This window comes from Anaeromyxobacter oryzae (assembly GCF_023169945.1).
GTDB classification, from domain to species: domain Bacteria; phylum Myxococcota; class Myxococcia; order Myxococcales; family Anaeromyxobacteraceae; genus Anaeromyxobacter; species Anaeromyxobacter oryzae.
This window is the reverse complement of the sequence record NZ_AP025591.1, coordinates 3,454,758-3,511,569: the sequence shown is the minus strand read 5'-3', so window position 1 is coordinate 3,511,569 and position 56,812 is coordinate 3,454,758. Positions and strand designations below refer to the sequence as shown.

General features: G+C 74.6%; 50 protein-coding genes (2 of these 50 only partly in view). 26 read left to right on the top strand and 24 right to left on the bottom strand.

From position 1 onward, the window contains the following. Positions 1-815, bottom strand: partial view of a DUF429 domain-containing protein gene (locus AMOR_RS15275; RefSeq protein WP_248352417.1) — the 5' portion only. 118 nt of this gene lie to the left of the window's left edge; 815 of the gene's 933 nt are visible here — the first part of the coding sequence; it begins with the start codon at positions 813-815; the stop codon falls past the left edge of the window. A 221-nt stretch (positions 816-1,036) separates the two neighbouring features. Here AMOR_RS15275 and AMOR_RS15270 point away from each other — a divergent pair, with 221 nt between their 5' ends. Then, positions 1,037-1,405 (top strand): response regulator, encoded by a 369-nt coding sequence (locus AMOR_RS15270; protein ID WP_248352416.1) that lies wholly within the window; start codon positions 1,037-1,039, stop codon positions 1,403-1,405. 5 nt (positions 1,406-1,410) lie between these two features. On the opposite strand, the gene AMOR_RS15265 is transcribed toward AMOR_RS15270, so the two are convergent. Both AMOR_RS15265 and msrP read right to left on the bottom strand, forming a co-directional pair. Beyond that, positions 1,411-2,076, bottom strand: coding sequence for a protein-methionine-sulfoxide reductase heme-binding subunit MsrQ (locus AMOR_RS15265; RefSeq protein ID WP_248352415.1), 666 nt, complete (start codon positions 2,074-2,076; stop codon positions 1,411-1,413). A 2-nt stretch (positions 2,077-2,078) separates the two neighbouring features. After that, positions 2,079-3,020, bottom strand: a complete 942-nt coding sequence (msrP, locus tag AMOR_RS15260; RefSeq protein WP_248352414.1) for a protein-methionine-sulfoxide reductase catalytic subunit MsrP — start codon at positions 3,018-3,020, stop codon at positions 2,079-2,081. A 111-nt stretch (positions 3,021-3,131) separates the two neighbouring features. Here msrP and AMOR_RS15255 point away from each other — a divergent pair, with 111 nt between their 5' ends. Next, a complete protein-coding gene (locus tag AMOR_RS15255) occupies positions 3,132-4,082 on the top strand; it encodes a hypothetical protein (RefSeq protein WP_248352413.1) in 951 nt (316 codons plus the stop codon). A 6-nt stretch (positions 4,083-4,088) separates the two neighbouring features. On the opposite strand, the gene AMOR_RS15250 is transcribed toward AMOR_RS15255, so the two are convergent. Further along, the gene (locus AMOR_RS15250) at positions 4,089-5,066 is read right to left on the bottom strand and encodes a TRAP transporter substrate-binding protein (RefSeq protein ID WP_248352412.1); all 978 of its coding nucleotides are present in this window, start codon (positions 5,064-5,066) and stop codon (positions 4,089-4,091) included. A 13-nt stretch (positions 5,067-5,079) separates the two neighbouring features. After that, entirely contained in the window at positions 5,080-5,994 is a 915-nt protein-coding gene (locus AMOR_RS15245; RefSeq protein ID WP_248352411.1) for a TRAP transporter TatT component family protein, read from the bottom strand. Between the two features lie 72 nt (positions 5,995-6,066). Between AMOR_RS15245 and AMOR_RS15240 the strand changes: the two genes are divergently transcribed. After that, positions 6,067-7,950, top strand: coding sequence for a TRAP transporter large permease (locus AMOR_RS15240; RefSeq protein WP_248352410.1), 1,884 nt, complete (start codon positions 6,067-6,069; stop codon positions 7,948-7,950). 9 nt (positions 7,951-7,959) lie between these two features. On the opposite strand, the gene AMOR_RS15235 is transcribed toward AMOR_RS15240, so the two are convergent. Beyond that, on the bottom strand, positions 7,960-8,712 hold the full coding sequence (locus AMOR_RS15235; protein ID WP_248352409.1) for a sphingomyelin synthase family protein: 753 nt from the start codon (positions 8,710-8,712) through the stop codon (positions 7,960-7,962). Between the two features lie 425 nt (positions 8,713-9,137). Here AMOR_RS15235 and AMOR_RS15230 point away from each other — a divergent pair, with 425 nt between their 5' ends. The 6 genes from AMOR_RS15230 (at position 9,138) to AMOR_RS15205 (ending at position 20,672) form a co-directional block, all read left to right on the top strand. After that, positions 9,138-14,933 carry a cupredoxin domain-containing protein gene (locus tag AMOR_RS15230; protein ID WP_248352408.1) on the top strand — a complete coding sequence of 1,932 codons (5,796 nt, stop codon included), beginning with the start codon at positions 9,138-9,140 and terminating at the stop codon, positions 14,931-14,933. Further along, positions 14,930-16,894 carry a cytochrome D1 domain-containing protein gene (locus tag AMOR_RS15225; protein WP_248352407.1) on the top strand — a complete coding sequence of 655 codons (1,965 nt, stop codon included), beginning with the start codon at positions 14,930-14,932 and terminating at the stop codon, positions 16,892-16,894. Before AMOR_RS15230 ends, AMOR_RS15225 begins: the two co-directional genes overlap by 4 nt. 19 nt (positions 16,895-16,913) lie before the next feature. Further along, the gene (locus tag AMOR_RS15220; RefSeq protein ID WP_248352406.1) at positions 16,914-17,567 is read left to right on the top strand and encodes an SCO family protein; all 654 of its coding nucleotides are present in this window, start codon (positions 16,914-16,916) and stop codon (positions 17,565-17,567) included. 4 nt (positions 17,568-17,571) lie between these two features. Then, positions 17,572-18,219 (top strand): SCO family protein, encoded by a 648-nt coding sequence (locus AMOR_RS15215; protein WP_248352405.1) that lies wholly within the window; start codon positions 17,572-17,574, stop codon positions 18,217-18,219. Between the two features lie 24 nt (positions 18,220-18,243). Next, on the top strand, positions 18,244-19,035 hold the full coding sequence (locus tag AMOR_RS15210) for a hypothetical protein (protein ID WP_248352404.1): 792 nt from the start codon (positions 18,244-18,246) through the stop codon (positions 19,033-19,035). Between the two features lie 74 nt (positions 19,036-19,109). Beyond that, a complete protein-coding gene (locus tag AMOR_RS15205; RefSeq protein ID WP_248352403.1) occupies positions 19,110-20,672 on the top strand; it encodes an ABC transporter substrate-binding protein in 1,563 nt (520 codons plus the stop codon). A 19-nt stretch (positions 20,673-20,691) separates the two neighbouring features. Here the strand turns inward: AMOR_RS15205 and AMOR_RS15200 are convergent, their stop codons facing one another. Continuing rightward, positions 20,692-21,294, bottom strand: a complete 603-nt coding sequence (locus AMOR_RS15200; RefSeq protein WP_248352402.1) for a glycosyltransferase — start codon at positions 21,292-21,294, stop codon at positions 20,692-20,694. A gap of 50 nt (positions 21,295-21,344) precedes the next feature. Next, a complete protein-coding gene (locus AMOR_RS15195) occupies positions 21,345-22,184 on the bottom strand; it encodes a class I SAM-dependent methyltransferase (protein WP_248352401.1) in 840 nt (279 codons plus the stop codon). 92 nt (positions 22,185-22,276) lie between these two features. Here AMOR_RS15195 and AMOR_RS15190 point away from each other — a divergent pair, with 92 nt between their 5' ends. Further along, positions 22,277-23,083, top strand: coding sequence for a glycerophosphodiester phosphodiesterase (locus AMOR_RS15190; protein WP_248352400.1), 807 nt, complete (start codon positions 22,277-22,279; stop codon positions 23,081-23,083). Between the two features lie 24 nt (positions 23,084-23,107). On the opposite strand, the gene AMOR_RS15185 is transcribed toward AMOR_RS15190, so the two are convergent. Together AMOR_RS15185 and AMOR_RS15180 are read right to left on the bottom strand one after the other, a co-directional pair. Beyond that, the gene (locus AMOR_RS15185) at positions 23,108-24,298 is read right to left on the bottom strand and encodes a sensor histidine kinase (RefSeq protein ID WP_248352399.1); all 1,191 of its coding nucleotides are present in this window, start codon (positions 24,296-24,298) and stop codon (positions 23,108-23,110) included. A 430-nt stretch (positions 24,299-24,728) separates the two neighbouring features. Beyond that, positions 24,729-26,327 carry an ABC-F family ATP-binding cassette domain-containing protein gene (locus AMOR_RS15180; RefSeq protein ID WP_248352398.1) on the bottom strand — a complete coding sequence of 533 codons (1,599 nt, stop codon included), beginning with the start codon at positions 26,325-26,327 and terminating at the stop codon, positions 24,729-24,731. A 138-nt stretch (positions 26,328-26,465) separates the two neighbouring features. Between AMOR_RS15180 and AMOR_RS15175 the strand changes: the two genes are divergently transcribed. Both AMOR_RS15175 and AMOR_RS15170 read left to right on the top strand, forming a co-directional pair. Further along, the gene (locus tag AMOR_RS15175) at positions 26,466-26,939 is read left to right on the top strand and encodes a hypothetical protein (RefSeq protein ID WP_248352397.1); all 474 of its coding nucleotides are present in this window, start codon (positions 26,466-26,468) and stop codon (positions 26,937-26,939) included. Between the two features lie 104 nt (positions 26,940-27,043). Further along, positions 27,044-28,315, top strand: a complete 1,272-nt coding sequence (locus AMOR_RS15170) for an MFS transporter (RefSeq protein ID WP_248352396.1) — start codon at positions 27,044-27,046, stop codon at positions 28,313-28,315. Here the strand turns inward: AMOR_RS15170 and AMOR_RS15165 are convergent. Continuing rightward, positions 28,291-29,406: a glycosyltransferase family 4 protein gene (locus AMOR_RS15165; RefSeq protein WP_248352395.1), complete on the bottom strand. Its 1,116-nt coding sequence runs from the start codon at positions 29,404-29,406 to the stop codon at positions 28,291-28,293. The genes AMOR_RS15170 and AMOR_RS15165 overlap by 25 nt on opposite strands. Positions 29,407-29,490: 84 nt before the next feature. On the opposite strand from AMOR_RS15165, the gene AMOR_RS15160 reads away from it, so the two are divergent. The 8 genes from AMOR_RS15160 to AMOR_RS15125 all read left to right on the top strand — a co-directional run bounded on the left by AMOR_RS15160 (position 29,491) and on the right by AMOR_RS15125 (position 35,817). Next, positions 29,491-30,054, top strand: a complete 564-nt coding sequence (locus AMOR_RS15160; RefSeq protein ID WP_248352394.1) for a PEGA domain-containing protein — start codon at positions 29,491-29,493, stop codon at positions 30,052-30,054. 2 nt (positions 30,055-30,056) lie between these two features. Next, positions 30,057-31,001 (top strand): THUMP domain-containing class I SAM-dependent RNA methyltransferase, encoded by a 945-nt coding sequence (locus AMOR_RS15155; protein WP_248352393.1) that lies wholly within the window; start codon positions 30,057-30,059, stop codon positions 30,999-31,001. Positions 31,002-31,102: 101 nt separating this feature from the next. Beyond that, complete coding sequence (locus AMOR_RS15150; RefSeq protein ID WP_248352392.1) at positions 31,103-32,035, top strand: ABC transporter ATP-binding protein; 933 nt, start codon at positions 31,103-31,105, stop codon at positions 32,033-32,035. Next, entirely contained in the window at positions 31,968-32,729 is a 762-nt protein-coding gene (locus AMOR_RS15145) for an ABC transporter permease (RefSeq protein ID WP_248352391.1), read from the top strand. The genes AMOR_RS15150 and AMOR_RS15145 overlap by 68 nt, the downstream gene beginning before the upstream one ends. A 25-nt stretch (positions 32,730-32,754) precedes the next feature. Next, positions 32,755-33,735 (top strand): ABC transporter substrate-binding protein, encoded by a 981-nt coding sequence (locus AMOR_RS15140; RefSeq protein WP_248352390.1) that lies wholly within the window; start codon positions 32,755-32,757, stop codon positions 33,733-33,735. After that, complete coding sequence (locus AMOR_RS15135; RefSeq protein ID WP_248352389.1) at positions 33,732-34,388, top strand: DUF2238 domain-containing protein; 657 nt, start codon at positions 33,732-33,734, stop codon at positions 34,386-34,388. Before AMOR_RS15140 ends, AMOR_RS15135 begins: the two co-directional genes overlap by 4 nt. After that, positions 34,385-35,215 (top strand): NlpC/P60 family protein, encoded by an 831-nt coding sequence (locus tag AMOR_RS15130; RefSeq protein ID WP_248352388.1) that lies wholly within the window; start codon positions 34,385-34,387, stop codon positions 35,213-35,215. The genes AMOR_RS15135 and AMOR_RS15130 overlap by 4 nt, the downstream gene beginning before the upstream one ends. Then, positions 35,212-35,817 (top strand): phosphatase PAP2 family protein, encoded by a 606-nt coding sequence (locus AMOR_RS15125; RefSeq protein WP_248352387.1) that lies wholly within the window; start codon positions 35,212-35,214, stop codon positions 35,815-35,817. Before AMOR_RS15130 ends, AMOR_RS15125 begins: the two co-directional genes overlap by 4 nt. 108 nt (positions 35,818-35,925) lie before the next feature. On the opposite strand, the gene AMOR_RS15120 is transcribed toward AMOR_RS15125, so the two are convergent. The 7 genes from AMOR_RS15120 to pstS all read right to left on the bottom strand — a co-directional run bounded on the left by AMOR_RS15120 (position 35,926) and on the right by pstS (position 41,553). Continuing rightward, positions 35,926-36,321, bottom strand: a complete 396-nt coding sequence (locus AMOR_RS15120; protein WP_248352386.1) for a hypothetical protein — start codon at positions 36,319-36,321, stop codon at positions 35,926-35,928. Positions 36,322-36,556: 235 nt separating this feature from the next. After that, a complete protein-coding gene (locus tag AMOR_RS15115; RefSeq protein ID WP_248352385.1) occupies positions 36,557-36,778 on the bottom strand; it encodes a hypothetical protein in 222 nt (73 codons plus the stop codon). A 211-nt stretch (positions 36,779-36,989) separates the two neighbouring features. Beyond that, entirely contained in the window at positions 36,990-37,688 is a 699-nt protein-coding gene (gene phoU / locus AMOR_RS15110; protein ID WP_248352384.1) for a phosphate signaling complex protein PhoU, read from the bottom strand. Between the two features lie 34 nt (positions 37,689-37,722). After that, complete coding sequence (gene pstB, locus AMOR_RS15105) at positions 37,723-38,484, bottom strand: phosphate ABC transporter ATP-binding protein PstB (protein ID WP_248352383.1); 762 nt, start codon at positions 38,482-38,484, stop codon at positions 37,723-37,725. Further along, entirely contained in the window at positions 38,481-39,329 is an 849-nt protein-coding gene (gene pstA / locus AMOR_RS15100; RefSeq protein ID WP_248352382.1) for a phosphate ABC transporter permease PstA, read from the bottom strand. The genes pstB and pstA overlap by 4 nt, the downstream gene beginning before the upstream one ends. Next, entirely contained in the window at positions 39,326-40,315 is a 990-nt protein-coding gene (pstC, locus tag AMOR_RS15095) for a phosphate ABC transporter permease subunit PstC (protein ID WP_248352381.1), read from the bottom strand. Before pstC ends, pstA begins: the two co-directional genes overlap by 4 nt. A gap of 206 nt (positions 40,316-40,521) precedes the next feature. Then, positions 40,522-41,553 (bottom strand): phosphate ABC transporter substrate-binding protein PstS, encoded by a 1,032-nt coding sequence (pstS, locus tag AMOR_RS15090; protein WP_248352380.1) that lies wholly within the window; start codon positions 41,551-41,553, stop codon positions 40,522-40,524. 319 nt (positions 41,554-41,872) lie between these two features. Here pstS and AMOR_RS15085 point away from each other — a divergent pair, with 319 nt between their 5' ends. Next, positions 41,873-43,042, top strand: a complete 1,170-nt coding sequence (locus AMOR_RS15085; RefSeq protein WP_248352379.1) for a hypothetical protein — start codon at positions 41,873-41,875, stop codon at positions 43,040-43,042. Positions 43,043-43,164: 122 nt separating this feature from the next. Here AMOR_RS15085 and AMOR_RS15080 read toward each other — a convergent pair whose 3' ends face one another. After that, the gene (locus AMOR_RS15080) at positions 43,165-44,295 is read right to left on the bottom strand and encodes a sensor histidine kinase (protein ID WP_248352378.1); all 1,131 of its coding nucleotides are present in this window, start codon (positions 44,293-44,295) and stop codon (positions 43,165-43,167) included. Between the two features lie 7 nt (positions 44,296-44,302). After that, a complete protein-coding gene (locus tag AMOR_RS15075) occupies positions 44,303-44,995 on the bottom strand; it encodes a response regulator (RefSeq protein WP_248352377.1) in 693 nt (230 codons plus the stop codon). A gap of 126 nt (positions 44,996-45,121) precedes the next feature. On the opposite strand from AMOR_RS15075, the gene AMOR_RS15070 reads away from it, so the two are divergent. The 4 genes from AMOR_RS15070 (at position 45,122) to AMOR_RS15055 (ending at position 49,010) form a co-directional block, all read left to right on the top strand. Then, entirely contained in the window at positions 45,122-46,189 is a 1,068-nt protein-coding gene (locus AMOR_RS15070; RefSeq protein ID WP_248352376.1) for an OmpA family protein, read from the top strand. A gap of 61 nt (positions 46,190-46,250) precedes the next feature. Continuing rightward, positions 46,251-47,228, top strand: a complete 978-nt coding sequence (locus tag AMOR_RS15065; RefSeq protein WP_248352375.1) for a GGDEF domain-containing protein — start codon at positions 46,251-46,253, stop codon at positions 47,226-47,228. Between the two features lie 2 nt (positions 47,229-47,230). Beyond that, the gene (locus AMOR_RS15060) at positions 47,231-48,400 is read left to right on the top strand and encodes a THUMP domain-containing class I SAM-dependent RNA methyltransferase (protein ID WP_248352374.1); all 1,170 of its coding nucleotides are present in this window, start codon (positions 47,231-47,233) and stop codon (positions 48,398-48,400) included. A 37-nt stretch (positions 48,401-48,437) separates the two neighbouring features. Beyond that, a complete protein-coding gene (locus AMOR_RS15055; protein WP_248352373.1) occupies positions 48,438-49,010 on the top strand; it encodes a hypothetical protein in 573 nt (190 codons plus the stop codon). Positions 49,011-49,019: 9 nt separating this feature from the next. On the opposite strand, the gene AMOR_RS15050 is transcribed toward AMOR_RS15055, so the two are convergent. Both AMOR_RS15050 and AMOR_RS15045 read right to left on the bottom strand, forming a co-directional pair. Continuing rightward, positions 49,020-50,162: an SPFH domain-containing protein gene (locus AMOR_RS15050; protein WP_248352372.1), complete on the bottom strand. Its 1,143-nt coding sequence runs from the start codon at positions 50,160-50,162 to the stop codon at positions 49,020-49,022. Positions 50,163-50,177: 15 nt separating this feature from the next. Next, positions 50,178-50,333, bottom strand: a complete 156-nt coding sequence (locus AMOR_RS15045; protein WP_248352371.1) for a thioredoxin family protein — start codon at positions 50,331-50,333, stop codon at positions 50,178-50,180. Between the two features lie 426 nt (positions 50,334-50,759). Between AMOR_RS15045 and AMOR_RS15040 the strand changes: the two genes are divergently transcribed. Further along, entirely contained in the window at positions 50,760-55,271 is a 4,512-nt protein-coding gene (locus AMOR_RS15040; RefSeq protein WP_248352370.1) for an ATP-binding protein, read from the top strand. Positions 55,272-55,339: 68 nt separating this feature from the next. Here AMOR_RS15040 and AMOR_RS15035 read toward each other — a convergent pair whose 3' ends face one another. Together AMOR_RS15035 and AMOR_RS15030 are read right to left on the bottom strand one after the other, a co-directional pair. Next, positions 55,340-56,491 (bottom strand): MFS transporter, encoded by a 1,152-nt coding sequence (locus tag AMOR_RS15035; RefSeq protein ID WP_248352369.1) that lies wholly within the window; start codon positions 56,489-56,491, stop codon positions 55,340-55,342. A 101-nt stretch (positions 56,492-56,592) separates the two neighbouring features. Next, positions 56,593-56,812: the 3' end of a DUF4442 domain-containing protein gene (locus AMOR_RS15030; RefSeq protein WP_248352368.1), read on the bottom strand. Its footprint extends 296 nt past the window's final position; 220 of the gene's 516 nt are visible here — the last part of the coding sequence; its start codon lies beyond the right edge, outside the window; it ends in the stop codon at positions 56,593-56,595.

Here is a 56,812-nt window from a genome sequence, read left to right as displayed (position 1 = left end):
GCCTCCAGGTGATCGCCGCGCCCGTCCTCGACGATCTGCGCGGCCTGCTCCATCTCGAACTCGACCTTCGCGGCGGAGCGGAGCGTCCGCAGGATCCCGGCGCGCGTCGACGAGCGGGAGACGCCGTCCCGGTCGTCGTCCCGGTAGGCGCACACGCCGCAGACGACGCGCGCGACGTGGGCGGGCCGGACCTCGACGACGATCGGCTTCCCGGTCACCGGCGGATCCCACGGCGGGAACGCGGCGGCGGCGTGCGCCATCGTGCAGAGCCCGAAGAACGTCTGCCGGAACGTGCGGGCGGCGGTGGGCAGGTGCAGCTCCGCGCGGTAGCAGTCGGTCGCGCGCGGCCGGTCCTTGCCGACCTCGGACCGGAACCGGACGGCACCTTCGGTGAAGTCCCGCGCCTGCCCGAGGAACCGCTCCTCGAGGTGCTTGCCGAGCACCGCGGGGCCGCGGAGCGCCTGGCGAAGGAGCCCGAGCAGGCGGAGGTGCGTCTCGGCGAGCGAGAGCGCGAAGTCGACGCCGACGACGAGGCGCCCCTCGGCCCACCTCGCCTCCTCGGCGAGCCAGGGCCCGAACCGCGTCTGGACGTCGCGACGGCCGGGCGCGTCGGTGAAGGGGCGCCAGATCCGCGTGAGCCGGGCGCGCTCCTTCTCGCACTCGAGCTTGGCCGCGAGGATCTGGTTTCCCGCGCCCTCGACCCCGCTCCAGCGGAGCCCGATGACGACGCCGCGGTCGGGGAGCACCACCCGCGGTGGCGCCGCCCGCCCGTACACGGCGCTCGCAGACGCGCCCGCTTCGTTCTCGGTGGCCATGGATCCTCGGGCGCCCGTCGATCGCGCCCCGTGGGCGTTTATCGCCCCATTCCGCCGAGTGTCAACGACGGCGGCGGGCTCGCCCGGGGGCGACGGACGACGCGTCCGAGCGCCGCACCGCGTGACTCCGTGCGCGCACATCGCCGCCGGGCCCGGAAGGGTCGAAAGGGGACAGACGGGGGTTCCCTGCCCGGGATCCGGTGCCTACGGTACGGGCAGCCGTGAGAGCCCCCGCCCGGATCCTCCTCGTCGAAGACGACCTCTCGATCCGGGAGACCATCGCGGAGCTGCTCGCCGAGGAAGGCTACGCGGTCACCTGCGCCGCCAACGGCGCCGAGGCGCTCGACCTGCTCTCCTCCGACGCGGCGCCGAGCCTCATCCTGCTCGACCTGATGATGCCGGTGATGGACGGGTGGGCGTTCCGGAGCGCGCAGCGGCGCGACCCGCGGCTCGCGAGCATCCCGGTGCTGGTGCTCTCCGCGGGGCACGGCGGGGACTCGGTCGCCGTCGCGGGGCTCGGCGTCGACGCGTTCCTCGCGAAGCCGTTCGACCTCGACACCCTCGTCTCGACCGTCCACCGCCTCTGCTAGCCGCGCTAGGCGCCGCCGGCCCCCGCGCCGGTGTCTCCCGCGCCCCGCGCCAGCCCCGGAGCCGCGGTCGCTGCCCGCGCCCGCGCGAGCCGCACCGCGACCCGCGCGCCGAGGAGCCCCGCGAGGATCGTCGCGAACACGTAGGGCCGGAGCGCGTCCGCCTTCACCCGCCAGACGAAGTGGACGATCCCGAGCACCGCGGCGGCGTAGGCGAGCCGGTGCAGCCGCTTCCAGCGCGGGAACCCGAGCCGCCGGACCCAGCGGTCGGTGGAGGTGACCGCGAGCGGCGCGAGCGAGAGCCACGCGACGAACCCGACGGCCATGAACTTCCGCTTCAGGACGTCCTTGGCGAGCACGTGCAGGTCGAAGAACTGATCGACCCCCACGTACCAGCAGAGGTGGAGCGTCGCGTACGCGAAGGCGAACAGGCCGAGCAAGCGCCGGAGGCGGACCGGCCACGCCACCCCGAGCAGCTCCTTCACGGGCGTCGGGACGAGCGAGAGCGTGAGCAGGGTGAGGGTCCAGAACCCGAGCCGGTTCAGCACCTGCTCGATGGGATTCGCGCCGAGCCCGTCCGTGAACGCGTCGAACGCGATCTTCGCGAGCGGCACGAGGCAGAGCACGAAGGCGCTCGCCTTCAGGGCGCGGGTGCGTGCCGGGGTCCACTTCACGGTCAGTAGTTCTTCCGGAGATCGAGGCCGGCGTAGAGCGACGCGACCTCGTCCGCGTAGCCGTTGAACGGGAGCGTCTTCCGCCGGAAGAACTCCCCGATGCGACGCTCGCGCGCCTGGCTCCAGCGCGGGTGATCCACGTCGGGGTTCACGTTCGCGTAGAAGCCGTACTCGTCGGGCGCCATGCGGTTCCACGTCGTCGGCGGCTGCTCCTCCTGGAAGCGGATCTTCACGATCGACTTCGCGCCCTTGAACCCGTACTTCCACGGCACGACGAGCCGGAGCGGCGCGCCGTCCTGGTTCGGGAGCACGCGCCCGTAGAGCCCGACCGCGAGCAGCGCGAGCGGGTGCGTCGCCTCGTCGATGCGGAGCCCCTCGACGTAGGGCCACTCCAGGACCCGCCGCCTCTGGCCGGGGAGCTGCTCCGGATCGAGGAGCGTCTGGAAGGCCACGTACCTCGCCTTCGACGTGGGCTCGACGCGCTTCACCAGGTCGGCGAGCGGGAACCCGACCCACGGGATCACCATGGACCAGGCCTCCACGCAGCGCATCCGGTAGATCCGCTCCTCGAGGGGAAACGACTTCATCAGCGCGTCGACGTCGAGGTTCCCGGGCTTCCTCACCTCGCCCTCGATGGCGACGGTCCACGGGCGCGGGCGGAGGGACCCGGCGTTCCGGGCCGGGTCGGCCTTGTCGGCGCCGAGCTCGTAGAAGTTGTTGTACGTCGTGATGGCGTCCCACTTCGTCGGCTCCTCGCCGCCCGCCTTCTCGATCTTCTTCGCGACGGGGAGCGCCTGGCCGGTGGGATCGCCGGCGCGCGCGGACCGTGGCAGCGCGAGCGCCGCGGCGCCCGCTGCGCCGAGGGCGAGGAACTCCCGCCGCCGCAGCCACAGCGGCTCGGGGGTCACGTCACGTTCCCTGAGATCCGGCCTGAAGCGCGCCATCTTCCACACACCGCCTTCCGAGCTCTCCATCCGCGTTGAACGCGCCGCGGCGCCGCGCGCCCCGGCCGGAGCAGCGCCCCGCCGGGCGAGGGGCTACATAATTCGCGCGAGATGCCGCTGCCGCGCCTCCACCGCGCCGTGGACGTCCTCGCGATGTGGAGCGAGGATTTGAAGCGGCTCGCGCCGGCGCCGTTCGTGGGCGCCGACGGCGCGCCGCTCGACTGCTTCGGGCCGCTGCCGGCGTTGCCGCCGCCGCCCGGACCGAGCGGCGCGTGGCGGGCACCCTCGCCCCGGCCCACGCCGGGCGACGCCGAGATGCACGTCGAGGCCACCCCGCCGCGCGGGCGTCCCCGCGGCACGCTCGTCCTCGTCCCCCCGTGGAAGCTGCCACGGCTGTCGCTCCTCTCCGGGTGGCGCGCGCTCCTCGCGGGCGCGGGGTGGGAGGTCTGGACGCTCATCCCGCCCCGCCACCTCCACCGCGCCGCCCCGGGATCGCGGAGCGGCGAGGGCTTCGTCTCGCCGGACGTCCCGGCGTTACGCGCCGCCTTCGAGCAGCTCGTGCTGGAGCTCCGCGTCCTCGCGGCGCTCGCGCGGGAGCGGCCCGGGGAGGCGGGGGTGATCGGGCTCTCCCTCGGCGGGCTCGCGGCGCTCCTCGCGGCCACCGCGCCGGAGCGGCTCGACCTCGCGGCGGCGATCGGCCCGCCGGCGGAGCTCGCCGCCGTCTTCGCCCGGACCCGGATCGGCCGGCGCTACCTGCGGCTCGCGACGCGGGCCGGCGCGCCGCCGCCGCCGCCCGCGGCGCTCGAGGCCATGCTCGCACCTTTCCGCCCGGAGGCGCGGCGCCCCACGGCGCGCCGCGTGCTCGTCGCGGTGGGGGCGGAGGACCGGATCGCCCTCCCGGAGGGCGCCCTCGCCGTGGCGCGGGCGTGGGGCGCGGAGGCGCGGACCTACCCGCGCGGCCACCTCACGCTGCTGTTCGCGTGCGGGGCCGTGCGGCGGGATCTGGTCCGGTTCGCGAGCCCGGAGCGGGACGCGCCGGCCGTCGCGCCCGCCGCCCGGTGACGTGCCCTACTTCCGGCACTGGTCCCGCGCCGCCTTCACCTGGTCGAAGAACTCCGCCGGGACGACGCCGCCGCGGATCACCGGCCAGGTCTTCTCCATCGCCGTCCGCCACGCCGCGGCGTCGCCGGGGACGGTCTTGAGACCCTGCTTCTCCATGGCCGCGACCGCGTCCGTGTTGAGCCGGCGCACCTCGGCGTCCACCTTCTGCCCGAGCTCCTGCGCGATCTGGACGAGCTTCGCGCGCGTGTCCGCCGGGATCTTCTCCCAGGTGTCCTTGCGGACGAGCGTCGCGCCGATGAGCCAGCTCCAGGGGAGGTCCATCATGTACGGCGCCTTCTCGAAGAGGCGCGCGGTGAGGACGTAGAGCGGCACGTTCGGGATGCAGTCGATCATGCCGGTCTGGAGCGACGGGACGATGTCGGTCGCGGAGAGCTCGACGGGCGTGAGGCCCGCGACGCGGTACGCCTCGACGCTCTTCGGGTCGCCCGACCACACCCAGATCTTCGCGGTCTTCGTGTCCGCCGGCGTCTTGTGGGGCGCGTCGCAGTACAGGTTGATGGCGCCGATCCGGCTCCACTGGAGGGCGACGAGGCCGCGCTTCTCGAGGGAGGCCTCGATCTGCGGCCGGACCTTCGCGAACGCGCACTCCATCTGCGCCTCGCTCTGGAACAGGAACGGCACCGAGAGCGCCTGCGGCTCGGGGATGACGTCGTGCATGCCGACGTTGGAGATGGAGGCGGCCTGGAGCTGGCCGATCCCCATCTTGCGGACCATGTCGCCCTCGCTGCCCTGGGCGCCGCCCGCGTAGATGCGGAGCTTCACCTGCCCGTTCGATGCCTGCTCCCAGCGCTGGCCCATCTCCTTCAGGAGCTCGTGCCACGTGGAGCCCTGGGGCGCGAGCGTCCCGAGCTTGATGGTGACCGGCTGCGCGTGAACGGCCGGGGCGAGCGCCGCGAGCATCGCGGCGAGGAGGAGCTTCTTCACGGTGATCTCCGTTTCAGAGGAACAGGTCGTCGGCGTGATCGAGCAGCGCCCTGGCGCGGCGCTGGGCGAGGATGTTCGCGAGTCGGTTCTTCGGCTCCGCTCCGGGGTCGGCGCGCAGGACCTCCTCGAGGACGCGCGTGAACTCGGTCCGGTCCTGGCGCTGGACCAGCACGCCCTCCGCCCAGGCGACGAGCGGGCCGAGCTTCTTGTTCATCGAGAGGGCGAGCGCCCGGTCGAGGTGGGCCTTCGCCCGCTCGGGGCCGCCGCCCTCCGCGGCGCTCCGCGTCGCGTCGTAACTTATGAAGAACTCGTGGATGGCGCCCTCCGACCAGGACTCGTCGAGCGCGAGCGCGCGGTTCATGAGCGCGATCGCGACCGGCAGCTCGGCCACGAGCGCGATGTCGGCCTTGCCGTTCACGATCGCGAGGGTCCAGGCGGACGCGGTCCAGTACAGCAGCGGCACGTCGCCCTTGCGCGCCTCGGACAGCACCTTGTCGAGGTCGCGCCCCGCGCGGATCCGGTCGGCGAGACCGTGGTGCCGCACGTCGAGACCGCGCAGGCCGTACTCCCGCGCGCGGAGGAAGAGCTTCTTCGCGCGCGCGCGCCCGGCCTTCGCGAAGTCGAGCTTGCCGTCCAGGTCCGCGAGCTCGGCCGGTTGCTGCACGAACGCATACCCGTACTGCGTGAACCCGCTCGCCGTCGCCGTGAGCAGCCCCTCGTGCCGCGGGCTCTCCGAGAGGAGCCCTTCCATCGTCTTCAGCCCGAACGGCACCGCGTCGCGGACGAGCTCCGGATCGTCGTCCGACGCGTACGTCGAGCCGCTCTGCGCGACGGCATCGGACGCGGCGGACAGCGCCACGCTCCGGCAGCCGGAGAGGGCCGGGACGGTGACGATGAGTGAGAAGAGGAAGAGGTGGGGACGGTTCACGCGGGAGGCCCGGCCGCGGGAGGTTCGTGCTACTCATAGATGCCCCTCCGGAAGGGGTCAATCGGCTTTCGCGTGAGCACCCCCACTTCGATCGAGACCCCCGGAGCGAGGCACGAGAAGCTCGGCACGCGCGTGGAGCGCGGCCTCGTGACGCTGCTCCTCGTCGCGCTGATCCTGCTCCCGGCCGCGTCGACGGTCGCCCGCCGGTTCCTCGGCCGCGACCTCCCCGGCTCGTCCACCCTCGCGCAGCACATCACGCTCTGGGTGGGCTTCCTCGGCGCGATGCTCGCGACCGCGACCGGACGACACCTGGCCCTCTCCACGCTCGACTTCGTCCCGCCCGGCCGGCCGCGGCGGAGCGCGGCCTTCTTCACGACGGCGGTGTCGGCCGCGGTGTGCGCGCTCCTCGCCTGGGCGTCGGCGCGGCTCGTGTACGTCGAGTGGAGCGGCTTCGCCCGGGTCGCCTTCGGGATCCGGACCGCCTGGAGCGAGCTCGTGATGCCGGTCGGGTTCGCCGTGATGGCGATCCGGTTCGCGCTGAACGCCGGGAACGGCGACGAGCCGGCCGCGCGCCGCTGGGCGTTCCGCGGGGCGGCGGCGCTCGTCGCCGTGGGCGGCTTCCTCCTCGCGTGGGCCGTCCCGTCGCAGGCGCTCGTCACGGCGCTCCTCCTCGTGATGCTGGCGGCGTTCCTCCTCGGCGCGCCGGTCTTCATCGTGATGAGCGGCGTCGCGATGGCGCTGTTTTTCCGCGGCATCGTCGAGTCGGGGCAGGAGCCGGCCCTCGCCATCGCGTCCGTCCCCACCGCGATCTTCAACCTCGCGCTCACGCCGAGCCTCCCGGCGCTGCCGCTCCTCACCGCCGCCGGGTACATCCTCGCCGAGGGCGGCGCGGCGCGCCGGCTCGTCCGCGCGTACAAGGGGATCTTCGGGTGGATGCCGGGCGGCGTCGCGATCATGGCGACCTTCGTGTGCGCCCTGTTCACGACCTTCACCGGCGCGTCCGGCGTCACGATCCTCGCCCTCGGCGGGCTGCTCCTGCCCTCGCTCCTCGAGGAGAAGTACCCGGAGGACTTCTCCGTCGGCCTCGTCACGGCGGCCGGATCCCTCGGGCTCCTCTTCCCGCCGTCGCTCCCGGTGATCCTCTACGCCGTCGTCGCCGGCGCGGCGGTCGACGTGCTCTTCATCGCGGGCCTCGTCCCGGGCCTGCTCATGATCCTCATCGTGGCGGCGTACGGGATCGTGGTCGGCGTCCGCTCCGGCGCGCCCCGGCAGCGGTTCGACGGCAGGGAGGCGGCCGCGGCGCTTTGGGACGCGAAGTGGGACCTGGGCCTGCCGACGCTGGTGGTCCTCGCCGTCGGGTCCGGCTTCGCGACCGTCGTCGAGGCCGCCGCGCTCGCCGCGGCGTACTCGCTCGTGGTCGAGCTCCTCGTCTTCCGCTCGATCCACCCGACGCGGGACCTGCCCCGCGTCCTCGTCCACGCGGCGGCGCTCGTCGGCAGCGTCCTCATCCTGCTCGGGAGCGCGCTCGGGCTCACGTCCTGGTTCGTGGACGCCGAGGTCCCGACCCGGCTCGTCGAGTGGATGACGGGCCACGTGCACTCGAAGGCGCTCTTCCTGCTCATGCTGAACGCGGTGCTCCTGGTGCTCGGGAGCGTCCTCGAGATCTACTCGGCGATCGTCGTGCTCGCGCCGCTCGTCGCGCCGCTCGGCGAGGCCTACGGGATCACGCCCATCCACCTCGGCGTGGTGTTCCTCGCGAACCTCGAGCTCGGGTTCCTGTTCCCGCCGATGGGCCTGAACCTCTTCCTCTCCGCGACGCGCTTCGGGAAGCCGCTCCCGTGGGTCTACCGGAAGGCGTTCCCGTTCCTGCTCATCATGGCGGCGGGCGTCCTCGCGATCACGTACCTGCCGCAGATCACGGACGGCGTGGTGCGCGCGTTCGGGAAGACGCCGTAGCGGGGGACCTCACCCGCCGGCCCTCTCCCGCGGGGGCCACCCCTCGCGCAGGGCGAAGAGCGCGAACGTGACCGCGTAGGCGCCCGCCACGTCGATCGCGTAGTGCAGGTGCGCGAGGAACACCGACGCGACCACGAGGACGTGGCCGGCGAGGGCGAGCGCACGCAGGCGGCGGTGCGGCCAGACGTAGAGCAGGAGCAGGAACGTCGTCGCGGTGTGGCCGGAGAAGAAGAGGTCCTTCGTGAGGTACGCGCGCATCGCGTCGTGGGCGAAGACCTGCCACGGCGAGACGAGCTCGGCGAGCGCCTGGAGCGGATCGTGGCCGGCGATCCCGGGGCCGGCGTGCGCCGGGTCCGGCGCGCCGAGGCCGGTCAGGGCGATGGTGGCGCCGCGGACGAGCGAGACGAGCCCCCCGGTCACCGTGTAGCGGACGAACCGGCGGGGCGACTCCCAGAGCAGGAGCCCCGCGACCGGCAGGTAGAGGACGAGCCACAGCACGTAGTTCGTGCGCGCGACCGCCTCGACGAAGGGCACGTGCGCGAGCACGAGATCGGGCAGGGTCGGAGCGGGCCGCAGCTCGTTCCAGAGCGCGGCGGCGGTCATCGCGACGTAGCAGCCGGCGCGGAAGAGCAGCGCCCCCGCGACGGCGGGGAGCGCGGCCCGGAGCGACGCGAGCCGGCCGGGCGCGGACCGGCCGGGCGCGGGCGGCGGGACCGGCGGCGGCGCGGGCACGGCGGCGAGCGGGGCGGACGGACCGGGCACGGGGGCCTTAAACCACGCCCGCCGCGCCGGTGCCAGCGACGGCCCTCCCGGCGCCTCGCACCCGGGGTCTCATCCCCGTCGGGCCTCCCGGCCCCGTGACCGCATGACAAGCGCTCGTTGACCGGCGCCCGGCCGGGCGAGCGCACGCTCCGGCGCCCGCGGCGATGGAAGCGCTGGGCCGCAGCGCAGCGCGCGTGGGAGCCCCGCCTCGCGTGCCGGGCGCGCCGGGGCCGGGGACGCCCGGCGCGGGGGCTGTCCCGAGGTCGTACGACGACCGGTTTCGCCACGACGCACCAACCCTGTGCCTCGACGGCGACCTCGGTCACCGTCCGCGCGGCGAGGGAACCGCGCGGATCCGTCGGGAGCGGATCGCAAGGGGAAGGGAGCGGCGGCACGGGCGACCGGGCGCGCCGGGAGGCTTCTCCATGCGAGTCCTGCCGATCACGATCGCCGTCGCCGTGCTCCTCCCCGCCTCCGCAGGGGCCGCCCCCGGCATCCAGTGCGCGCGGACGATCACCGCCGACGTCGTGGTCCTCGATCAGCCGTTCCTGTTCAACCGGCTCGGCGCGCAGAACGTGAACGGCATCATGTACGCGCTCCGGCGCGACGTGGTGGCGATCCCGGCCGCCGGCGCCCTCCCCTCCCCCGATGCGCCGCTCGCCGCCGGGCAGGTGATGCTCCGCCCGGACAAGCGCCCGCGGCCGCTCGTCCTCCGCATCGCCGCGGGCGACTGCCTCGTGGTGAGCTTCCAGAACCTGCTCGACCCCGTGCCGAACCCGCGGAGCCCGAACGTCTTCGCCGAGGTCGACGCGGGCATCGACGATCAGGTGCGGAGCCGGATGGCGGGCTTCCACGCGCAGGGGCTCCAGGTCGTGGACGGCGTCCAGAGCGACGGGTCCTTCGCCGGCAGGAACGCGTCGAGCCTGGTTCCGCCCGGCGGCCGCGCGACGTACACGCTCTTCGGCGAGCACGAGGGCACCTTCCTCGTGACGAGCCACGGCGCGACGTTCGGGTCCGAGGGGCTCGCCGGAAACAACGGCAGCGGCATGTTCGCGGTCGTGAACGTGGAGCCGCGCGGCGCGAGCTTCTACCGCAGCCAGGTGACCGAGGAGGAGCTGCGCCTCGCCACGCGCGGCCGGACGGCGGCGGGCCAGCCCATCGTGGACTACGGCGCCCGCTACCCGTCCACGGTCCAGGCCGCGGACCGCACGACGCTGCCGTCGGTCTGGGCGAAGGAGGGCAAGGGCGGCGCGCCGGTGCTCGCGATGCTCGACGGGGACGCGCTCGTCCACTCCGACCTGAACGCGATCGTGGTCGGCCCGAACCCGGATGGCTCCTTCCCGCCGTCCACCTATCCGCTCGAGAGCGTCGGCAAGCGCAACCCGACGCTGCCGAACCGGCTCGAGGCGTTCCGCGAGTACACCGTCGTGTTCCACGACGAGATGGCGGCGTCCCAGGCGTTCCCGCGCTGGTTCCTCGACCCCGTGCTCCGGCACACGCTCCACGCGGTCGGCGACGGCTTCATGATCAACTACGGGTCGGGCGGGATCGGCAGCGAGGTCATCGCGAACCGGCTCGGCGTCGGGCCGATGCACGACTGCCTCGACTGCGTCTACGAGGAGTTCTTCCTCACGTCCTCGGCGGTCGGTGATCCGGCGATGGTCGTCGACGTGCCGGCGAACGTCGGGCTCGAGAGCTGCGCGCCGCCCGGCGCCGGGACGGCGTGCGCGGCGGTCGGTCCGAAGGCGACGAAGGCGTTCTACCCGGACGATCCGTCGAACGTGCACCACAGCTACATCGGCGACTTCGTGAAGTTCCGGAACGTGCACACGGGGAAGGAGCACCACATCTTCCACCTGCACAACCACCAGTGGCTCTTCAACCCGAACGACGACGACTCGAACTACATCGACGCCCAGGGCATCGGCCCCGGCGGCGGCTACACCTACGAGATCAACTTCGGCGGCTCGGGGAACCGGAACAAGAGCGCCGGGGACGCGATCTTCCACTGCCACTTCTACCCGCACTTCGCCCAGGGCATGTGGGAGCTCTGGCGGAACCACGACGTGTTCGAGCCCGGGACGCCGCTCGCGGTCTCGGCGACGGGCGCCGACGGCTACCACGCGACGCCGTACGACCTGCAGAGCGGCGAGCCGGCGGTCGTCGACGCGGCGACCGGCGCCCGCGGCCGTGCGCTGCCGGACGGCGAGATCGTCGCGGGCACGCCGATCCCGGCGGTCGTCCCGCTGCCGGCGAAGCCGCTGCCGGTGATGCCCGGCGCCGTCACCGTGGTCCCGAAGCGCTCGAGCGGCGTGACGGTCGGGTCGGTCGCGCGGGTCGACCGCGCGGACGTCGATCCGGCCCAGGTGAACCCGGCCCTGAACCCGGGCGGCGTGAAGAACCCCGGGTACCCGTTCTGGATCGCCGGGGCCGAGGACGCGATCGGGCAGCGCTTCGCGTCGCCGCCGCTCGACATGGCCCCGTCGGCGGGCGGCTGGGACGGCGGGCTCCCGCGCCACGCGCTCGACGGCTTCGCCGCGGCGGGCTGCGGCCCGGGCGCGCCGCGCGACGCGTGCGCGCGCGCGACGCAGACCCGCCTCGACCTCACCAAGGAGCTCCTCCGCGCGAAGCCGCTCTGGTACCCGGAGGACGGCACCGATCTCGAGAAGGTCGCCATGGCGTTCCACGCGGTCCGCCGGCACCCGACCACGATCGTGAACCTCGACGGCACCACCGCGCCCGGCGACTTCATCACCAACGGCTCCGGCCGCCCGGTGCCCGGCGCGCCGTTCCACGAACCGTGCATCGACGACGCCGGCAACGTGCTCCACGCCGGCGTCACCGGCCGGTTCTTCTCGTCCTCCGGGCTCGGGACGCTCGGCAGCTCGCCGTTCAACGCGGACAGCCCGCGCGTCTACAAGGGCTCGGTCGTCCAGTTCGACGTCGTGCTGAACAAGCTCGGCTATCACTTCCCCCAGGAGCGGGTCATCACGCTCTGGCAGGACGCGATCCCCACCATCACGAAGCAGCGCCCGCCCGAGCCGCTCGTCATGCGGCTCAACACCTTCGACTGCGCGATGTACCAGCACACCAACCTGGTCCCGAGCGTCTACGAGCTCGACGACTACCAGGTCCGCACCACCACCGACATCATCGGCCAGCACATCCACCTGCCGAAGTGGGACCTCACCACCACCGACGGCTCCGCCAACGGCTGGAACTACGAGGACGGGACGCTCTCGCCGGACGCGGTCCGCGAGCGGATCGCCGCCATCAACGCCTGGAACCCGCTCGGCACCGGCAACCCGCCCGACGCCCGCGGCCGGCCCGCGAACACGCCGCTCGTCGCCGAGAAGCACCCCTACTTCCCGGCCGCCTCCCCGGGCGGCGTCTCCTGGCTCGGCGCGCGCACCACCCTCGAGCGCTGGTTCTCGGATCCGGTGGTGAACGTGGACGGCGTCCACCGCGGCCTCGGCATCATCTTCACCCACGACCACTTCGGCCCGTCCACCCACCAGCAGATCGGCCTCTACGCCACCGTCCTCACCGAGCCGCCCGGCTCGACCTGGGTCCACAACGAGACCGGGGCGCCGCTGTACACGCGCGACGACGGCGGCCCCACGTCCTGGCAGGCCGCGATCCTCGCGGGCGCGGACAGCTACCGGGAGTTCTACCTCGAGTACTCGGACTTCCAGCACGCCTACGCGCCCGGCGTCTACGTCGGCCGGAACCAGGACGGCAGCCTCGGGAACCCGCCCACGCCCGACTCGTTCCGGTCCGCGGTGAACCCGCCGCACCGGCAGCAGGCGGTGAACGTCTTCCCGGACCTCCTCGTGATCCCCCCGTTCTGCCCGAACGGCTTCCTCGCGCGACCCTGCCCCGAGGCGATCTCGGCCGACGACCCGGGCTTCTTCGTCGTGAACTACCGGAACGAGGGCGTCGGCTTCCGCGTCTACGATCCCGCGAAGCTCGGCCCGGACGGAAAGCCCGGCGCGCAGGCGGACGGCCTCCCGGGCGACCTCGCCCTGTCGCTCCAGAGCCGCACGGACCGGAAGCTCGCCGCGCTGAACGTGCAGCCGACCGCGAGCACCGTCATCGGCGGCACGAGGTTCCCGCCGCCGATCAACGCGGGCGGCGTCACCGCCGGCGACCCCTTCACGCCGATGCTGCGCGCCTACTACGGCGACGCCGTGCGCGTGAAGATCCAGGCCGGCGGCGACGAGGAGTCGCACAGCGCGACGGTGTGGGGCACGAAGTGGCTCCAGGGCGGCTCCGGGTACGGCTTCGCGCCGAACTCCGGCTGGCGCGCCTCGCAGCACGCCGGCATCTCCGAGCAGTTCACGTTCGCCTCGCCGGCCCTGCCGCTCATGAACGGCGGCGCGCGCGCGGACCATCTCTACTCGACGAACGCGAGCCTCGACGGCTTCTGGAACGGTACCTGGGGGATCTACCGGAACTACGGCCAGCCGCAGAAGGACCTCTTCAAGCTGCCGACCAACGCGGTCCTCCCGCTCACGATCGCGAACCTCACGAGCTTCAACGGCGTCTGCCCGAAGACTGCGCCCGTCCGCTCGATCGACGTCACGGCCGCGCTCGCGAACGACATCCTGGACAACGCGCTCGGCGCGACGATCGTCCCGACGGACGGATCGCAGGCGCTGCACGCGGGCGGCCCCCTGAACCCGGGCGGCGGCACCCTCGTCTACAACCCGCGCTCGACCCAGGTCGCGGGCTCGTTCGTGACCGACGCCGGCGCGACCCTCTCGGCCGCACATCGGGGCCCGCTCCACGATCCCACCGCGATCCTCCTCGTCCGCACCGCCGACCTGGTCGCGCGGGACCCGGCCGATCCGCGCTGCGTCGCGAAGAAGGGGAAGGTGGACCCGACCCTCCCCGCCTGCCCGGTGATGCTCCGCCCGACGACCTGCGACGCGAGCGGCAAGTGCACCCCCGGCGCTCCGGTCGAGCCGGCCGTGATCCGCGCCGCCGCGGGCGACTGCCTGAACGTCCTGCTCCGGAACCGGCTCCCGGCGATCGCGCCGGACCTCGCCGGCTACAAGCACCTCCCGCCGGTCGTGATCCGGGACGCGAACGACCCCGCCGGCGTGACGACGTTCAACAACAACCTCATCCGCCCCTCGAGCCAGATCGGCCTTCACCCCGCGCTCGTCGCCTTCGACGTGAACAAGGACGACGGGGTCGCCGTCGGCCTGAACAACAGCTCGCAGGACGGCGCGGCGCAGTTCGCCCCGCCCGGCGGGACGCGCAAGTACGTCTGGTACGCGGGCGACCTGTCGCTCTCGAACCAGGGCGGGACGGTGAACGTCGTCGCGACGCCCCTCGAGCTCGGCGGCGCCACGCTCGTCGGCTCGGATCCCATCAAGCACGTGGAGAAGGGGCTCGTCGGCGCCCTCGTCATCGAGCCCGCCGGCTCGACCTGGGCCGAGGGCGACGTCGCGCTCGACCACCAGAAGGACCAGCTCGCGGCGGACTGCGCGATCACGCCGGCGGCGTGCCGCCGGACCTACGCGTCCGCCACGGTGAACGGCGCGATCCGCGACCTCACTGCGGTGGTGCAGAAGGGGCTCGCGCTGCGGTGGAAGGACGGCACGCCGGTCGAGCAGATCGCCGCGGAGGGCGTGGTCGCCGAGGACGCGGAGGACTCCGGCGAGATGGGCATCAACTACGGGACCGAGCCCATGTGGTTCCGGTTCGGCCTCCCGCCGCACGCGCCGTTCGGCGGCCTCGCGCAGCTCTCCTACGCGAACGTGGCCAACGCGCACGAGGCGTACTCGAGCGCGCTCACCGGCGGGGATCCCGCGACGCCGGTCTTCATCGCTCCGGCCGGCGTCGAGACGCGGCTGCACCTGCTCATGCCCGCCGGCCCGAACCGCGCCTCGACGTTCACGCTGCACGGCCACGTCTGGCAGCGGGCGCCGTACGTCTGCCCCGGCTCGGCGAAGGACGGGCTCCCGGGCCGGTGCCGTCCGACGGGGTTCATCCCGACCGCCCCCGGTCTCGAGGTCGCCTCCCGCGCCATCGGGACGAGCCCGCTCGGCATGTACCTGGGGGCGCAGGACCTCGTGGCCGCGGGGTCGCACTTCGATCTCCTCCTGCCGAGCGCCGGCGGCGCGAACGCCCGGCCCGGAGACTACCTGCTGATGGATCGCTCCGGGTTCGGCAACGCGGCTGGCCTCTGGAGCATCGTGAGGGTCAAGTGACGCCCCTCCGGATCGAAGGGACCCGCCGCCTCCTCCTCTCCGCCGTGCTCGCCGCCGCGTTCCCCACCGCGCGCGCGGCAGGCGCCCCGAGGCCGGCCGAGCCCGCCGCGAAGCCGGGCGAGGCGAGCCGCCTCGTCCGCGACGGCGTCGTCATCGAGTTCTCGCTCGAGAAGGTGAGCGGCCCGGACGGCAAGGGGCCGCTCATGGAGGGCGACTACGCCGAGGCGAGGTTCAGGATGACGGACGCGAGCAGCGGCCGCCCGGTGCCGGGCCTGAAGCCCGCCGCCTGGCTCGACATGGCCGGCGTCGTCGGCGGCCGCCAGGGCGAGAGCCGCGCCTGCAAGGACAAGGTCGCGCTCTACCTCCAGGGCAGCGTCGGGATCCGCCCGATGGTGGACCTGAACAGCTACTACCTCCTCGTGATGAACCAGGACGCGAGCGTCTCGGTCATCGACCCGGTCGTGAGCATGACCGGCAACACCAGCCTCTTCGCGACGATCATGCTGAAGCGCCCCGCCGCCGACTGGAGGAAGAGCGCCGACGAGCGGCGCCTCTACCTCTCGACGCCGAGGGCGAACGAGGTCGCGATCGTGGACGCCGAGCGCTTCACGGTCCTCGAGACGGTCGCCGCTGGCACCGCGCCGACGCGCCTGGCGCTCCAGGGCGACGGCCGGTACCTGTGGGTCGGCAACGACGCCGAGGAGCCGAGGGAGAGCGGCGTCACCATCGTCGACACCGAGACGCTGAGGAAGGTCGCGTTCGTGCAGACGGGCCGCGGCCACCACGAGATCGCGTTCTCGGAGGGCGACCGCGTCGCCTTCGTGACGAACCGCGCCGAGGGGACCGTCTCGGTCGTCGACGTGACGCGGCTCGCGAAGGTGAAGGACCTCCGGACCGGGCCGCTGCCGATCTCGATCGCGACCTCCAGGCACTCGCAGGCGATCTACGTCGCCGACGGCAAGGCGGGCACGATCAGCGTGGTCGACCCGGACCGGCTCGAGGTGGTGAAGCGGCTCCCGGCGGCGCCGGGCCTCGGGCCGATGCGGTTCACGCAGGACGGCCGCTGGGGCCTCGTCGTGAACCCCGCCGCGAAGGCGGTGTTCGTCGTCGACGCGGCCGACGCGACGCTCCCCCACCGCATCGACCTCGAGGGCAGGCCGTACCAGGTCGCCGTGACGCGGGGGTTCGCCTACGTCCGGCTCCTCGACTCCGAGCAGGTGAAGATGGTGAACCTGCTCACGCTCGGCCACGGGAAGAAGCCGACGGTGCAGGGCTTCTCCGCGGGCCAGGGCGCGCCGCAGCTCGCCGGCGACCTCGCCCTCGCGGACACCGTCTCGGCGGCGTCCACCGACGCCGCGGTGTTCGTCGTGAACCCCGCCGAGTCGACGACGTACTTCTACATGGAGGGCATGAACGCGCCGATGGGCAGCTTCGGCAGCTACGGCCACGCCGCGACCGCCGCGATGGTCGTGGACCGCAGCCTCAAGGAGCTCGAGCCCGGCGTCTACGGGGCGAAGCTCCGCGTCCCCGCGGCCGGCGTTTACGACGTGGCGTTCCTGCTCGACAACCCCCGCGTGCTCCACTGCTTCTCCGCCGAGGCCGCGCCGAACCCGGCGCTGAAGCAAGCGCTGGGCGCGCTCGGGCTCCAGTTCCTGCCGGTGCCCGCGAGCCCGACCGCCGGGACGACGCTCCCGCTCCGGGTGAAGCTCACCGATCCGGCATCGGGAGCTCCGCGCACCGGGCTCCGCGACGTGACGATCCTCTACCACCGCGTCCCGGGCGGCCCGAAGGCCGAGGCCGTCGCGGTCGAGAAGGGCGAGGGCGTCTACGAGGCCGCCCTGGACCTCCGGTTCGCGGGGACCTGGTACGCGCTGGTCGGGGTCCCCTCGCTCGACGTGAAGCCGAACCAGCTGCCGTTCCGCGGGATCGTCGTGCGGGACGCCCTCACGAAGGCGCGTTGACCGCCCGGAGACCCGGAGCATGACGACCCCTCACCGCATCCTCGCCGCGCTGGCCGCGGCCCTCCTCGCCGGCGAGGCCCGCGCCGCCGAGCCGCCCTGCGAGCACTGCCACCCGAAGAAGGAGGGCGCGGCCGCGTCGGCGCCGGCGGGCGGCGCCGACGCGCGCGTCGACCTCGCGGACGTGACGCTCCTCGACCAGCACGGCGCGAGCGTGCCGCTCCGCGCGCTCGCCGCGGGAGACCCGCTCGTGGTGATGGACTTCGTGTTCACGACCTGCACCACGGTGTGCCCGGTGCTCTCCGCGATCATGGCCCGCCTGCAGAAGAGGCTCGGCGACCGCGTCGGCAAGGACGTCCTCCTCGTGTCGGTCTCCATCGATCCGGTCCGCGACACGCCCGGCCGGCTCGAGGCCTACGCGGCGAGGTTCAAGGCGGGCCCCGGCTGGACGTGGCTCACCGGGACCAGGGAGGACGTGGACCGCGCCCTCGAGGGGATGGGCGCGTACGCCGCGAGCTTCGCCGATCACGCGCCGATGATCCTCGTCGGCGACGGGCGCGCCGGAACGTGGACGCGCTTCAACGGGTTCCCGAAGCAGGACGAGGTGCTCGCGCAGCTCGACGCGCTCGCCGCCGCTCGCGCGAAGGTCGCCCGGGCCGCGCCGGTGAAGGAGTGATCCCATGACGACCCGCCTCTCCGCCGCCGCCGTCGCCGCGCTCCTCGCCCTCCCCGTCGCCGGACGCGCCGCGCCGTCCGGCGACCCCGCCGAGCGGGAGGCGAAAGCCCGCGCCTACTTCACGAACACGGCCCTAAAGGACCAGGCCGGGAAGCCGCGCCGGTTCTACGACGACGTGCTCCGCGGCCACGTCGTGCTCCTGAGCTTCATGTTCACGCGGTGCTTCGACGCGTGCCCGCTCATCACCCGGAAGATGAACGCCGTCCGGACCGAGCTCGGGGACCGGTTCGGCCCCGACGTCCAGTTCGTCTCGCTCTCCGTCGATCCCGAGAACGACCCGCCCGCGGAGCTCAGGAAGTTCGCGGAGAAGCAGCGCGCCGTGTCTCCGGCGTGGACGTTCCTCACGGGCCGGAAGGCGGACGTCCAGCTCGTGCTCCGGAAGCTCGGGCAGCTCGGCGACGAGCCCGGCGATCACTACACCGGGTTCATCGTCGGGAACGTCCGGACCGGGCACTGGCAGAAGGTGCGGCCGGACGCGCCGGCCGCGACGGTCGCGGAGATGCTGCGGCGGCTCGCCGACGAGGAGAGGGCGCCGGCGGCGCCGGGGCGGGAGCAGGCGAGCGCCGCGGTCCCCGCAGCGGCCGCGCGGTGAACGGGACGGACGAGCGAGATCGCGATGCGCCGCCCTCTTCACCGCCGCTCCGCCTTCGCCGCCGCAGCCGCCACGGCCCTCCTCGCCTGCTCCGGCGGGAAGGCGCCGCCCCCCGCTGCGAGCGCCGCCCCGGGAGACACCGCAGCCGGGGGCGCGCCGCCGGCCGCACCCGAGCAGCCGTCGATCGACCCCGCCATCGAGCAGTTCCGGCCGGAGGACCCGGCGGAGGTCGCACGGCACGCCGCGCGCGAGGAGGCGCGCGGACGGTTCCGGACGATGAAGGAGGCGTTCGCCGGCGGCGGCCGCGCCTCGTCGAGCGCCGCGGCGCGGCTGCAGGCGGCGCTCTCGAGAGTCCCGCCGCCCGCGGGGGCGCGGTGGCAGATCGCCTGCCGCGGCGCCGCCTGCCGGATCGCGGCGGCGGCCGCGCCGGAGGCCTGGCAGCCCGCCCTCCTCGCGTCCGCGGACGTCCAGCGCGTCGTCGACCGGCTCGCGGCGGATCCGGACGGGCGCGACGGCGCCGCGTACGCCCTGCTCGCCGCGGAGGACGCGCCGCCCGGCGACGATCTCGTGGGGGCGCTCGCGCGCGAGCTCGCCGGCTCGGCCGAGGCGCGCGCCTGCGCCGCGAATGCCGAGGCGAGAGGGACGATCCGCTACGAGCTCCGCGTGGACGGCTCCGGGTTCACGTACCGGGCCGACGGCGATCTGCCCTGGCCCGTGGTGGACTGCGTGAACGGCGTGCTCGGGGAGATCATGCGCGGCATCGAGGTGCCGCCCACGGCGAGAAGCGCGACGCGCACCGTCGCGCTGCGGCTGTGATGGCCGCGCGCAGGCGGCCAGACCGAAGGAGCCCGGGGCCACGGCGGCCAGCCGGACGGGGCTCCGCCGCGCCCGTGGCGCTGCTCGCCGCCCTCGCGGCGCTCGCGGCGCCTGCGGCGGCGGTCGACCTCACGCCCCAGGAGCGCGCCGGGAAGCGGATCTACCTCCAGGGCGAGAGCGCCTCGGGCGGCGAGATCTCGGCGCTGATCGGGCGCGACGATCTCGCGCTCCCGGCCACCTCGATGCCCTGCGGGAGCTGCCACGGCGAGGACGGCCTGGGCCGCGCCGAGGGCGGCGCGCGGCCCCCGACGATCATCTGGTCCGAGCTCGTGAAGCCGTACGGCCACGTGCACCCCGGCGGCCGGAAGCACCCGCGCTACGACGCATCGTCCTTCGCGCGGTCGGTGAAGGAGGGCCTCGATCCGGCCGGCAACGCCCTCGACCCGACCATGCCGCGCTACCGCATGTCGGCCGGCGACCTCGCGAGCCTCGCCGCCTACCTGAGGCGACTCGAGGAGGACCGGGATCCCGGCGTCGGCGAGACCGAGCTGCGGGTCGGCACCCTCCTGCCGGCCGCGGGGCCCGCCGCCGGCGCGGGCCGCGCCATGTCCGCGGCGCTCGAGGCCCGTCTCGCCGAGGTGAACGCGACGGGCGGCGTGAACGGCCGTCGCGTGAAGCTCGTGGTGGAGGGCTACGACCCGGCGGGCGGCGCCGCGGCGGCGGTGGCGGGCGCGCGCCGGCTCCTCGAGCGCGGCCAGGTCCTCGCGGTCGTCTCCGGCTTCTTCCCGTCCGCGGAGCAGGAGGTCTTCGCCCTCGCGGCGAAGGCCGAGGTTCCGATCGTCGGTCCTTTCACGCTCTTCGCGAGCCAGCCGGAGTCGCCCAACCCGTGGGTGTTCCACCTGCTCTCCGGCGTTCGCGAGCAGGCGCGCGCCCTCGCCGAGTTCGCCGCGGGGCGGCTCGGGCCGGAGCGCCCGCCCGTCGCGGTGCTGTCTCCCGCCGGTCCGCCCGGCGCAGGCCTCGCCGACGCGGCGTCGGCCGCGAAGGTCCAGCTCGCGCGCCGCGGCTTCGCGGCCATCGAGTCCGTCGCCTACGGCCCCGCGCAGCTCGGGCCGTCCCTCGCGCGAGACCTCGCCGCGAAGGGCGTCCGGGCGGTGATCTTCCTCGGGGACGACGCCGACGTCGCGCGGCTCGCGGAAGCCGCGCGCGTCGCTGCCTGGACGCCGGATCTGCTCCTGCCCGGCGCGCTCGTCGCGCGGGCGGCGCTGGAGGTCCCGCCGGCGCTCGAAGGGCACGTCTTCCTCGCGTACCCGACGCTGCCGACCGACGAGAAGCCGGACGGGCGGGCGCGCCTCGCGACCCTCGCGGCGCACGGCACCTCCGGCCACCGCGCCGTGGTGATCCAGGCGGACGGTGCCGCCGCGGTGCTCCTGGAGGCGCTCCGGCGGACGGGGCGCCGCGTGAGCCGCCGCGCGCTCGTCGCGAGCCTCGAGGCCCTCTACGAGCTCGACGTGGGGCTCCTGCCGCCGCTCACCTTCGGGCCGTCGCGGCGGGTCGGCGCGCTCGGCGCGTACGTCGTGGCCGTCGACCTGAAGGAGCGGACGTTCCGGCCGGTCGGCGGGTGGCAGGGCGTCGAGTGACGTCTGCGGGGCGCTCCCCTCACCCCGCCCGCCGCCGTGCGCCCCGCTCCCGGACGAGCTCCTCGTAGATCTCCAGCGTCCGGCGTGCCGTGACCGCCGCGGACGGGCGCGCGCCGCGGGCGACGCCGCCGTCGACGATCTCGAGCCGGGAGGCGTCGCGCACGGCGGCGCGGAGCACGTCGCGCACCGCCGCCGACGCGCACAGGATCCGCCGCACCGACGGGTGATCGTACTTCCACCGCGACAGCGCGCCCCGGCGAGCCGGCGAGCGGAGGCCGCGGTCGACGACGACGGCCGCCCGCGCCCGGAACAGCGCGCACGCGAGCACCGCCGCCGCGTGGGCGTGCGCGTCGTGCGCGTGCACGACGTCCGCCCGCAGCGCCGCCGCCGCCCTCGACACGCCGCGAGCGAAGAGCGGATCGAGGCCGGTCCGGCGCCGGAGCGCGAGGTAGCGGAGGTCCCGCGCGCGGCAGATCCGCTCCAGCTCGGAGCCCGCCGCGCAGGCCACGAGCTGCGGGACGCCCTCGCGCGCGAGGTGCTCGTAGAGCGCGACGAGCCGCTGCTCGCCGCCGCCGTAGCGGAGGGGGCTCCACACGTGCACCACCGCAGGGCGACGCACCATCGCGGGCATCCTAGCCGATGGGGCCGACCTCGCGACCGGGGCCGCCTCGATCAGGCGGCCGGGGCGGCCAGGGCGCGCACCAGCTTCGGCCGGACCCCCGTCGCCGCGAGGAGCGCGTCGAGCCTCGCCTGCGCCTCGCGCGAGCTCGCCCGGACCTTCTTGCCGAGGATGAGCTCGTTCTTGACCGAGTGCTCCCAGCCGGTGAGCTCGGTGACGGTCACCCGGTAGCCGTGCGCCTCGAGCACCAGCGCGCGGACCACGTTCGTGAGGTGGGACCCGAACTCACGCCGGTGCCAGGGGTGCTCGAAGAGCGGCGCCACGGCGGCGGCCGGCGACTCGGCGTCCCCCAGCTGCCGCGCGACCTCGGCCTGGCAGCACGGCACGACCGCGACGTGATCGGCGCCGTGCCGGATGGCGAGCGCGAGGGCGTCGTCGGTCGCCGTGTCGCAGGCGTGGAGGGCGGTGACGAGGTGCACGCGGTCGGGCAGCGGCGCCGCCTCGATGGGCGACTCGACGAAGCGCAACCGGGAGAACGCCAGGCGGGCCGCCCGCTCGGCCCCCGAGCGGGCGAGGTCCGGCCGCGACTCGACGGCGAGGAGCGTCCCCTTCCCCGCGTCCTTGAGGAACAGCTCGTAGAGCACGAAGCCGAGGTAGCTCTTCCCTGCGCCGCAGTCGACGACCACGGGCTCGCCGAAGCGCGCCAGGACGTCGTCGAGGGCGGGCGCGAGCAGGTTCGCGAGGTGGTTCACCTGCTTCAGCTTCCGCAGGCTGTCCGCGTTCAGGTCGCCGGCGCGAGTGAGGAGGTGCAGCTCCTTGAGGAGCGCCGTGGAGGTCCCCGGCAAGAGCTCGCGGCGGACCGCCTCGCCCTTCACCTGTCGTCGGGTCGTCATCGGGTGCGGTTGTAACCCGGATCGCGGTCACCCGCGCGCGCCCCGCCGCGGCCGTTGACGCCCCGGCGACGGCCGGCGAACGTGGCCTCACGATGACCAGCCGCCCGCACCGCCCCTACCTGGATCGCCCGGGCCCGTGGCTCGTCGCGCACCGCGGCGGGAGCCTCCTCGCCCCGGAGAACACGCTCGCGGCGTTCGATCGCGCCGTCGCGCTCGGCGCCGACGCCATCGAGACGGACGTGCACCTCGCGCGGGACGGTGTGGTCGTCGTGTTCCACGACGACGAGACGACGCGCCTCACCGGCGCGCCTGGCACCATCGAGACCCGGACGTACCCCGAGGTCGCCGCGCTCGACGCGGGCTTCTCTTTCACGCCGGACGGCGGACGCACGTTCCCGCACCGCGGGCGCGGGCTGCATCCCCCCGCGTTCTCCGACGTGCTGGCGCGGTACCCTTCGATGCGCTTCAACGTGGACGCGAAGAGCGAGGACCCCGCCCTCGCGGCGGCGCTCGCGCGGACGATCCAGGCGGCGGGCGCCGAGGCGCGCGTGTGCGTCGGGTCCTTCTCGGACGCGCAGGCGGGGCGGCTCGGGGCGCTGCTCCCGGAGTGCGCGCGGTACCTCCCGGAGCAGGCCGCCACCTGCCACGTGATGGCGGCGAAGACGGGCCAGGCGGACGCCGCGTGCCCGGAGGACTACGACGTCGCGGACCTCCCGCACCGGCTCGGCGAGCTCGTGGTCGTGGATGCGCCGGTCGTGGCGTGGTTCCACGCGCGCGGCATGCCGGTGCACGTCTGGACGGTCGACGACGAGGCCGAGATGCGCGCGCTCCTCGCGCTCGGCGTGGACGGGATCGTCACCGACCGGCCGGACGTGCTCGCGGGCGTGCTCGGCCGGTGAACGTCGTCGCCGCCCGTCCGCGGCTCACGCCGTCGCGGCGCGGCGGGCCGCGTCGAACGCGCTCGGAGGCGGGAGCGGCAGGCAGAGCGAGAACGTCGTCCCCGCCTCTTCCGTCGAGACGAACGACACCTCGCCTCCGAGGTAGCGCTCGCCGAGGAGCTTCATGCCGTACGTGCCGAGGCCGCGGCCGCGCTCCGCCTTCGTGCTGAACGAGCGCTGGAAGATGCGGGCCTGCACGGCGGGCGGGATCGCGCCCGCGTTGTGCACGGCGAAGCGCACCCCGCCGGACCACGCCTCGCACGCGACCCGCACCGTGCCGCCGGGCGGCGTCGCCTCGAGGGCGTTTCGGACCATGTTCACGAGCACGCGGACGAGGAGGCCCCGGTCCGTCTCGAGCTCGAGCCGGGGCGCGCCCCCGATCTCCAGCGTCCGGTCCCGGGCGACCGCGTGCCGGACGAACACGGCCTCGACCTCCTCGAGGACGGCGGCGGCCGCCGCCGCCCCGCGCTGCGGCACGAGCGTTCCCGCCTCGGCGAGGATGAGCGCGCGGTGATCGCGGATCTCCCGCTCGAGCTGGCGGGACAGCGCGTCGAGCCGCTCCGTGGCCCGGGGCACGTCCGCCGCAGGTCGGCGGAGGTGGTCGGCCCAGCCGCGCAGGCCGGCGACGGTGTTGAGGAGGTCGTGGAAGAAGACCTGCTCGAGCGCGTCGCGGCGCTTCTCGCTCGAGATGTCGCGGAGCGACAGGACGGTGAAGGGCTCGCCGCCGACCTCGATCGGCGTGGCGCGCGCGTTGAACTCGAACGGCGTGCGCGACCCGGCGCTGGTCACGAGGCACTCCGCCTCGACCGGCCGGCCGAGGCCCGCGCTCGCCGTGATCGCGCCGAGCGCGCCGCAGCTCTCGCACGCCCGCGCGGTCCCGCAGCCGCCCGGGTGCTGCGCCTGCGTGCACCCGAGCACCTCGCCCGGCCGGAGCCCCGCGACGTGCCCGAGCGCGGTTCCGTCACGGCACGCGTTGAACGCGACCACCTGCCGGTGCCGGTCGAGGACGAGGAGCACCGCGTCGGCGGCGTCGAGGAGCGCCCCGACGACCGGGCTCCGGGCGACGAGCGCGACCTCCCGATCGATCTCCTCCGGCTCGGCGCGCCGCGAGTCCGGCAGCGGGTGCCGGTGGCCGGTCGGGAGGCGTTCGGGTCGAGGACGCAGTTCGAGGCTCATCCGGCGCTCCGCAGCGTCCCGAACCGTTAGCACGGCGGGGCCGAGTGGAGCGAGGGACGCGCGGTCAATGAAGTCTTACGGCCGAGCCCGGAACGTGCTCGTGGCCCGAGCTGCCCCCCTCACCCCTGCCCTCTCCCCCCGCGCGCAGGTGGATCCTGTGTCCGGAGCGCGGGGGGGGGAGTTACCGGTGGACCTCGACCTCGACCTCCTGCTCGACGCGGATCGCGCTCGGCGGCTCTGCCGGCGCGAGGCGCAGCCCTCGTTCAGCGGGGTGGGGGGACCCCGCCGCAGGCGGGGGGAGGGGCGCAGCCCCTCCGCGCGGGGACGTTGCGCGAACCCCGCGCAGCGGGGCGCGCGACGTCACGGGCCCCGCGCAGCAGGGGTGGGGCCCCGACGGCTCTGCCGGCGGGGCGGGGGCGCAGCCCCCGTTCTACTGATGCGCGCTCGCCAGATCCGGATGCTTCTCCACGAACTCGTCGAACGTGCCGGGGAAGTCCATCACCGGCTCGCCCCGGTGGAGCGCCCAGATCCGCGACCCGACCTCCCGGATCAGCTCCTGGTCGTGGGTGACGACGATGACGGTCCCCTCGTAGCGCTGCAGCCCCTCCGAGAGCGCCGCGATCGACTGCAGATCGAGGTGGTTCGTGGGCTCGTCGAGGATGAGGACGTTGTCCTTGAACAGCATCAGCTTCGCCATGAGGAGTCGGACCGTCTCGCCGCCGGAGAGCGTCGCCGTCGGCTTCATCCGCTCCTCGCCCGAGAAGAGCATGCGGCCGAGAAGGCCGGAGATCTCCTCGTTGGTGAGCTTGTCCTCCATCTCCCGGAGCCAGCCGAACGCGGTGGTGCCGGGGCGGATCACGCCCTGCTGGTCCTGCGGCAGGTAGCCCACCTGCGCCTGGTGTCCCCACTTCACGTGGCCCTGGTCCGGCTGGACCTCGCCCGCGAGCATCTTCACGAGCGTCGTCTTGCCCACGCCGTTCTTCCCGATGACGCAGATCTTCTCGCCCCGGGTGATGAGGCCGCTGAACGGCTGGATGACCTCGTTGCCGCCGTACGCCTTCGAGATCCCCTCGATGGTGACGGTCTGCTTCCCGGACGGCGCCTTCTGCTCGAACTTGATGAAGGGCGCGGCGATGTTCGACCGCTTCATGTCCTCGAGCTTGAGCTTGTCCATCGCGCGGATGCGGCTCTGGACCTGGGACGCGCGGGTGCCGGCGTGGAAGCGGGCGACGAACTCCTGGAGCTGCAGGATCTTCTTCTTCTTCTCGGCGTTCTCCGACTCGACCCGGCTCCGCACCTGGCCCTTCTGCCGGACCATCGCGTCGTAGCCACCCGTGTAGGTGATGATGGTCTCGTAGTCGATGTCGGCGATGTGCGTGCAGATCGCGTTCAGGAAGTGGCGGTCGTGCGAGATGGTGATGAGCACGCCCTCGTACGCGCGGAGGAAGCTCTCGAGCCACCGGATCGAGTCGATGTCGAGGTGGTTCGTGGGCTCGTCGAGGAGCAGCCCCTGCGGGTGGCCGAAGAGCGCCTGCGCGAGCAGCACGCGGAGCTTGTAGCCGCCGGTGAGCGCACGCATCGGCTGGTCGTGCCAGGGCTCGTCGATGCCGAGGCCGGTGAGGAGCGTCGCCGCGTCGGACTCGGCGGAATAGCCGTCCTCCTCGCCGATCACCCCCTCGAGCTCGGCGAGCCGGGTGCCGTCCTCGTCGGAGATCTCGGGCTTCGCGAGGAGCGCCTCCTTCTCGCTCATCGCCGCCCACAGCGGCTCGTTGCCCATCAGGACGACGTCGAGGACCCGGTTGTCCTCGTACTTGAAGTGGTCCTGGCGGAGGATGCCGAGCTTCCTCGGGCGGAGGACGTTGCCGGTGTCCGCGTCCTCGTCGCCCGCGAGGATCTTCATGAACGTCGTCTTGCCCGCGCCGTTGGGGCCGGTGAGGCCGTAGCGGTTCCCCGGGGCGAACGTGACGTCGACGTCCTCGAAGAGCTTCTTCGGCCCAAAGGCCTTGCTGACGTTCTGCACGGAGATCATGGAGGTCGGCTTTTTAGCGGAACGGGGCGCTCTTGGCGAGCGGAGCGGCCGGCCGCGCGGTGGCGCTGCGCCCGGCGGGGGACCGGGCGGGCTCCGCGCGCGGCGCCGGCCGCATCGTTGTGAGCGGGGAGGTGCCGCGTGGAGTACGGCTGGGAGGGCGTGACGACGGACGTGCCGCTCGGGCGAACGGTGCTCGCGGGCGTGGCGGGGGCGGCGGCGGTGACGGCGCTGAACGAGGTGGGCCGCCGGGTGCTCCGCGACGCCCCCCGGGTCGAGCTCCTGGGCGCGCGGGGGGTCCGGAAGCTCGCCCGCCGCGCCGGCCACCGCCCGGACGGCCGGCAGGCGTTCTGGATCGCGCTCGCGGCCGAGGTGCTGACGAACGGCAGCTGGTACGCCCTCGCTGCCCAGGCGCGCCGGCCGCGCCGCGCCGCCGTGTGGCTGGGCGCGCTCGCGGGCGCCGGCGCGGTGCTGCTGCCGGGCGCGCTCGGGATCGGGACCTGGCCGACGCGGCGGACCGCGCGGACCGCCGCGCTGTCGTTCGCGTGGTACCTCGCGGGCGGCCTCGCGGCCGCCGCGGTGCTCGGGAGCCCGCCGCCGCGCCTCCGGCGTTGACACCATCCGTACGCGCGCGAAGCCCCCACCGCGCGGGGCGAAGCCTCGAGCGCGCAGCACGTCGTCCTCGACCCCACGTGCGGCCCGGGCTAGGCTCGCGCGCCGTGACGACGCCGCCCGGCGACGACCCCGCGATCCCGCGCCCGCGCCGGCCCGGCCCGGCGCTCCTCCTCGCCGGGCTGGCCGTGCTCGCCGTCTTCACCGTGCGCGGGTCGGCCCCGCCGCTGTTCGAGGCGATGCGTCCGGAGCTGTGGCTCGTCCCCGACCGGCGGCTCGGCTGGTCCATCACGGCGTTCGCGCTCGCCGCGCTCGCCGCCGCGCTCGTGACGTCGCGCCGGCTGGAACGCTCGCCGGCGCCGCCCCCGGGCGCCCTCGCGAGATCCGCCGCCCTCGCGGCGCTCGGGGTGGCGTCGCTCCTCTGCGCCGCGGCCCGCGGCCCGTTTACTTTCCTCGCCGCGCGCGCCCTCGCGGGCGCCGCCGCGGGCGTGGTGATCGCCCTCGTCCTGCCGCTCGCCGCGGCGGACCGGCCGGGGCCCGCCGCGCGCGCGTGGCTCGCCACGACGGCGCCGGGTGGCCTCGCGGTGGGGTACCTCGGCGCGGGCGTCCTCCAGCGCTGGCCCTCGTGGCGGAGCGGGTTCGTGCTCGCGGGCGTCCTCGCGCTCGCGGTGGCGGTCCTCGCGCTCCGCCGAGGCGACGCGCCGGGCGGCGCGACGCCGCTCGCGCCGCTCCGCGCCGCCGGGCTCCGCGCCGCGCTCGCGCGCCTCCGCGCGGATCGGAGCCGCGCCCTCACCGCCTCCGCCGCGGTCGCGTGGGCGTTCGCGGTGAGCGCGCTCGCGGCGTGGCTGCCGGCATTCCTCGAGCGGTCGCGCGGCATGCCGCGCCCGCTCGCGAGCGGCGGCGTCGGCGTGCTCGCCGTGCTGGTCGGGTTCGCGGGGCTCTGGGCCGGCGGACGCCTCGCCCGCGCCCTCGCCCCGCGGACCGCGACGCCGGACACCTGGGCCGCGGCCGCGACCTGCGGCGGCGCCGGCCTGCTCGCCCTCGGCGTCGTGACGGCGTGGCGCCCCGGCCTGTACCTGCCGGCGCTCCTCGGCGCGCTGCTCCTCGTCACCGCCGCGGCCGGACCGCTCGCCGGAGCGCTCCGCGCAGCCGTCCCGGAGGCCGATCGCGGCGCCCTCCTCCCCGCGGCGCTCCTCGCGATCGCGCTCGCAGACGCCGTCGCGCCGGTGCTCGTCGGCGCGCTCTCCGACCGGCTGAACTCGCTCGGCCGGGCGATGTTCCTCGTGCCGCTCGCGCTCCTCGCGGCCGGCGCGCTGCTCTCCGCGGCGGCGTCCGCCCGCGGCGACCCGCGCGATCAGCGGCCGAGCGCCTCGGCGTAGACCCGGAACAGGTCGTCCGCGATCACGTCGTCGCGGAAGCGCTCGGCGCGCGCGAGCCCGGCCTCGCGCCGGCGCGCGCGCTCCGCAGGATCCGAGAGGAGGCGGGCCAGCACCGCCCGCAGCTCGTCCGGGTCCGCGGGGTTCACGTAGACGGCGGCGTCGCCGCCGACCTCGGGGAAGACCCCGCCGCGGGTCGTCACCGACGGCGTCCCGGAGGTCATCGCCTCGAGGACGGGGATCCCGAACCCCTCGACGATGGACGGGTACGTCGCGACCGTCGCGAGCCGGTAGAGGGTCGCGATCTCCGTCATCGTGAGCCCGCGGAGGAGTCGCAGGCGGCCGCGGAGGCCGCTCTCCCGGGCGAAGGCCTCCACCTCCCGCGCGTACGCCGTCGGCCGGCCGACCGCGACGAGGTGGACCCCGTCGAGGCCCGCCACCGCGCGGGCGGTGAGGAGCAGGTTCTTCCGGCGCTCGATCGTGCCGACCTGCAGGACGAACGTCTCCGGGAGCTCGAGCCGGGCTCGCAGCGCCGCCTCGGCGGCGGGGTCGCGCGGCCCGCGGAAGGCGGGGTGGCAGACCTGGTAGACGATCCGGATCTTCGCAGGGTCGATCCCGTACCGCTCGACGAGATCGCGGCGCGTCTCGTCGCTCGCGGCGATGACGAGGCGCGCGCGGCGCGCCGCGCTCCGGAACTTCACCCGGTAGATGCTGCGGTCGACGGTCGCGTACAGCTCGGGGTGGCGCTCGAAGATGACGTCGTGGATGGTGACGACGGTCGCGATCCCCGTCCGCTCGATCCCGGTCGGCAGCTCGTTCGACAGGCCGTGGAAGAGGTCGATCCGGTCCCGCACGAGATCGCGCACCATCCCGGTCTGGCGCCAGAGCGAGGGGGCGATCCGCCCGACGATCCCGTCCGGCCCGCGCGCGATGGCAGCGGCGCCGCCCGCGTCGCGGTGGGGCGGGCGCGGCGTGTACGCGAGGTACGTGTACTCCGGGCGCCGCGCCTGCAGGATCCGCAGCACGTCGCGGCTATAATTGCCGAGCCCGGTCGCGTTGTGGAACGCGCGCTTCGCGTCGAACCCGAGCCGCATGGGAGGGGGGGAGCCTACACGCGGCGGGAGGGGCCCGGCAACGGCGCCCGCACGCGCACCCGCCGCGGAGTTAAGATGCGCGCCATGCCGGGACAGGATGGACCGGACGGCGAGGCGCCCGGGGGGCCCGAGGAACGGCTCGAGGCCGCACAGGTCGCGGCCCCGGAGGCCGCCGCCGCCGTTTCGCCGCGCCCGCCGCGACGCCCCGGCGCCGGCGGGCGAGCGGCCGTCGCGCTCGCGCTCATCGGCGCCGCCCTCCTGCTGGTGCTCGGGTTCGGCCTCGCCGCGCGCTGCCGCGGTGGAGGGCCTCCGGCCGCGGGAGCGGCCGACTCCGCCGCCGCCGCCGCCGGCGCGCCGGGCGGCGACGCGGTGCTCGCGCCGATCCAGGCCCGGCGCGACGCCGGCACCGGCGAGGAGGTCGCGCCGTTCTCCGGGTTCGCGCTGTCCATCGAGACGGACCCGCCCGGCGCGCTCGTCACCGTCGGCGGCGTCCCCCGCGGGGAGGCGCCGGTCCTGGCCGGCCTCGACTGCACGCCCGGCGAGCCGATCGCGGTCCGCGCCGAGCGGCGCGGCCGCCGCACCGCTCGCGCCACGGTGGCGTGCCGCCGGGACGCGCTCGTAAAGCTGACCCTCCGGCTCGGGAAGTAGGCGTGAAGGCGGAGCGGATCTTCTGCGCCTGCGCGCCGGGCCTGGAGCCGGTCCTCGCCGCGGAGCTCGCCCGGCTCGGTCTCGCCGCGCGCGCGACGCCCGGCGGCGCCGAGGCCGAGGGCGACGACGCGGCCGCGCGGGCGTGCCTCGCGTCGCGCGTCGCGGACGCGGTGCTGCTCCGGCTCTGGGAAGGCGGCGCCGACGAGCTCGGCCGGGCGAGGCGAGCGGTGGCCAGGCGCGCCGGGCCGCTGCCGCTCGTGACGCGCGCGGACGGAGGGCGCGCGACACTGTCCGTGGACGCGGCCGGCGCGCCGCTCTTCCGGCGCGGGTGGCGGGCGCGGATCGGCGCGGCGCCCCTGCGCGAGTCCCTCGCCGCGGCCCTCGTCCTCGCCCGCGGGTGGGACGGCGCCTCGCCCTTCCTCGACCCGATGTGCGGCTCGGGCACCATCGCCATCGAGGCCGCGCTGGTCGCCGCCCGCCGGGCGCCGGGCCTCGGCCGGACCTTCGCCCTCGAGTCCCTGCCCGGCCACGATCCGGCGCGGCTCGAGCGGCTGCGCGCGCGCCTCGCCGCCGAGGCGCGCCCGGTCGCGGTGCCGATCCACGCCTCGGACCGGAACGGCGGCGCGCTCCGCCTCGCGCGCAAGAACGCCGAGGCGGCGGGGATCGCGGGCGCGATCACCTTCGCGCGGGCGGACGCGGCGCAGGTCGTCCCGCCGCCGGGCCCGGGGCTCTGCGCGGTGAATCCGCCGTACGGGGTGCGCCTCGACGAGGACGCCGCCGCGGCGTGGCGAGCCCTCGCGGCGCTCTTCCCCCGCCTCGCCGGGTGGGACGTCACCGTCCTCGGCCCGGACCGGGGGTACGAGCGGCTGCTCCCCGCCGAGCCGGTGTCCGCGGTGCCGGTCTTGAACGGCGGGCTGAGGTGCCGGCTGCTCGTGTACCGACCCTGATGGTCTCCCCTGAACCGCCCCTCGTGGGGCGGGCTCGGGACCCCATCGGACCGTCCTGACGGGCAGGCCACCGGGTGCACGGGAACGCACATTGTGCCGTCATGTGGAGGGAGCTCGTCGCGCGTCTCGGCTCGAGGCGCCGCCCCCTGGCGGTGCGCGACCTCCTCATCCCGCGCCGCGCCCGGCTCGGTCCCCCCAAGATCGACGTCTCGCGGGTGGGCCACCGGTTCGCGAACCTCGTCGCGCTGCAGGACGTGAACGTGTCGGTCCACCCCGGCGAGTTCGTCTGCCTCGTGGGGCCGTCCGGCTGCGGGAAGACCACCCTGCTCTACGCCCTCGCGGGCCACATCTCGCCGAGCGGCGGGCACATCTCGGTGGACGGCGTGCAGGTGAGAGGGCCGGGCCCGGACCGCCTGCTCGTCTTCCAGGAGCCGGCGCTCTTCCCCTGGCTCACCGTCCGCCAGAACCTCGTGTTCGCGCTGCGCGCCCGCGGCCGTTCCCGTGGCGACGCCGACGAGCGAGCGCGCGCATACGTCCGGCTCGTCCACCTCGAGGGCTTCGAGGAGACGCTCCCGCACCAGCTCTCGGGCGGGATGCGGATGCGCGTCCAGCTCGCTCGCGCCCTCGCGATGGATCCGGCCGTGCTCCTGATGGACGAGCCGTTCGCGGCGCTCGACGCGCAGACCCGCAGCCACATGCACGAGCTCCTGCAGCGGATCTGGCTCCGCGACCGGAAGACGGTCGTGTTCGTCACGCACGACGTCCGCGAGGCGCTGCTCCTCGGCGACCGCGTGGTGGTGATGGCCGCCCGGCCCGGTCGCGTGCTGCAGGATCTCGAGGTCCACCTGCCGCGCCCGCGCGATCCCGATGATCCCGCGCTCGTCGAGATGTCGCGCCGGATCCGCGACGAGCTGCGCCGGGCGGAGGAGGCGGGCGAGGCCCGCACGGCACCCGCGGAGGCACCCGATGCGCGACCTGGTCCGGACGGCGACCTTCCTCCTCGTCCCGCTGCTCCTGTGGGAGCTCCTCTCTAGGTTCGGCCCGTGGCCGCGCTGGCTCTTCCCGGGCCCCGTGGCGGTCGCGGGCAGCATCGGGCAGCTCGCCGGCGACGGCCGGCTCGGCGCCGCCACGGCGCGGTCGCTCTCGCGCCTCGCCCAGGGCTACGCGATGTCCGCGTCGATCGGCGTACCGCTCGGCATCGCGATGGCGCGGAGCACGCTCGTGCAGCAGGCGCTCCGGCCCGCCGTGCTCGGGCTCCAGGCGCTCCCGTCCATCTGCTGGCTGCCCCTCGCGGTGCTCTGGTTCGGCCTCTCGGAGACCGCCATCCTCTTCGTGGTCGTGATGGGCTCGCTGCTCGCCGTCGCGATCGCCACGGAAGACGGCGTCTCCGGGATCGACCCGGTGCTGCTCCGCGCAGCCGGGACGCTCGGCATCCGCGGGCCGCGCTTCGTCCTCGGCGTGCTCCTCCCCGCGGCGCTCCCCGGCATCCTCACGGGGCTGAAGCTCGGGTGGAGCTTCGCGTGGCGCGCGCTCATGGCGGGGGAGCTGCTCTTCGTGGCCGGCGGCCTCGGCCAGCTCCTCTCGCAGGGGCGCGAGCTGCTCGACGCGGCGCAGGTCATGGGCGTCATGATCTGCATCGTCGCGATCGGCGTCGCTGTCGATCAGGTGGTGTTCCGGTTCCTCGAGCTGCGGGTCCGCCGCCGCTGGGGGCTCGTCGAGGCGGCCTGAGCGACCGTCGCCCCGGAGGTCTCGAATGCGCCGCCCGGTCCTCGCGCTCGCCCTCGCCGCGCTCGCCCTCGCCGGCTGCAAGCTGCGCGGCGCGCCCGCCGGCGGTCCCTTCCGGCTCGGCTACTTCCCGAACGTCACGCACGCGCAGGCGCTGGTGGGCGTCGCGGACGGAACGCTCTCCCGGGCGCTCGAGGGGAGGCTCGTGTCGCGGGTCTTCAACGCGGGCCCGGCGGCGATGGAGGCGCTCGTGGCCGGCGACCTCGAGGCCACGTACGTCGGCCCCGGCCCCGCCGCGATCGCCTTCCTCCGGACGCACGGCGAGGCGATCCGCGTCATCGCCGGCGCAGCCTCGGGCGGCGCGGTCCTCGTCGTGAAGGACGCGCGGACCGCGGCGGACCTCGCCGGGAAGCGCGTCGCGTCCCCGCAGCTCGGGAACACGCAAGACGTGGCGCTCCGGACGTGGCTGCGGGCGAACGGCCTCGCCGCGGGCGACGGCCCGGGGCAGGTGAACGTGACGCCGCTCTCGAACCCCGACATCCTCTCGCTCTTCGCGCGAGGTGAGCTCGCCGGCGCCTGGGTCCCCGAGCCGTGGGGCGCGCGCCTCGTCGCCGAGGCCGGCGGCCGGATCCTCGTGGACGAGCGGACGCTCTGGCCCGACGGGCGCTTCCCGATCACGGTCCTCGCCGTGTCGGTCCGCGCGCTCGAGGCCCGGCGCGCGGAGATCCTCGCCCTCCTCCGCGCGCACGTGGAGCTCACGCGCCGGTGGCAGCGCGACCGCGACGCGTTCGCCGCGGCCGCGAACGCCGCGTACGCGACGCTCGCGGGGAAGCCGCTCCCCTCGCACGTCCTCGCGGACGCCTTCTCCCGGCTCGAGCCCCTGGCCGATCCGCTCGCGCCCCAGCTCGCGGAGCTGGCGCGGCGCGCGCAGGCCCTCGGCTTCGCCCCGGCGGGCGACGTTTCGGGTATCGTGGACGGCCGCCCCCTGCAGGAGCTCGCCGAGCGATGACCACCGCCACGAGTGCCCGCCTCCCCGCCGCGCTCCTCGCGCTCGTCCTCGCGGTGCTGGCCTGGTCCGGCCTCGCGCCGAAGGACCGCGGGACGTGGCTCATGGAGGTCGCGCCCGTCCTCCTCGCGCTCCCCGTGCTCGTCGCGACGCGGCGGCGGTTCCCGCTCTCGCCGCTCCTCTACGTGCTCGTGGCGCTCCACGCGGCGGTGCTGTGCATCGGGGGCCGGTACACCTACGCGGAGGTCCCGCTCGGCTTCTGGCTCCGGGACGCGCTCGGGCTCGCGCGGAACCACTACGACCGCCTCGGCCACGTGATGCAGGGGTTCGTGCCCGCCCTCGTCGCGCGCGAGGTGCTGCTCCGGACCTCGCCGCTCCGCCCCGGGCGGTGGCTGTTCACGCTCTGCACGAGCGTCGCGCTGGCGATCTCGGCGCTGTACGAGCTCGTGGAGTGGCTCGCCGCGGTCCTGCTGGGCCAGGGCGCGGACGCGTTCCTCGGCACGCAGGGCGATCCCTGGGACACGCAGTGGGACATGTTCATGGCCCTCTGCGGCGCGGTCGCGGCGCAGCTCCTGCTGGCGCGGGTACAGGACCGCCAGCTCGCGCGCCTCGGCGTCGTGCCCGGCGCGCCCTCCCCGGAGCGACGGGCGGCGTGATCCGCCCGGCGTCCATCGCGCTCGCGGCGCTGCTCCTCGGCGGGTGCGCCACGTTCCACCCGCGGCCCGCGCCGGAGGGGCCCGGCGCCGGCGCGCCCTCCGCCGCGGCCGCGGCGACGCACGAGGCCACGGGAGACGACGCCGGGCCGGACGAGGACGAGACCGGCGAGGACGCCACCACGGACGCAGGCGCGGACGCGCCGGGCGCCGGCGAGGACGCGCGGCCGGGCGACGAGCGCGAGCCCGGCGCCCGCGCCGGGGACGACGCCGAGCCCGCGCCCGAGGATCCGGCCCTCGCCCGGGCGCGCCAGCGGATCCTGGCGGCCGCGCGACGCCGCCTCGGCACGCGCCCCGCGCTCGACTGCTCCGGCTTCGTGCTCGACGCGTATCGCGCCGCCGGGCTGGGGATCCGGCTGGGGCCGGGCCGCTCGCGGTCCGAGTCGCTGCACGACGCGAGCCACGACGTGGCTCGGCCCCGCCCCGGCGACCTCGCGTTCTTCCACGACACCTACGACCGCAACCACGACGGCCGGCGGAACGACCTCTACACGCACGTCGCCCTGGTCGAGTCCGTCGAGGGAGACATCGTCACGCTGCTGCACCGCGGCGCGCGCGTCGAGCGGATCCGGATGAACCTCGCCCGGCCGTCGGATCCGGCCGCGAACGGGATCCTCCGGATCCACCGGCTCCGCGACGCACCCGGGACGAGGTACCTGGCAGGCGAGCTCTTCGCCGCCTTCGGGGAGTTGCTCGAAGGGGAGTTCACGCAGACGTTGCAGGGAGGGCACGCCATCGAGGCACGGGCGCGCCACCCTGCACCGCGATGAGCGAACCGAGCGATCGAGGACCGGAGCTGCCGGGCGTCGAGGGGGCCATCGCCGTGGACGCGGACGGCGTCGTGGTCCGCGAGGGCCGGCTGCGGCGGATCCTCTCCTTCGACGAGGCGCTGCTCGTGTCGGTGCAGCGGTTCCGGGGTCCGTGCCGGACGGTGATCGCCCGGGCGCTCACCGCGGTCGGCGACGGGAAGGGCTGGACGGCGATCGGCGTCGCGTGCTTCGCGACCTCCACGCCGCGCGGCAGGCACCTCGGCCTGCGGATCGGCGCCGGGACGATCCTCGCGACGCTGCTCTCGCAGGCGCTGAAGCGCAGCCTCACGCGCGCCCGCCCCGACAGCGCCATCGCCGGGTTCGAGGCGCTCGCCGCGAACCCGGACCGGTTCTCGTTCCCGTCCGGCCACACCTCGGCCGCGTTCGGCGTGGCGGTGGCGCTCGCGGACGAGCCGTACGGGATCGGGCCCTGCGCGCTGCTCCTCGCGGTGGGGATCGGCCTCTCGCGCGTCTACCTGGGGGCGCACTACCCGCTCGACGTCGGCGCGGGCGCCCTCCTCGGCGTGTTCGCGGGGCTCGCCGCGCGCCTCCTCGTCTCCTGAGGACGCGCCCGCCGCGCGCCCGCGGCGCCTCGCCGGCGTCCGGGCGGACACCGGCGGCGATGCGCATCCGTCAGTGACGGGAGGCACACACATGATGAGGCGCATCATTCAGGCGGCGCTCGCCGCCCTGCCCGCCTTGGCCCTCGCGCAGGCGGGAACGACCGGCACCGGGCCCGGCGTCGGCACCACCGGCTCGACCGGCACCACCGCGGGCGCGGCCGGCAGCGCGACGCCCGGCACGACGACCACCCCGGGGACCTCGACCACCGCGCAGTCCTGCCCGCCGGGCACCGTGCCCGACACGAGCCTCGGCGCCACCGGCTCGACCTCGACGGGGACGGGAACGACGGGCGCGACCGCGACCGGCGGGACGGGCAGCTCCGCGACGACCACGGGCGCCGTCCACTGTGTCGTCCCCGGCGCGACCGGGACGAGCGGCGTGGGCTCGCCCGGCACCGGGAGCGGCACGCCGGGCACGGCGGGCACCACGACGATGCCTGGCACGGCCGGAACCACGACGCCAGGCGCGGCGACCGGCACCGGAGCGTCGACGGGGACGGGGACGGGAGCGGTCACCCAGCCCGCCCAGCCCGCCGCGCCGGGCGGAGGCAGGTGAGGGGCACGAGCTCGGGAGCGACCGGAACGGTGGGCGGCGCGAGCGGGCCGCGACCACGGCGGACGTGAGCTACCTGGCCGTCGCAGGCAGCCGAGCCGCCCCGACGGTCCGCGCACCGCGCGTCTACTGCAGGGTCGAGATGTCGCCCCGCGGACGGTAGCGCGCGCGAGAGCACGGGCGGCCGCCGAGCGGCGCCACCTCCACGTCACCGGGCTCCGCCACGCCATCGCCCTCCAGCTCCGCGACGAACAGCTCCATCGCCTCGCCGGCGTCCCAGGCACGGACGTGGGCGAGGCGCCGCTCGGAAAGGGAATCGAACGTGCAGGCGTAGAAGGTTTCGCGCATCCGGAGTCTCCGTGGAACGGCGGCGACACTCCTAACCCGGAACCGCCGCTCGAGCGGGACGTCATGGGCGAGTTCACGAAATCGTCACGCGGCGGCCGGGCGGCACTCCGCTCGGCCTCCGGCCCGTGCAACGACCGAAGAGGATGGCGCACGCACCGGCCGCCGGCGATGGCATCCCCCGTCCGCGCAAGCGCGGACGCGAACCTGCGACCTACTCGTGAGGAGTACCTTCGAGCGCCCGGCTCCTCGGGTGCCGGATGTCGGTCCCGCGGACCATGTAGACGACCATCTCCGCCAGGTTCGTCGCGTGGTCGCCGAAGCGCTCGAGGTGCTTCGCGGCGAACATGATGGCCGTCGCGCGCCGGATGTTCCGCGAGTCCTCCATCATGAGCCCGAGCAGGTCGTTGAAGATCTTGAGGTACAGCGTGTCGAGCAGGTCGTCGCCGCGCATCACCTCCTCCGCCTTCTCGACGTCCCGGGTCACGAACGCGTCGAGCGCCTTCTTGAGCTGCGCCTCGGAGAGATCGGCGAGCTTCGACAGGTCGTGCAGGGGGCCGAGCGCCGGCGCCTGGTTCAGGTCGATGGCGCGCTCGGCGATGTTCACGGCGAGGTCGCCCATCCGCTCGAGGTCGGTCACGATCTTGAGGGCGGTGGTGACGAAGCGGAGGTCGGACGCGGCGGGCTGGCGGAGGGCGAGGACGCGCCGGCAGGCACCGTCGATGTCCACCTCCATCCTGTTGATCTCGCGGTCCTTGAGCTTGATGTCCTCTGCGAGCGCGGTGTCGCGCTCGGTGACCGCACGGACGCTCGCCGCGATGGCGCGCTCGACGAGCCCGCCCATCTCGAGGAGGCGATCGCGGATCCCCTTGAGCTCCGCCTCGTAGGACTTGTCGGTGTGGGTCGTGGGCATGATCGTCTCCGCCGCTCCGGCGCGCTCGGCGAGGCTACCCGAACTTCCCGGTGACGTAATCCTCGGTTCGCTGCTCGCGCGGGTTCGTGAAGATCTGCTCGGTCGGCCCGACCTCGATGAGATCGCCCATGTAGAAGAAGGCGGTCTGGTCCGACACGCGAGCGGCCTGCTGCATGTTGTGGGTGACGATGGCGATGGTGTAGCTGGCCTTCAGCTCGTGGATGAGGTCCTCGATCTTCGCCGTCGCGATCGGATCGAGCGCGCTCGCCGGCTCGTCCATGAGCAGCACCTCCGGCTCGACGGCGAGCGCCCGCGCGATGCAGAGCCGCTGCTGCTGCCCGCCGGAGAGCGAGAGCGGCGAGGCCTTCAGGCGGTCCTTCACCTCGTCCCACAGCGCCGCCTGGCGGAGGCACCGCTCGACGATGACCTCGTGATCGCCGCCCATCCCGTTGAGCCGCAGCCCGGACGCCACGTTGTCGAAGATGGACATGGTGGGGAACGGGTTCGGCCGCTGGAAGACCATCCCGACGCGCCGGCGAAGGGACACCGGATCCACGTCGCGGCCGTGGACGTCCTGGCCGTCGAGGCGGATGGTGCCCTCGATCCGCGCGCCGGGCGTGAGCTCGTGCATGCGGTTGAGGCAGCGCAGGAACGTGGACTTCCCGCAGCCCGACGGCCCGATGATCGCCGTGACCGACAGGGCCGGGATCGTCGTCGTGACCGAGTGGAGCACATGGCTGCTGCGGAAGTAGGCCTGGAGGCCTTCCACAGCGATCTTCGGAGGGGCCGCGCTCATCGCTGCTCCCGCAGGTGGCTGGTCCGCATCAGGAACCGCGCGGCCAGGTTCAGCCCGCCGACGAGGATGAGGAGCACGAGGGCGGCGGTCCAGGCCTTCTGGTGCCAGTCCTCGTAGGGGCTGATCGCGTAGTTGAAGATCTGCACGGTGAGCGACGCGGTGGGCTGGTCCGGAGCGAAGTTCCAGTACTGGTTGTTGAGCGCGGTGAAGAGCAGGGGCGCCGTCTCGCCGGCCGCCCGGGCGACGGCGAGGAGGACGGCGGTGACGATCCCGCCCAGCGCCGTGCGGAGGACGATGCGGAGCGAGGTCTTCCACTCGGGGACGCCGAGCGCGAGCGAGGCCTCGCGGAGCGCGCCCGGCACGAGCCGGACGAGCTCCTCGGTGGCGCGGGCCAGGGTCGGCACCATGAGGAGGGCGAGAGCGATGGCGCCGGCGAGGCCGGAGAAGCGCCTCATCGGCACGACGATGAGGCCGTACGCGACGATGCCGATGACGATGGACGGGACGCCGCCGAGGACCTCGGCGGTGAAGCGGACGAGGCGGCCGAACGGGCGGTCGCCGTGCTCGGCGAGGAACACGCCCGCGCCGATCCCGAGCGGCAGGCCGATGAGCGACGCGAGCCCGACGAGGAACAGCGTGCCGAGGAGCGCGTTGCCGACGCCGCCGCCGGGCTCGCCGACGGGCGTGGGCAGGTGCGTGAAGAAGGTCCACGAGAGGCCGGCCGCGCCCCTCGAGACGACCAGCCAGAGCAGCGACGCGAGCGGCACGAGTGCGACCAGCACCGAGGCGCCGGCGAGGGCGATCATGACGACGTTGACCGTCCGGCGCCACGTGAGCCGGTTCACGCGATCCTCCCGGCCGACCCCTGGACGCGGTGCACGAGGAGTCGCGCGACCGCGTTCAGCACGATGCTCAGGCCGAACAGCACGAGCCCGAGCCCCGCCAGCGCGGCGAGGTGCTCCGGGGAGGCGGCCTCGGCGAACTCGTTCGCGATGACCGACGGCAGGGAGTAGCCCGGCGCGAGCAGCGAGGCGTGGATCTCGGGCGAGTTCCCGATGACCATCGTCACCGCCATCGTCTCGCCGAGGGCCCGCCCGAGCCCGAGGAGGGCGGCGCCCATGATGCCGCCGCGGGCGTACGGCAGGATCGCCATCCGGATCGCCTCCCAGCGCGTCGCGCCGAGCGCGAGGGCGCCCTCGCGCAGCGGTGGCGGCACCGTCTTCAGCACCTCGGTCGTCACCGATGAGATCGTCGGCAGGATCATCACGGCGAGGATCAGGCCGGCGCCGAGGTACCCGAGACCGACGGAGGGCCCCTTGAACAGCGGCAGGAAGCCCAGGGTGTGGACGAGCGCCGGCTCCAGCGAGCCGCGGAGCCAGGGGACGAGGACGAACAGGCCCCAGAGCCCGTACACCACGCTGGGGATCGCGGCGAGCGTCTCCACCAGGAAGGAGACGATCGGCCGGGCGCGCGCCGGCGCGAACTCGACCATGAACACCGCGAGCCCGACCGAGACCGGCAGCGCGACCACCATCGCGACGGCGCTCGTCACGAGCGTCCCGTAGATGAAGGGGAGCGCGCCGAACGAGGAGGCGACCGGATCCCAGTCCTGGCCCGCGAGGAAGCGCGGGATGGAGATCAACCCGGCGAGGGGACGGGACAGGCCGAACAGCGACCACACGATCACGCCGGCGATGAGCAGCACGGCGCCACCGAGCGCGACCAGCACGGTCGCCCAGACCCGGTCGCCGGCGTTTCCGAACCGTCGCGACCGGGCGATGGACGGCGTCACGGAGAGCTGGGCGCCGGTGATCTCGGCGGGGCTGGGCACGGGTGGGGAACCCTCTCTGTCGGTCGGTCGCGGGCTCGGGCGCCCCGGAAGATGCATGGTCATCGGGACCTGGCGACGTCCTGCACCGTGAACCGGCTGCGCGGCCCGGTCGCCGAACGCGCGCCGTTATAGGCCCCGCCGTGTGACGATCCGGTGACGACCCGGTAGCGATTCGGATCGACCAGGCATCGCCCGGGGACGCGCCGTCAGCGGGCGGCCTGGATCGCTACGGGCTTGCCCAGCACGGTGAGGGACTTGAGCTTCGCCTCGACCTTCGCGACCACCGCCTTCGGCAGGGGAGCGTACTCGAGCGGCTCCGCGAACCGCTGCCCGTCGTGTACCGCCCACCAGAGGAAGTTCACGACCGCCGCACCCTTCGCGGCGTCCTGCTGATCGCGCGGCACGAGGATGTAGGTGAACGAAGCCATCGGGTACGCATCCTTGCCAGAGGCGTTCGTGATCGAGACCCGGAAGTCGTCCGGCATCGCCACGCCCGCGGCGGCGCTCGAGGTGGACTGCATCGTCGCCTTCACGAAGACGCCGTCCTTGTTCTGGAGCTCGGCCATCGGGAGCTTGTTCTGGTTGGCGTACGCGAGCTCCACGTATCCGATCGCGCCGGGGGTCTGCTTCACGAGGCCCGTGACGCCCTCGTTGCCCTTCGCGCCGAGCCCGGCGGGCCACTTCACGCTCGTGGACGCGCCGACCTTCTCCTTCCACTCCGGGGAGACCTTCGACAGGTAGTCCGTGAAGATGTTGGTCGTACCGGAGCCGTCGGACCGGTGGATCACGGCGATGTCCGTGTCGGGCAGCTTCACGCCGGGGTTCACCTTGGCGAGCGCGGGATCGTTCCACTTCGTGATCTTGCCGAGGTAGATCCCGGAGAGCGTCTCCGGGGTCAGGCGCAGCTGCGTGATCGGAGCGTTGTAGGTGACCACCACCGCCCCGAGGACGGTCGGGATGTGGACGGTCCCGGGCGCCGCCGCGAGCTGCGCGTCCTTCATCGGAGCGTCGGACGCGCCGAAGTCGACCGTCCTGTTCGTGATCTGCTGGATGCCGCCGCCCGAGCCGATCGACTGGTAGTTGAACTGGAGATCGGGGTTGAGCTTGTTGTACTCGGAGAACCACTTCGAATAGAGCGGGAACGGGAAGGTCGCGCCGGCGCCGGTGACGAGGAGCTTGTTCGCGGCGGACGCGGTCCCGGCGACCGCGAGCGCTGCGACGAGGAGGAGCTTCTTCATTGTCGGAGTGTCCTTTGGTTGGCTTTCGCGGCGCTATGTACGCCCGGCCGTGTGACGGTGGTGTGGCGATGCCGCGACGTTTGCCGATCCGCCGCTGCGTGTAACGGGCGACCGCCCTCGCGCGCGCGTTCATCGGCCGCGCCCACACCCTGGCCGCGCCCGCCCGCGTCGAAGTTGCCCAAGCGTAACGAGCGCCTCACCGGTCCGCCCCGGACGGGGTTCAGCTTGCGCGTGCGCCGGCCACACGAGCCGGGGCCCGGACGCCCCAGCGCCCGGGACGACAGGGGCGGCCTCCGCCGCCCGGGAGACACGCTCGACCATGAGATTCACGACCGCCGCAGCACTCGTCGCCCTCGGCCTCGCGGGCACCGCCCGCGCCCAGGCCACCCCCGACACGACGGCCCCCGCGGCCCCCGCGGCGCCCGCCGCGCCCACGAGCCCCACCGTCGACGCCGCCGCCCCCGCCCCCGCCCCGAAGGCGGCCACCCCGAAGACGGTCGTCTCCGGGAAGATCTACGCCGACTACACGTACCGCCAGAACATGGACGACGGCCGCGACGTCTCGGCCGACAAGGGCGTCGGCACCTCGCTCGACGTGAAGCGCTTCTACCTCGGCGTCGACCACACGTTCGACGAGGTGTGGCGCGCCCGGATCCGGACCGACATCGGCAACCTGACCAACGGGAAGTTCGACGTGTTCGTGAAGCACGCGTACCTCGAGGCGAAGGTCGCGCCGGAGCTCGGCGTGAAGGCCGGCGCCGCGGATCTCCCCTGGGTGCCGTTCGTCGAGGATCTCTACGGGTTCCGCTACGTCGAGAACGTGCTCACCGATCGCGTGAAGCTCGCCACCTCGGCGGACTGGGGTCTCCACGCGGGCGGCAAGCTCGCCGGCGGCCTGGTGGACTACGCCGTGTCGGCGGTGAACGGCCGCGGCTACGGCGATCCGACCCGCACGCGCGCCCCGGCGGTCGAGGCGCGCCTCGCCCTCGTCCCGGTGAAGGGGCTCACGCTCGCCGTCGGCGGGCAGACCGGGTACCTCGGCCAGAACGTCGTCGGCACGGCGACGCCCAACAAGGCCCAGCGCGCCGACGCGCTCGTCGCGTGGGTCGGCGGCGGCGCCCGGGTGGGCGTCTCCGGCTTCGTCGCGAAGAACTACGACAAGGCGATCGTCACGGGCACGGCCCCGACCGACAAGGCGATCGGCGGCTCCGCCTGGGCATCGTACGAGATCGTGCCGGCGCTCACGCTCTTCGCGCGCGCCGACTACGTGCAGCCGAAGAAGGACACGAGCTCGGACCTGAAGGACGTCTACGTGAACGGCGGCATCCAGTACGAGCCGGTCAAGCCCGTCGACCTCGCGCTCGTCTACAAGCGCGAGCAGGTGAAGTCGGGCACGCTCTCCACCTCGAACGGGACGATCGGGTCCACCGTCGCCGGCGAGAAGGGCACCTACGACGAGGTCGGCCTCTTCGCGCAGCTCTCGTTCTAGGACGGCTCGGCGTCGAGCAACGGGGTCGGTCCCTCGCGGGGCCGACCCCGTTCGCTTTCGGAGGTGACCGCCGTCGCGGGTGACCCGCGGCTCGCGGGACGCCGGGCACCGGCGCCGGTGGGTCAAACCGCGGGGAGCCGCACCCAGAACCGCGACCCGCCGGCGCCGCTCTCGACCCCGATCTCGCCGCCCATGCCCTGGACGAGGTGCTTCACGATCGCGAGGCCGAGGCCGGTGCCGCCCGCCTCGCGGGAGCGTCCGGCGTCGACGCGGTAGAACCGCTCGAAGATCCGCTCCAGGTGGTGCCGCTCGATGCCGGGGCCGGTGTCGACGACCGAGATGATCCAGTCGTTCCCCTCGCGCGCGGCGCGGATCGCGACGCTGCCCTCGGCGGTGTACTTCACGGCGTTGTCCACGAGGTTCACGAGCACCTGCTCGAGCGCGCGGGGGTCGGCGCGGACGATCGTGCCCTCCGGTACCTCGCTCCGCAGCGCGAGCCCCTTCTCGCGCGCCGCCACCACCGCGGGCTCGAGCGCCTGGCGCGCGAAGGGCGCGGCGTCGACGGGTGCGACCTCGAGCGTCCACTGCTTCGACTCGATCCTGGAGAGGTCGAGGAGGTCCTGCGTGAGGCGGGAGAGCCGGTCGGCCTGCCGCGCGACGATCTCGACGAACCCGTGCGCGGCGGTGGCATCGTCCATCGCCCCGGAGAGCAGCGTCTCGGCGGCGGCGCGGATCGCGGAGATCGGGGTCCGGAGCTCGTGGCTCGCGTTCGCCACGAAGTCGCGGCGGGTCGCGGCGGCGCGCTTCGCCTCGGTGACGTCGCGGAGGAGGACGAGCACCTCGCCGCGGAGCAGCGGCGAGAGGTGGGCGAGGTACGTCCGGCGCTGGATGGTGAGCTCGAGGCGCCGGGCGGTGCCCTCGAGCGCCCGCCGCACCGCCTCGTGCAGCTCCGCGGAGCGCGTGATCTCGAGGGGGGTCAGCCCCGCGGCCCGCCCCGTCGCCGCGAGCGTGTCGAACGCGGCGTTCGAGGCCCGGACCCAGCCCTCCTTGGAGACGAGCGCGGCGGCGTCGGGGAGCGCCGCGAGCAGCTCCTGCTCGGCGGGACCGCGGACCGTCGCGAACCGCCGGAGCTCCCGCTGCGCGAGCAGCTCCTCGAGCTCGCGCACGTCGCGCCCGAGGTCGGCCCGCGGCCCGCCGGCGAGCTCCTCGCGGAGCGCGCGGATCGCGGCGGCGAGCGGGGTCCGGCCGAGCATCCCGCCCTCACCTCTTCTCGCTCGGGTCCACCAGTCGATAACCGACTCCCCGGACGGTCTCGAGGAGGTCCCGCCCGGACCCCAGCTTCTCACGGAGCCGCTTCACGTGGGTGTCGACGGTGCGCGTCTCCACCTCCGACGACATGTCCCACACGTCCTCGAGGAGCTGCTCCCGCGACTGCACGCGCCCGAGCCGCGACATGAGCGTGAGGAGCAGCTTGAACTCGAGGGGGGTGAGCGGGATCTCGACGCCGTCCGCGAACGCCCGGTGGGCGTCGACGTCGATGCGGATCGGCCCCACCGACTCCGGCGGCCGCTCCGCCGGGCCGCCGGCGCCGCGGCGCAGCACCGCCTTCAGCCGCAGGACCAGCTCGCGGACGCTGAACGGCTTCGTCACGTAGTCGTCCGCGCCGAGCTCGAACCCGACGACGCGATCGACCTCCTCGCCCTTGGCGGTGAGCATCACGACCGGCACGTGCCTCGTGCGCGCGTCCGACTTGATGCGCCGGCAGACCTCGGTCCCGGAGACGTCCGGGAGCATCACGTCGAGCAGCACGAGGTCGGGGACGCGCCGCCGCAGGTGGGCGAGCGCCTGCTCGCCGGTCGTCGCGAGGAGCGTCTCGAACCCGGCCGCGCGGAGGTTGAAGTCGACCAGCGAGAGGAGATCGCGCTCGTCGTCCACCAGGAGTACGGACGTCACGGACCCACCTTAACGCACGGGGATGTGTCGACCGGATGGCCCGTTTGCGACGGAATCGTGACGTCGCCGCCCGCCCCGCGCCCGCGTGACGCCCCCGCCCGTCCCGCCCGGGGTAGGATGGCGCCGATGCGCCTCCTCCTCCTCGTCCTCGCGGCGGCGGCCGCCGCCTGCGCGGCGCCCCGCGCGGCCGCGCCCGAGCCGCCGCCGGCAGCCGACGCCACGGTGCTGCGAGCCGCGGAGCTCGCCCGCGTGCGGTGCCTCCTCGTCGCGCCGTTCGAGAACGCGTCGGACACCCCGCTCGCGGCGGAGGCCGCGACCTCGGCGATCCTGTCCGGCGTGGACGCCGCCCGCACGCGGGTGTTCCCGGTCGCCGAGCTCCGCGCGCTGTTCCGGGACACGCCGCTCGAGCTGCCCGAGGGCGTCTCGCCGAGCCTCGCGCTCGAGCTCGCCGGGATCCTCGGGGCGGACGCGGCGCTGCACGGCGCGGTCGAGGGGCGGTCGAAGGGGTCCGACCCCGCGCTCGTCGTGAGCGTGCGGCTCGCGCTCTCGCCGCAGCGCGAGCTGCTCTTCGCCGCGTCCGCGCCCGTCCGGCCCGCGCCGGGCGAGCGGACCGAGGCCGCCGTCCGGCGCACGATCCTCGAGACGGCGCAGCCGATGCTCGCGCGGCTCGGGGATCCGGGGCGCAAGCGCTGCTTCGATGCCGAGCGGACCCGGGCCCTCCGGGCGCTCGCGGTCGCCGAGGCGCGCGCCGCCCAGCCGGCCCCGCCGCCCCCGCCGCAGGTCGTGGAGCGCCCCGCGCCCGCGCGCCCGCAGCCGAGGACGCCGCGACAGGTGGAGTGGGCGAGGCGCCTCGGCGGCGCGGGCCGCTTCGTGGCCGAGGACGTGACGTTCGCCTCCCGCACCGCGCAGCTCCAGCGCGACGCCGGCCTCGCCGATCTCGCGGTCGCGCTCTCCGCCTCATCCGACGTGAAGGCGCGGATCGAGGCCTTCGTGGACTCGTCCAGCGATCCCGAGGGAGACGCGAAGCTCTCGGCGGCGATGGCGCAGGCCGCCGTGCAGCGGCTCGTCGACCTCGGAGTTGCCCGCGAGCGCCTGAGCTGGGCGGGGCGCGGCGGCGAGAGCCCGCTCCTGCCGAACTTCACCGTCCGTGGAAGAGCGGCCAACCGGCGTATCGAGATCGTGGGGCTCCGTTAGCGCACCTCGCGCCTTGACACCGCGCATGCCCGTGTACTCCTGTCGGGGAGCATCCGCGACAGTGGAACCGATCCTCCCGAGCAGGGCCTCCGAGCCCCGTAAGCCGGCCGCCTCACGCGCCCCGGCGCCCACGCCCGTCCCCACGGCCGAGGCAGCCCGCCCCGGGGCGCTCTCGCTCACGCCGGCGGGCTGGCTGGTGAGCGCGTTCGGGATGATCCTGTGCGTGGGTGCGGGTGACTACCTCACCCGCAGCGACGTGTCGCTCATCCTCTTCTACCTGGCCCCCATCGGGTTCGGGACCTGGTTCGCCTCCCTCCGCGGCGGGATCGTCCTCTCGTTCGCGAGCGCCGGCGTCTCCACGGGCGCCGACGTCCTGTACCGCTTCCAGCACACGCCGGCCGACCTCGCGCTGCCCACGCTGGTCTGGAACGGGCTCATGCTCCTCGGCACCTCCCTCGCGCTCGTGCTGGTGCTCGGCGCGCTCAAGGGTCGCCTCGAGGGCGAGGAGCTGCTCGCGCGGACCGACGCGCTCACGCAGATCGCGAACCGCCGGGCGTTCTTCGAGGCCGCGAGCCTCGAGCTCGAGCGCGCGCGGCGCCACGGGCGCCCGCTCACCATCGCCTACGTCGATCTCGACGACTTCAAGCTCGTGAACGACCGGCTCGGCCACGCCGAGGGCGACGCGCTCCTCGTCACCGTCGCCCAGACGCTCCGCCACGCGACCCGCGCCGTCGACGCCGTGGCGCGGCTCGGGGGCGACGAGTTCGGCCTCCTCCTGCCCGAGGCCGACGCGGCCATGGCCGAGGCGCTCCTCGCCCGGCTCCGCGCGACGCTCCTCGCCGCCGTCGAGCGGCACGGCGGCTGGAACGTCGGGTTCTCCATCGGGGCGGCGGTGTTCCTCGCCCCGCCCGCCAACGTGGACGAGCTGACCGCCCGCGCGGACGAGCTCATGTACCTCGCGAAGCGCCACGCGAAGGGCTCGATCCGCATCGGCGTGTTCGAGGACGCGTCCTCCTTCCTGGCGGGCGGCGAGGCCTGAACGTGAGGTTCTTCGCCACCTGCGCCAAGGGCACCGAGGGCGCCCTCCGCCGCGAGCTCGTCGCGCTCGGCCTCGGCCGCGTCCGCGGCGACCGCGGGGGGGTCGCGTTCGAGGGGCCGATGGAGGCCGGGCTCCGCGGGTGCCTCCACGCCCGCACGGCGATGCGGATGCTGCTCGAGCTCGGCCGCTTCCCGGCGCCGACCGCGGACGCGCTCTACGAGGGCGTCCGCGCGCTCGACTGGGAGCCGTGGATCGAGCTCCGCACCACCCTCGCCGTGGAGGCGACGGTGTCGTCGTCGGCCATCACGCACTCGGGGTTCGCCGCGCTCAAGGTGAAGGACGCCATCGTGGATGCGCTCCGCGAGCGGCACGGCGCCCGCCCGGACGTCGATCCGAAGGACCCCGACGTCCGCGTCGTGCTCCACCTCGCGCGCGGCGAGGCCGCGCTCTCCCTCGACCTCGCCGGGAGCCCGCTCCATCGGCGCGGCTACCGCGCCGCGATGACGGAGGCCCCGCTCAAGGAGACGCTCGCGGCCGCGGTCCTGCTCCTCGGCGGCGTCGACCCGGAGCGCCCGTTCGTCGATCCCATGGCCGGCTCCGGCACCCTCGCCATCGAGCACGCGCTCCGCGCGCGCCGGATCGCTCCCGGGCTGGGCCGGGCCTTCGGGTTCCAGCGCTGGCCGGGGTACCGCGGCACCATCCAGTCCGCCTGGGACCGCATGCGCGAGGAGGCGCGCGCCGAGGCGCTGCCGCGCGCGCCCGCGCCCATCCTCGCCCGCGACGGCCACCCGAAGGCGATCCTGGCGCTCCGGCGGAACGTGGAGGCGGCGGGGCTCGCCGCCGACGTGGTGATCCAGCAGGCCGACGCGCGCGACCTCGAGCCGCTCGCCGACGTAGAGCCGGGCGCCATCGTCTCGAACCCGCCCTACGGCGAGCGCCTCGGCGGCGCCGGCGAGGGCGCGAGCCCGGCGGAGGCGCGCGTGCAGGAGAAGAAGCTCGGCGGCTTCTACCGCGGGCTCGCCGAGATGCTCGCGCGGCACCATGGCTGGACCGCGGTGCTCCTCTCCGGGAACCCGCTCCTCGCCCGCGCGATCCCCCTCCGGCCCACGATCGATCACCGCCTCTGGAACGGCCCGATCGAGGCGCACCTCCTCACGTACCGCATCCCCTGACGTTGCGGCCCGGCCCGCCGGCGCCTACGGTCAGGCCGTGCTCGCCCCCGCGCTCGCGCTCCTCCTCGCCGCCGCGGGCCCGGCCTCCCCGGCGCCGCACGCGCCCGCAGGCCCGGCCGCGACGCCTCCCGGCGCGAAGGCCGCGCCCTCGCCGCCGGCGGACGCGCTCGAGCGCCGGCGCGCCGCGATCGCGGACGAGATGGTCCGGCTCGGCGCGCGCCTCCAGCGCGACATCGAGAGCGGCGACGTCGCGGCGATCCTCGCGCGCGTGCCGCCGGACGGGCTCTCCTGCGGCGGCCGGATCGTGCCCCGGGCGCGGATCGAGCACGACCTGCGCAACCCGGCGAGCTGGCTCCACGGGGTCCTGCTCGGCGGCCCCGGCGCTCCCGCCGCCGCCGGCGGCCGGCCCGCGTCGCTCCGCGCGTTCTTCGCGGGGGCGAAGGAGGTCGCGGTGCTCGTCGCGTTCCGGCGCGACCCGAGGGCCGCGCCGGTGGGGCGGCCGTGCCTGGACTTCCGGGCGCGGGACCTCGCGACCCCCGGCGTGCCGTTCTGCTTCGAGCAGCGGGGCGGGAAGTGGTGGCTGACGGAGAGCCTGTATCCGTGTGACTGAGGCGCCGCCCTACCCGTCCCCGGCCCCCTCCAGCTCCTGCCGCACCCGCCGCGCCTCGCCGAGCGCCGACCTCGGCCGGAGCGCCTCGGGGAACGCCTCGCCCTCGCGGATCGCCCGCGCGATGGTCTCGCGGGCGGCGGCCGCGTCGCCGAGGGCGCGCTCCGCGCGGGCGCGGAGGACGAGGACGCGCACGCGGCGCGGCCCCTCGGCGTGGGCGAGCGCGCGGTCGGCGGCGGCGAGGGCGTCCTTCGGGCGATCGAGACGGAGATAGAGCGACGCCAGGTTCGTCGGCGGCACGAAGTCGCCGGGGAGGGCGCGCTCCGACGCGAGGAGCGCCGGGAGGACGCGGGCGGGGTCACCGAGGCGCGTCGCGGCCTGGAGCCGCTGGGCGTCGTAGGCGGAGCGCGCGAGGGGCGTCGTCGCGCGCGCGGCCTCCCCGTCGAGGAAGGCGAGCCAGCGCCGCGCCACCGCCTTCGAGCCGGCGTCGTCGCCGGCCGCTGCCCGCGCCGACGAGAGGACGTCGAAGAGCCAGGAGCGATCGTCGGCGAGCACGCCCGGGAAGCCGAGGGCGCGGCGCGCGGCCGGCTCGAGCTTCGCGATCGCGGCGCGGCGCGGCGGCCCCTCGTCGAGGTCGAGCGCGCAGGCGAGCCCCTGCGCGGAGATCCGCGCGAGGGACGCGCCCGGCGGGAGGGCGGGCAGCGCGTCGATCGCGGCGGAGGCGCAGGCGCGCGAGTCGCCCCCGAGCGCGGTCGCCTGCACGAGCGCCTCGACGGCGCGCTCGCGCCCCGTCCAGCGCGGGCCGCCGGCGGCGAGCGCCGCGCGGTAGCCGTCGGCGGCGTCGGCGTGGCGCCGCTCGCCGAGAAGCGCGTCGGCGCGGGCGAGGGCGGCGTCGGCCTCGGAGGCCTGGCGCGCGCGGATCGCGTGGGCGCCGTCGTCGGCGAGGGAGAGGATCTGCTCGGCGGTCGCCGTGCCCGCCCACCGCACGACGACCTTCTCCGTGACGGGATCGAGGACGAGCAGCGTCGGCCACGCGTCGATGGGGAACCGCTCGACGAAGGCCGCGTTCCCGGGCTTCTCGGTGTCGATGTCGAGCCGGACGAACCGCCCGGCGAGCCGCTCGAGCTTACGGTCGGTGAAGACGTAGGCCCGCATGAAGCGGCAGGTGGGTCACCACGGCGCCCAGACGTCCACGAGGAGCGGGACGCCGCGGGCGCGGGCCTCCGAGAGGGCGCGCGGGTAGTCGTCCTGGACGGCGGCGGGATGCGTGGCGGCGACGACGGGGAGCGCGAAGGCGAGGAGGAGGGCCGCGGCGAGGGCGCGCATGACTCGAGGTATAGCGCGGAATCGGAGTGGTCGCGCGGAGGTCGCGAGGGCCGGGACGACGCGCCGAGTACCGTGACCGTGGTCGTCGCCGTGAACGGTCGGCCTTCCGGCGCGAGCGGTGCCGCCGGAGAGGCAGGCTCATGTCGACCGCGTGTCGCTCGGCGCGTGGAACCCGAAGTTCGTGGCGCTCTCAGGCGAGCGGCCGGTGGCGTGCCTCGCCCTCAGCTCGACGTCCCGTCGCCTCTTGACGCGCGAGCGCCGCCTGGCTGCGTGCCTCTCGTGGTTCACACGTTCACATCGGGTAAGGAATCGTTCAGCACCGCCGGCTCGTTGTATTTCCAGGGGGACGTGGTGGAGACTCTGTCGCGGCCGAGCAGAAGTGGGGGTCGCGTGTTCGGAGGTCTTCAAGGAGCATACGTCCCCTTCGTGGGACGTCAGGAAGAGTCGAGGCGCCTCCTCGACGCGCTTGCGCCCGTCCTGTCGGGCGAGGGCTGCCGGGCGGTCCTGATCCTCGCGCCCACGGGCGGCGGGAAGACCGCCTTCGTCGAGCATCTCGCGCCCGCCCTGGAGTCACGAGGGGCGGTCGTCGCTGCGGGCAAGTTCGACCAAGTCGTTCGCGACATCCCCTATGCCGCTCTCATAGAGGCCCTTCGGGGTTGGCTGCGCCGCGCCTCCGTCCTGGAGCCTCGCGAGTTCGAGCAGGTGCGGCGCGACCTGCGGCAGCGGCTGGGGGCCTCGGCGCCGGTCCTCGGCGGGCTGCTCCCGGAGCTCGCTCTGTTCCTCGGGGACCTGTCGGCGCCGCCTCCCGTCGGCATCCAGGAGGACCGCAACCGCTTTCAGTTCGCGATTCTCGCCCTCCTCCACGCCATGACGGACGCCGGTAGGGCCTGCCTCCTCTTCCTCGACGACCTGCAGTGGGCGGACGCGGCGACGCTCGGCCTCATCGTCCAGATATGCAACGATTCCGGCCTCCCGCGGATCGGCTTCCTGCTGACCCACCGCACCGAGGAAGAAGACGCTCTCGCGCACACGTCGCGGGTCTTCCGCCCGTTGACCGGGACCGCCCCTCTGCTGATCCGCCTCGAGCTGCCTGCCCTGTCGACGGGCGACGTCGGCGCGATGATCGAGCTCGCCCGGCGCGCGGCGCCGACCCCGGCGGCGGCGCAGGCGCTGTTCGCGAGGACCGGCGGTAACCCGCTGTTCGTCACCGAGGTCCTCCGGCGGGAGTCCGCGCCGGGCCCGCCTCCGACCCGGCCGAGCTCACCTGGGGACGAAGACATCTCCGGGCTGCTGCTGCGGCGTCTGACGGACCTCGACCGGGACCAGCAGGCGCTGCTCGCCGCCGGCGCGATGATGGGTTCGCACATCGATTCCGCGACGCTCGCCGCGGTTCTGGACCGGGATGAGTCCTCCGTCCGATCGCTCCTCGAGCAGGCGGTGTGCGACGCCGTGCTGGTTCGGGAGGAGGGGAACGGCGCGGCCGCCTATCGCTTCCGCCACGACCAGCTGCAGCAGACGGCGCTCCAGCTGGTGCCGCCCTCGAAACGCCCATCGCTCCACGCGCGTCTCGGCCGGATCCTGGGCGGACGGGTGGTGGGCGGCGATGCAGCCGTCGCGTTCGACGCCGCGTATCACATTCACCTCGCCGGACCGGACCGGCTGCCGGAGGACGAGCGCATCCTCGCGGCCCGGGTCGACCTGGTCTGCGCCCGTCGCGCCCGGCGCGCCGCCGCCGAGCGCGCTGCTCACGAGTACGCCTCCCGCGGCTGCGCGATCCTGGGAGAGGCAGGCTGGAGCGCCGCCTACGAGCTCACCCTCGAGCTCCACACCGAGGCGGCGTGCGCGGCGTTCGCCGTCGGGGCGGCCGAGGACTTCCGCCGCCTCGCGCAGCGCGTGAAGGAGCGCGCGCGAAGCTTCATCGACGAGCTCCCGATGCAGGAGGTCCTCGTCGTCGCGCTCACGGGCTCGGGTGACGTGCCGGCCGCATTCGATCTGGTCTGCGAAGGCGCCCGCAGGTTCGGCCTCTCGCTGCCCAGCGACCCCCGCGCCGACGACATCGCCGCCGCGTCGCGGAGGATAGACCTCGCCCTGGCGACCATGACGCCGGAGTGGCTCGCGAAGGCGAATCGCGTCGACGACCCGTCCATGGTCGCGCTGCTCCGGCTGCTCGGGCTCGGCAACGCGGCGGCCTACACCGCGCGGCCCCACCTGCTGCGGATGCTCGTCGCCCTCGAGCTCGACCTCTCGGCCCGGCACGGCTTCTCCGATGTCACGGCCCTGGCCCTCGCGTATCTCGGCGCACTGGACTGCGCCTCGCCCGAGACGGTCCGCCGGGGCATCCGGATCCGCGCGAGCGCGCTGGAGGCCGCCAAGCGCGTCTCGGACGGCGCGATCCTCGCGCGCACCCTGGACATCGTGCACGGCATGACGTCCGCGTGGACCGGACCGCTGCGCGACGCCGTGGCTCCGCTCCTGGAAAACGCGCGGCTCGGCCTCGAGCACGGGGCGTTCGACTACGCCGGCTACAGCGCGCTCAAGAGCTGCTTCTTCGCCCTCCTCTCCGGCACGCCGCTCGACGAGGTGGCCAGGCGCCTCGACGCGTGGCGCCACACCCTCGGGGAGCTCGGGCAACGGCTGGCGCAAAACTACCTCTCGCGGGATCGGCAGGTGGTCGAGCTTCTCCGGACGCGCGACACCGGGCAGGCCCGCATCACCGGCGACTTCAGCGACGAGGCCTCTTGCTGGAGAGACTACGACGCGCAGGATGATCACTATGGCGCGCTCTACCTCGCGGTGGGCAAGCTCCTGCTCGCCGCCGTCCTCGTGGATCCTGCCGCAGCAGCCGAGGCGTCCACCCGCCTGGCGCGCCACGCGAAGGGCGGGCACGGGCTTCCCCACGTCGCGTTCGGCCGCTTCTACGCGGCCGTCTGCGCCTGGGATGGCGTCCATGCCGGCCTGACGGAACGCGCGGACGCCCTGGATCGGATCCGCCACACCCAGGCCGAGATGACGGACTGCGCCGAGCTCGTCCCGCCGACCTTCGCACACAAGCGCTCGCTCCTCCGCGCCCTGGCCGCCGACCTGCGCGGCGACACGTCGGAGGCCGTGGAGGCGTTCGATGCCGCGGTCGAGGGCGCCCGGTCGTCCGGCTATCTCCACGAAGCAGGGCTCGCCGCCGACCGAGCGAGCCGGATGTGCGCACGCATCGGTCGCTGGGGGCAGGCGGACGCGTACCGCACCCGCGCCCAGGAGGCGTGGATCGGCTGGGGAGCCTCGACGCGGACCGCCCGTCACGGCGGCGCCGCGGCGCCGACGCAGCACGAGGCGGAGGTGGTCGCGTCCACGACCGACGAACCACGCGCGATCGAGCGGCTCATGGAGTGCGTGCCCCGCTGGCTCGGCGCGCGGCGGGCATGGCTGGTCCGGGTCGGCGACGACCTCGAGATCGTCGCGAGCGCCGATGACGACCGGGTGCTCTGTCACCCCGCGACCCCCGAATCGCTGGGTGCCGTCCCCTCCCTGGATCCCGCCCTCATCGTCCGCGCGGCGGCCGCCGCAGCGACGCATGAGGGCGTTCCCGGACCGGCGGCTTCCGGCGGGGTCTGCCTGCTCCCCCTGGTCTTCCAGGCGCGTACGCACGGGGTGCTCGCGCTCGACCTCCCGCCAGGGATCCCCTCCAGCGAGGCCCTCATGGCCGCGACCTTCGCGTGCGCTCACGTGGCAGCCGTCATCGACGCGGCCCGGTTCCAGGCGTCGCTCAGCCGGCAGGCGCGCGAGCGCGACCGGGTGGAGGAGGCGCTCCGGAAGAGCACCTCACTCCTCCGGAGCATCCTCGACGCGACCCGGGCCGTCATCTACGTCAAGGGCGTCGACGGGCGCTACATGCTCGTGAACCGCATGTACACCGAGCTGTTCGGCGTCACCGACGCCAACCTGTCGGACAAGACCGACTTCGACGTCTTCCCGCGGGAGATCGCGCAGGCGCTGCGGAACAACGACCTGGAAGTCCTCCGATCGCGCGAGCCGCTCGAGCGCCTGGAGGAGGTGCTCGTGCGCGGCGAGCTCCGAAGCTACATGTCGGTCAAGGTGCCGCTGTTCTCGGAGGCCGGCATTCCGTTCGCCGTCTGCGGCGTGTCGGCGGACATCACGGAGCTGAGGCGCGCCGAGGAGGCGCTGCGCGAGTCGGACCGACTGAAGAGCCAGTTCCTGGCCATCCTCTCCCATGAGCTGCGCAACCCGCTCGCGCCCATCCTCAACGGCCTCTACATCCTCGGCCGCGTGGATCCGGGCGGCGAGCAGGCGCTCCGGGCGCGGGCGATCATCGAACGCCAGGTGGGGCACCTGACCCGCCTCATCGACGATCTGCTCGACGTGACCCGCATCTCCCGTGGCAAGGTCGAGCTGAGGTGCGAACGGCTCGACCTGAGCGAGCTCGCACAGCGCACGGCGGAGGATCACCGCGCCGCGTTCATCGCCGGCGACGTCCGGTTCGAGCTGCTGCCGCCCCCGGCCCAGGTCTGGGTGAACGGCGACCGGACGCGGCTGGCGCAGGTGATCGGCAACCTTCTCCAGAACGCGGCCAAGTTCACCCCGCGGGGCGGGAGCGTATCCGTGTCGGTTGAGGCGGACTCCACTCGCGGGCACGCCATCCTGCAGGTTCGAGACACGGGTAAGGGCATCGCGCCCGAGATCCTTCCACGCGTCTTCGAGGCCTTCACCCAGGCCGACGACACCCTCGATCGAAGCAAGGGCGGGCTCGGCCTGGGCCTCGCCGTCGTCAAGGGCATCGTCGAGCTGCACGGCGGCTCGGTCAGCGCGGCGAGCGCGGGGCTGGGCATGGGCGCGACCTTCACGATCACGCTGCCCCTCGAGACGGCCGTCCCGGCGGAGCCGGGGCCGCGCCGTGCGGGCGGCGAGGAGCGGCGCTCATCGGGCTGACCGGCCACGCGGACCCCGAGGACGTCGAGAGGACCAGGGCGGCGGGTTTCGACGCCCGTCCTCGCGCTTCAGCTCCCCTCCCCCCGCGCGCAGAGCCCGAGGTCCGCCGCGAGCGCGAGCAGCACCGCGCCACCGCAGACCGCGACCACTCCCTTCCAGCCCGCCGCCCGCCAGGCGTGCCCCGGGAGCCAGGCGCCGAGCGTCCCGCCCACGTAGTAGAAGGTCAGGTAGAGCGCGCTCGCGCCCCCCTTCGCCTCGCGCGCCGTCATGTTCACGAACGCCGGCGCGATCGCCTGGGCCGTGAACGTGCCGAGGACGAGGACCACCAGGCCCGTCACCACGAAGGGCAGCCCGGGGACGAGCGTGGCCGCCATCCCGAGCGCCTCGACGACGAGGCCCGCCGCGATGAGGGTGGGCGGCGGGATGCGGCCGGCGAGCCGCCCCGCGATGGGCGACGCGAGCACGCCCGCGGCGTACACGAGGTACACCGCCGACACCGCACCGGTGCCGAGGTGCCACGGCGGCCCGGAGAGGTGGTACGGCAGATAGGTGAAGATCCCGATCCACCCGAAGAACAGGCAGCAGCCGACCAGGTACGCGCCGACGAGCCGCGGCGCGCGCAGGTGCCGGAGCATGCCGCGGTAGGCGGCGATCCACCCGCCGCGCTCCGGCGCCGCCGCCGCGGAGAGGCCGCGCGCGAGCGTGACGGCGGCGAGCGCCGTCAGGACGGCGAACGCGACGAAGGACGCGCGCCAGCCGCGGTGCGCCGTGATGGCGCCGGAGACGGTCCGTCCGACGAGCCCGCCGACGACGGACGCGGCGATGATCCCGGCGACCACGCGCGGCAGGTCCGCGGCGCGGAACCGGTCGCCCGCGTACGCGACGGACACGGCCGTCATCCCGGGGACGAGCACCCCCTGCAGCGCGCGGAGGCCGAGGAGCGCCGGAAAGGACGGCGCGAACGCGCAGGCGAGCGTCGCGAGCGAGAGGAGCCCGGTCGCGCCCGCCATGACGCGCCGGCGGCCGAGCGCGTCGGAGAGCGGGCCGTAGAAGGTCGACGCCGCGGCGATGCCGAGGACGACGAACGAGACGGTGAGGCCCGCGCGCGCTGGCCCGACGCCGAACTCGCGCGAGATGACCGGCAGCACCGGCTGGGTGAGGTACATGTCCGAGTACGCCGCGATGGTCCCGGCGTACAGCGCCACGGTCTCGCGCCGCATCCCGGCGATGATGGACGAGGCGCCCGCCGGCGGGAAGGGGCGCGGCGTGGGGGACGGGACGCGGGTCCCCGGGTCGGGGTGGTGGACGGCCTCGCCGTCCCTCACCGCACCGATCGCACGCGCCCGGCGCCGGCCTCGACCACGTCGGCCGGCGCGCTCTTCCGCTTGAGCGAGAGCCCGAGCGTGAACCGCGCGACGGGGTCGTCGCCGTACTTCGCCGGGACGGTCGCGACGATGTCGACCGGCAGGGTGAGTCGCTCCCCGGTCGCGTCGGCGTCCCGGACCGCGGCCGCGACGCGCGCGCCGTCCCGCGACCGGAAG

Excerpts from the sequence above, each read along its gene's own strand:
- AMOR_RS15190 (WP_248352400.1), top strand. The coding sequence starts at position 22,277 with ATGACCAGCCGCCCGCACCGCCCCTACCTGGATCGCCCGGGCCCGTGG.
- AMOR_RS15140 (WP_248352390.1), top strand. The coding sequence starts at position 32,755 with ATGCGCCGCCCGGTCCTCGCGCTCGCCCTCGCCGCGCTCGCCCTCGCC.
- pstB (WP_248352383.1), bottom strand. The coding sequence starts at position 38,484 with ATGAGCGCGGCCCCTCCGAAGATCGCTGTGGAAGGCCTCCAGGCCTAC.
- AMOR_RS15145 (WP_248352391.1), top strand. The coding sequence starts at position 31,968 with ATGCGCGACCTGGTCCGGACGGCGACCTTCCTCCTCGTCCCGCTGCTC.
- AMOR_RS15230 (WP_248352408.1), top strand. The coding sequence starts at position 9,138 with ATGCGAGTCCTGCCGATCACGATCGCCGTCGCCGTGCTCCTCCCCGCC.
- AMOR_RS15085 (WP_248352379.1), top strand. The coding sequence starts at position 41,873 with ATGAGATTCACGACCGCCGCAGCACTCGTCGCCCTCGGCCTCGCGGGC.
- AMOR_RS15035 (WP_248352369.1), bottom strand. The coding sequence starts at position 56,491 with ATGCGGCGCGAGACCGTGGCGCTGTACGCCGGGACCATCGCGGCGTAC.
- AMOR_RS15115 (WP_248352385.1), bottom strand. The coding sequence starts at position 36,778 with ATGCGCGAAACCTTCTACGCCTGCACGTTCGATTCCCTTTCCGAGCGG.
- pstS (WP_248352380.1), bottom strand. The coding sequence starts at position 41,553 with ATGAAGAAGCTCCTCCTCGTCGCAGCGCTCGCGGTCGCCGGGACCGCG.
- AMOR_RS15220 (WP_248352406.1), top strand. The coding sequence starts at position 16,914 with ATGACGACCCCTCACCGCATCCTCGCCGCGCTGGCCGCGGCCCTCCTC.
- msrP (WP_248352414.1), bottom strand. The coding sequence starts at position 3,020 with ATGGCGCGCTTCAGGCCGGATCTCAGGGAACGTGACGTGACCCCCGAG.
- AMOR_RS15045 (WP_248352371.1), bottom strand. The coding sequence starts at position 50,333 with ATGCGCGCCCTCGCCGCGGCCCTCCTCCTCGCCTTCGCGCTCCCCGTC.
- AMOR_RS15210 (WP_248352404.1), top strand. The coding sequence starts at position 18,244 with ATGCGCCGCCCTCTTCACCGCCGCTCCGCCTTCGCCGCCGCAGCCGCC.
- AMOR_RS15180 (WP_248352398.1), bottom strand. The coding sequence starts at position 26,327 with ATGATCTCCGTGCAGAACGTCAGCAAGGCCTTTGGGCCGAAGAAGCTC.
- phoU (WP_248352384.1), bottom strand. The coding sequence starts at position 37,688 with ATGCCCACGACCCACACCGACAAGTCCTACGAGGCGGAGCTCAAGGGG.
- AMOR_RS15050 (WP_248352372.1), bottom strand. The coding sequence starts at position 50,162 with ATGCGGGCCTACGTCTTCACCGACCGTAAGCTCGAGCGGCTCGCCGGG.
- AMOR_RS15080 (WP_248352378.1), bottom strand. The coding sequence starts at position 44,295 with ATGCTCGGCCGGACCCCGCTCGCCGCCGCGATCCGCGCGCTCCGCGAG.
- AMOR_RS15215 (WP_248352405.1), top strand. The coding sequence starts at position 17,572 with ATGACGACCCGCCTCTCCGCCGCCGCCGTCGCCGCGCTCCTCGCCCTC.
- AMOR_RS15150 (WP_248352392.1), top strand. The coding sequence starts at position 31,103 with ATGTGGAGGGAGCTCGTCGCGCGTCTCGGCTCGAGGCGCCGCCCCCTG.
- AMOR_RS15125 (WP_248352387.1), top strand. The coding sequence starts at position 35,212 with ATGAGCGAACCGAGCGATCGAGGACCGGAGCTGCCGGGCGTCGAGGGG.
- AMOR_RS15200 (WP_248352402.1), bottom strand. The coding sequence starts at position 21,294 with ATGGTGCGTCGCCCTGCGGTGGTGCACGTGTGGAGCCCCCTCCGCTAC.
- AMOR_RS15135 (WP_248352389.1), top strand. The coding sequence starts at position 33,732 with ATGACCACCGCCACGAGTGCCCGCCTCCCCGCCGCGCTCCTCGCGCTC.
- AMOR_RS15195 (WP_248352401.1), bottom strand. The coding sequence starts at position 22,184 with ATGACGACCCGACGACAGGTGAAGGGCGAGGCGGTCCGCCGCGAGCTC.
- AMOR_RS15255 (WP_248352413.1), top strand. The coding sequence starts at position 3,132 with ATGCCGCTGCCGCGCCTCCACCGCGCCGTGGACGTCCTCGCGATGTGG.
- AMOR_RS15070 (WP_248352376.1), top strand. The coding sequence starts at position 45,122 with ATGCGCCTCCTCCTCCTCGTCCTCGCGGCGGCGGCCGCCGCCTGCGCG.
- AMOR_RS15160 (WP_248352394.1), top strand. The coding sequence starts at position 29,491 with ATGCCGGGACAGGATGGACCGGACGGCGAGGCGCCCGGGGGGCCCGAG.
- AMOR_RS15185 (WP_248352399.1), bottom strand. The coding sequence starts at position 24,298 with ATGAGCCTCGAACTGCGTCCTCGACCCGAACGCCTCCCGACCGGCCAC.
- AMOR_RS15165 (WP_248352395.1), bottom strand. The coding sequence starts at position 29,406 with ATGCGGCTCGGGTTCGACGCGAAGCGCGCGTTCCACAACGCGACCGGG.